Genomic DNA, 56,575 nt, shown 5'->3' on the forward strand with positions numbered 1-56,575 from the left:
GGTTGATAGGCCAGATATGGAAGCCGGGTGACCGGTGGAGTTGACTGGTACTAATAGGCCGAGGGCTTGTCCTCAGTTGCTCGCGTCCACTGTGTGGTTCCCGGGTTGCGAACAGTCGCACCGGTGAATCAGTTCCACTTACTTAATTGAAAAGTGTGCTTGTTCGCTAGAACCCGATAGGGTTTCGGTGGCCATTGCGTTAGGGAAACGCCCGGTTACATTTCGAACCCGGAAGCTAAGCCTTTCAGCGCCGATGGTACTGCAGGGGGGACCCTGTGGGAGAGTAGGACGCCGCCGAACAATCTTTGGAGGACCCCTGGTCCCAGCGTTCATGCTGGGACCGGGGGTCCTTTTTGTTTTGACCTGAAGACAGGAGTCACGTAGATGTCCACCAACTCTTCCGACGACCGGGGAGACCGCGAGCCGCGGCGCCGGGACGGCGGCGACCGGAGGGACTTCCGCGACTCCGGACCGCGCCGCGACGACCGCGACCGTGGTGGGTTCCGCAGGGATGACCGGCGTGATGACCGGCGGGACGACCGGCCTCGTGGGCCGCGTCGCGATGACGACCGTGGTGGACGCCCCAGCGGCGGCTACGGTCGCCGTGATGATCGGGGCGGCCGACCGGGCGGTGGCTACGAGCGCCGCGACGACCGCCGTGACGACCGGCGCGACGATCGCCCGCGTGGGCCGCGTCGTGACGACCGCGACGGTGGATTCCGTCAGGGTGGCCAGGGCGGGTTCCGCCGCGACGACCGGCGGGACGACCGCCGCGATGACCGTGGTGGGTTCCGTCGGGACGACCGCCGTGACGATCGGCGGGATGACCGCGGTGGTTTCCGGCGCGATGACCGGCGTGATGACCGGCGCGACGATCGGCCCCGTGGGCCGCGTCGCGACGATGACCGTGGCGGACGTCCGGGCGGGTTCGGCCGCCGTGACGATCGCGGTGACCGGCCTCGCGGTGGCTTCGACCGCCGGGACGACCGGCCCACGTTCCGGCGGGACGACCGCCGGGATGATCGGCGTGACGACCGCCGCGACGACCGTGGCGGGTTCCGCCGGGACGATCGGCGTGACGATCGCCCGCGTGGCCCGCGTCGTGACGACCGCGACGGTGGATTCCGTCAGGGTGGCCAGGGCGGGTTCCGCCGCGACGATCGCCGTGATGACCGGCGGGACGACCGCCGCGACGACCGTGGTGGGTTCCGCAGGGACGACCGGCGTGATGACCGGCGTGACGATCGTGGTGGGTTCCGGCGCGATGATCGCCGGGACGATCGGCGCGACGACCGTGGCGGGTTCCGCCGCGACGACCGGCGTGACGACCGCCGTGACGACCGGCCCCGTGGGCCGCGGCGGGATGACCGCGATGGCGGCTTCCGTGGCGGACGGGACGACCGTGGGTCTCGGCGTCCGTACGGCGGCGGCCAGGGGCGCGGGCGCGACGACCGGTCCGGGGGCTACGGCCGTCGCGACCGCGACGAGCGCGGCCGGGACCGCGACCGCGAGCCGATCAAGCGGCTGCCGATCCCCGAGGACGTGACCGGTGATGAGATCGACAAGGACGTGCGGCAGGAGCTGCTGAGCCTGCCGAAGACCCTTGCCGAGGACGTCGCCAAGAACCTCGTCATGGTCGCCAAGCTGCTGGACGAGGACCCGGAGCGGGCCTACCAGTACTCGCGCGTCGCGCTGCGGCTCGCTTCCCGCGTCGCCGCCGTCCGTGAGGCGGCGGGGTTCGCGTCGTACGCCGTCGCGAAGTACTCGGAGGCGCTGGCGGAGTTCCGTGCCGCGCGCCGTATGACCGGCAACAACGACCTGTGGCCGGTGATGGCCGACTGCGAGCGCGGCATGGGCCGCCCCGAGCGGGCGCTGACCATGGCCGGTGAGCCCGAGGTGCAGAAGCTGGACCGGGCCGGGCAGGTCGAGATGCGGCTGGTGGCCGCCGGTGCCCGGCGCGACATGGGCCAGGCCGACGCCGCCGTCGTCACCCTGCAGAGCCCGGAGCTGGCCTCGAACTCCGTCCAGCCGTGGACCGCGCGGCTGCGGTACGCCTACGCCGACGCGCTGCTGGCCGTCGGCCGTGAGGACGAGGCGCGGGAGTGGTTCGCCAAGGCGCTGGAGGCGGACCAGGGCGGCACCACGGACGCCTCCGACCGGCTCGCCGAGCTGGACGGTGTCGAGTTCGTGGACGCGCTCGACAGTGATGAGGCCGCCGTGGAGGCCGAGCCGGCCGAGCCGGCCGAGCAGGTCGTGGAGGCCGCGGAAGAAACCGCGGAGGTCACGAAGGACGCCGCCGAGGACACGGCGGACAGCGACGGCAGCTGATGCCTGAGGGCGGATCCCCGGCCACCACCCCCGGCCGGGGCTCCGCCCTCTTTGCCGTACCCGCCTCTTCGGGACGTCCGCCGGCTCAGCCCAGGGTGAGGCTGCGCAGCACCAGCCCGGTGGCGGGCTTCGGCCCGAAGGACGTCGACTTGCGCGGCATCGCGACCCCCTGCCGGGCCAGCTCGCGGACGACCTCCTCGCGCACCGGATGCATCAGCACCGCCGTGCCGCCGTGCCGCTCCGCCTGTTCGACGGCCGCTTCCGCGTCGTGGATGTAGCCGATGTGCTCGGCACTGTCCGGGATCTGCCAGAGGTGGTCCAGGAGCAGCGAGTGCAGGACCGTCGCGTCCAGCGCGCGCCAGGCCTCCGGCCGCCCCTCGGGGACCGTACGGGCCAGCAGCCCGGGGTCGGGCCGGTCGAGCAGATGGAATCCGCCGTCGCCCGCGAGCAGGAACGCGTTTCCCCCGTCCGGTGCGGTGGCCGCCTCGGCGAGGGCGTCCAGGGCGCGGGACAGCGGGCCGTCGACCGTCCGTACCCGGAAGGCGGTGCGCGCCGTGGCCAGTGCCTCGGCCACCGGCAGGTGGCGCAGCAGCCGGTGGATGGCCCGGACCCGGAGCGGGTAGCGGGCGGTGTCGACGAGCAGGACGAGGCCGAAGTCCCAGGGGCCGGGCTCGGCCCGTTCCTCGCGCAGCCGCAGATAGGTGGCCCAGCGGTGGTGGCCGTCGGCGATGAGGGCCTGGTGGTCGCGCAGATCGGCGGCGATCTCGACCAGGTCGGCCGGGTCGGTGACCCGCCACAGATGGTGGGCGAAGCCGTCCTCGGTGGTGGTGGAGAGCAACGGCTCGTGCCGGATGGTGCGTTCGATGACCTCTGCCGCACCGCCGTCCCCGTTGCCGCGGTAGGCGAGCAGCAGGGGTTCGAGGTTGGCGGCGGTGGCGCGCATCAGGTCGGCGCGGTCCTCGACGATGTGCGGCATGACCTCCTCGTGCGGGAGGACGACGCCCTCCTCGCGCGGGCTCAGCCGCAGGGCGCCGATCAGCCCGCGCTGGAGGCTATGGCTGTCGCGCTGTTCGTAGACGTACAGGGCAGGTTCGGGGTCGGGGGCGAGGATGCCGTCGGCCCGCCAGCGGCGCAGCGTGTCCGCGGCCTGCCGGTGGCGGTCGGCGGGGGTGCCGGCCTGCGGGAGGATGAGCCGGACGATGTTGTGAGGATCGGCGGTCTCGAGTTCGCGCAGACCGTCGGGGCGTACGACCACGTCATAGGGCGGTGAGGTGACGGCGGCGAGACTGCCGACCTGTTCCGCGACGTAGCGCAGCCCCCGGAAGGGGGTGAGCTGGAGACCTTGCCCGCCAGGCCCTGAAGTGCTCATTAGAGAATGTTATGCCCCGGCCGGCGATGCGCCATGATCGGGGCGAGAACGCATGGACCTGCGAGGAGAGTGTGCCCCCATGAACCAGACCGTCCGGATCGCGCCCGAGGGCAGCCAGCGGCCGCTGAACGAGGCGTACGACACCGCGCTGCTGGACCTCGACGGGGTGGTGTACGCGGGTGGCGAGGCCATCGCGTACGCGGTGGAGTCGCTCGTCACCGCGCGGGACGGCGGGATGCGGCTGGCGTATGTGACCAACAACGCGCTGCGTACGCCGCAGACCGTCGCCGAGCATCTGACCCGGCTCGGGGTGCCCGCCGGGGCCGAGGACGTGATCACCTCGGCGCAGGCCGTCGCCCGGCTGATCTCCGAGCAGCTGCCGCAGGGCGCGCGGGTGCTGGTGATCGGCGGCGAGGGGCTGCGGGTGGCGCTGCGCGAGCGCGGGCTGCTGCCGGTGGAGTCCGCCGATGACGACCCGGCGGCGGTGGTCCAGGGGTACGGCGGGCCGGACCTGCCGTGGGCGCGGCTGATGGAGGCGGGCTACGCGGTGGCGCGCGGGGTGCCGTGGTACGCGTCCAATACGGATCTGACGATTCCGAGCGGCCGCGGGATCGCGCCGGGAAACGGCGCGGCGGTGGAGGTCGTACGGATCGTGACGGGCCGGGACCCGCAGGTCGCGGGCAAGCCGCTGCCGCCGATGCACCGGGAGACGATCCTGCGGACCGGGGCCCGGCGGCCGCTGGTGGTGGGGGACCGGCTGGACACCGATATCGAGGGGGCGTACGCGGGCGGCGTCGACTCGCTCCTCGTGCTGACCGGGGTGACGACTCCGGCGCAGCTGCTGGTCGCTGAGCCGAAGCACCGTCCGGCCTTTGTGGACCGCGACTTGCGGGGGCTGCTGACGTCGCAGCCGACCGTCGAGCCGGTCGACGGGGGCTTCCGGTGCGGCGGTTGGACGGCTCGGGTGGGCGACGGCGCGCTGCTGCTGGAGGGGGACGGCGATGAGCCGCTGGACGGGCTGCGGGCGCTGTGCGCGGCGGCCTGGAACGAGGCGGGGGAGGGTGTGAGCGACGCGGACGCGGGGAAGGCGTTGGCTCGGCTCGGGTTGTGAGGGAACGCCCGGGCCCGGGGTGATGTGACCGGGGCGGGGCCCGCCCGGGCGCCACAAGCGCGGCTTAGGGTAACCTAACCTAAGTCTTGACCGGCCGTGCTGTGAGGTGGAGTTCCACGTGACCCTGGTCAGTCCGGCGAAAGCCGGACCCGAGACGGCGACCGATACGGCGGCCCCGCCACCCCGCCGGTACACCGCGCGTCGAGCGGCCGGGCTCGTCGTCTCCCTCTGCCTGCTGGTGGCCGTCGCGGCCGCAAGCATCGCGATCGGCGCCAAGCCGATCGCGCCGGGGGACGTCTGGCACGGGCTGTTCCACTACACCGGCAGCGACACCGACGTGGTGATCAAGGACGTACGGCTGCCACGCACTCTCCTCGGGCTGCTCGTGGGGCTCGGCCTCGGGCTCGCGGGCGCGGTCATCCAGGCCCTCACCCGTAACCCGCTCGCCGACCCCGGGCTGCTGGGGCTGAACGCGGGCGCGTCCGCCTCCGTCGTCTCCGCGATCAGCTTTCTCGGCGTCACCTCCCTGACCGGCTACGTGTGGTTCGCCTTCCTCGGGACCGCCGTCGCCTCCGTGCTGGTGTACGTGCTCGGCGGCACCCGGGGCGCCACCCCGGTGCGGCTCGCGCTCGCCGGTACGGCCGTGTACGCGGCGCTCTACGGCTACATCAACTCCGTACAGCTGCTGGACAGCGCGGCGCTCGACAAGATGCGCTTCTGGACCGTGGGTTCGCTCGCCTCCGCCAATATGACCGTGGTCCGCCAGGTGGCCCCGTTCCTCCTGGTCGGTGCGGTGCTGGCGCTGCTGCTCGGCCGTTCGCTGAACGCGGTGGCGCTCGGCGACGACACGGCGCGCGCGCTCGGCACCCACCTGGGCCGCACCCGGGCGCTGTCCATGCTGGCCGTCACCCTGCTGTGCGGGGCCGCGACCGCCGCCTGCGGGCCGATCGCCTTCGTGGGGCTGATGGTTCCGCACCTGGTCCGGGCGCTCACCGGCCCCGATATGCGCTGGACGCTGCCGTACGCCGCCGTGCTGTCGCCCGTGCTGCTGCTGGGCTCCGATGTGATCGGGCGGCTCGTCGCCCGGCCCGCCGAACTCCAGGTCGGCGTCGTCACCTCGCTCGTGGGCGGGCCCGTCTTCCTCTACCTCGTACGCCGCCGAAGGATGGCCCAACTGTGAACGCGAGCAAGCGCACCACGCCCAGGGCGGGCGGAGTCACGCTGCGCACCGGCGGCCTCTCGCTGCGCCTGGACGTCCGCGCCGCGGTCGTCGGGCTGCTGCTGCTCGCCGTGGCGCTGGCGATGAGCGTGGTCCTTATCGGCACCGGCGACTTCCCCATGGGCCCCGCCGATGTGCTCCGCAGCCTGGCCGGGAACGGCAGCATGGCCCAGGACTTCATCGTCCACGACCTGCGGCTGCCGCGCGTCCTGGTCGGGCTGCTGGTCGGCGCGGCCCTCGGGCTGGCGGGTGCGGTCTTCCAGTCCATCTCCCGCAATCCGCTGGGCAGTCCGGACGTGATCGGCTTCGGGCAGGGCTCGGCGGCCGGGGCGCTCACCGTGATCGTCCTCTTCCGGGGCGACCCGGCCGAGGTCGCCGCCGGTGCGATCGGCGGCGGTCTGCTGACCGGGCTCGGGGTGTACGCGCTGGCCTGGCGGCGGGGCGTCCACGGTTACCGGCTGGTGCTGGTCGGCATCGGCGCCACCGCGATGCTCGCCGCCGTCAACGGCTATCTGCTCACCAAGGCCGACCTGCCCGACGCCACCCGCGCGGTGGTGTGGCTGACCGGCTCGCTCAACGGACGCGACTGGAGCCAGGTCTGGCCGCTGGCCTGCGTCTGCGCGGTCCTGCTGCCCGTGGTCCTCGGGCAGGCGCGGAGCCTGCGGATGCTGGAGATGGGCGACGACAGCGCGTACGCCCTCGGGGTGCGGGTCGAGCGGACCCGGCTGGTGCTGATGTTCGCGGCCGTCCTGCTGACCGCCTCCGCCACGGCCGCCGCCGGGCCCGTCGCCTTCGTGGCGCTCGTCGCGCCGCAGCTGGCCCGCAGGCTGACCCGTTCGGCCGGTCCCAACCTGCTCCCCTCGGCCTGGATGGGCGCGGCCCTGCTGGTCACCGCCGACTGGTCCGCACAGCGGGCCTTCGGTGCCGACCAGCTGCCGGTCGGGGCGCTGACCGGGATGCTGGGCGGCTGCTATCTGCTGTGGCTGCTGGTGACCGAGCGCAAGGCGGGGCGGATATGACGGAACGTGAGCGCGGCAAGGGCGGCAAGAGCGGCAAGGGCGACAAGGGCTACAGGGAAAAGGACACCGGGCACACCGTGGCTTCCAGCACCAGCACCAGCACCAGCACCAGCAAGACGACCGATCGGCAGCGGCTCACCGCCGAGGGGCTGACCCTCGCGTACGACCGGCGCACCGTCGCCGAGGACTTGTCGGTCACCATCCCCGACCACTCCTTCACGGTGATCGTCGGGCCCAACGCCTGCGGCAAGTCCACCCTGCTGCGCGCCCTGTCCCGGATGCTGAAGCCGGCGGCCGGGTCGGTGCTGCTGGACGGCGAGGCGATCGGTTCGCTGCCCGCCAAGAAGGTCGCCCGCACCCTCGGCCTGCTGCCGCAGTCCTCCATCGCCCCGGACGGGATCACCGTCGCCGACCTCGTCGCCCGCGGCCGCTACCCGCATCAGGGGCTGCTGCGGCAGTGGTCGGAGACGGACGAGCGGATCGTGCAGGAGTCGATGGCGGCGACCGGCGTGGCGGAGCTGGCGGATCGCTATGTCGACGAACTGTCCGGCGGGCAGCGCCAGCGGGTGTGGATCGCCATGGCCATCGCCCAGCAGACCCCGCTGCTGCTCCTGGACGAGCCGACGACGTACCTGGACATCCAGCACCAGATCGACGTCCTCGACCTGTGCGCCCAGCTCCACGAGGAGCAGGGCCGCACCCTCGTCGCGGTGCTGCACGACCTGAACCACGCCGCCCGGTACGCCACGCATCTGATCGCGATGCGGGGCGGGGAGGTCGTCGCGGAGGGCGCGCCGGGGGAGATCGTCACGGCGGAGCTGGTGGAGCGGGTCTTCGGGCTGCGCTGTCAGGTCATCGACGATCCGGAGACGGGGACGCCGCTGGTGATACCGGCCGCCCGCCAGTCCCGTAAGGCCGCCGAGACCGAGGCGGAGGCGGCGGTGGAGCCGCTGGCCGCCGCGGCGACGGAGTCCTGAGCCGCCGATACCCCGGGCGTACGGGCTAGAGCAGCTTCCGCAGCCGCAGCAGGTCGCGCAGCCCGGCCTCCAGTTTGACCCGGCCGCTGCCCCAGGCCCGGGCGAAGTGCAGCTCGCCGTCGACCAGGGCCACCAGGTCGTCGCCGGACATCGTCAGCCGGATCTGCGCGCGCTCGGCCGGTGGGCCGGGCGCGGTCGTCACGTCTTCGATGCGGCTGTCCACGAGACGGCCCAGGAAGGTCGTGTCGAGGTCGGTGATCCAGCAGCTCACGGAGCGGTCGAGCGCGGCGGCGCCGCGGAGGTCCCCGTCCGCGCCCGCGAGGTTCTCCGCCAGTTTGTCGAGTGCGTCGCGGCACTGTTCCAAGGTGGCCATCGCCGATGACGGTACCGCAGGTCGTGCCCCGTCGGAGAACGTGCGCTTCGCGGTAGCGTCGGGTGCATGAACGAGCCGATGCCGGGTGGACGGCCCGGGCCAGAGCTGGATCCGGAGCCCGAAGCGGGGCCGGCGGCGGAACCCGCCGAGGCGGCCCTCGGGCCCTCCGGGGTGCCCGTGGCGACGCCGTCCGGGCCCGCCGATCCGGCTCCGCTCGGCGTCGGCCGTACGCCCACCGGCGTCCCCGACGTCGACACCCGGCTCGACCGGCTGGCCGATGCGGACGACCTCCCCGTGAGCGGTCACCTGGAGGTGTACGAGGATGTGCACCGGGGCCTGCGTGACACGCTGACGGCACTCGACCGGCGGCCCGGGCCCCCGGCCCCGCCCGCCCCCTCCTCATGACGACGATCCGCCCCGACCCCAGGAGCTGAACCACCCGTGGCAGTGACCCGCCCACGACGCGTACGACTCGACGCGGAGCTGGTGCGCCGCAAGCTGGCCCGCTCGCGTGAGCACGCGAGCCAGCTGATCGCGGCGGGCCGTGTGACCGTCGGCGGGGCCACCGCGACCAAGGCCGCGACGCAGGTCGAGACCAGCGCCGCGGTCGTGGTGATCGATGACGACAGCGATCCGGACTATGTCTCGCGCGGCGGCCACAAGCTCGCGGGCGCGCTGTACGCGTTTAGCGAGGAGTACCGCGCGGGGGTGGGGCGGCTGACCGAACCCACCCCGGTCTCCGGTTCCGGGCTGACCGTCGCCGGACGGCGGGCGCTGGACGCGGGGGCGTCCACCGGCGGCTTCACCGACGTTCTGCTGCGCGCGGGCGCCGCCCATGTCGTCGCCGCGGACGTCGGTTATGGGCAACTTGCATGGTCTTTGCAAAGTGATGAACGCGTGACCGTTCTCGACCGTACGAACGTACGCGAGCTGACGCCGGAGCAGATAGGGGGCGAGCCCGTGGACCTTGTCGTCGGGGATCTCTCCTTCATCCCGCTCGGGCTGGTGCTGCCCGCCCTGGTGCGCTGCACCGCTCCCGACGCCGATCTTGTGCTGATGGTCAAGCCACAGTTCGAGGTCGGCAAGGAGCGGCTCGGCAGCGGTGGAGTCGTCCGCAGCGCCGAGCTGCGCGCCGAGGCGGTGCGGACGGTGGCTCATCAGGCGGCGGACCTGGGGCTGGGCGTACTCGGCGTGACCGCCAGCCCGCTGCCGGGGCCGTCGGGGAACGTCGAGTACTTTTTGTGGATGCGCGCCGGGGCGCCGGCACTGGACCCGGACGATGTTGACCGTGCAGTGGCGGAGGGGCCCAGTTGACCACTTCAGAAGCAGCGGCAAAGGCGGAGTCGGCGGCGGAGAGAGAGATCAAGCCGACGCCCGAGGCAATCGCCGACCGCACCGTGTTCCTCCTCGCGCACACCGGCCGCCCGGCGGCCATCCGCAGCGCGGAGCTCGTCGTCCAGGGGCTGCTGCGCAGCGGCATCGGGGTGCGGGTGCTCGCCGCCGAGGCCGCGGATCTGCCGCTGCCGCCCGCCGTCGAACTGGTCGACGCGGGCCGGGACGTGCTCGACGGCTGTGAACTGCTGGTGGTGCTCGGCGGGGACGGGACGCTGCTGCGCGGCGCGGAGTTCTCGCGCATCTCCGGCGTGCCGATGCTCGGCGTCAACCTCGGCCGGGTCGGCTTCCTGGCCGAGGCCGAGCGGGACGACCTGGACAAGGTCGTGGACCGGGTGGTGAGCCGCCAGTACGAGGTCGAGGAGCGCATGACCATCGATGTGCTGGTCCGCAACGACGGGCACATCGTGCACACCGACTGGGCACTGAACGAGGCATCGGTGGAGAAGGCGGCGCGTGAGCGCCTGCTGGAGGTCGTCACCGAGGTCGACGGCCGGCCGGTCTCCCGCTTCGGCGGCGACGGCGTGGTGTGCGCGACCCCGACCGGCTCGACGGCGTATGCCTTCTCGGCCGGCGGCCCGGTGGTGTGGCCCGAGGTCGAGGCGCTGCTGATGGTCCCGATCAGCGCGCACGCCCTGTTCGCGAAGCCGCTGGTGACGACGCCGGAGTCGGTGCTCGCGGTCGAGGTGCAGCCGCAGACCCCGCACGGGGTGCTGTGGTGTGACGGGCGCCGCACCGTGGAGCTGCCCGCCGGAGCCCGGGTGGAGGTGCGCAGGGGAGCGGTGCCGGTCCGGCTGGCCCGGCTGCACCACGCGTCGTTCACCGACCGGCTGGTGGCGAAGTTCGCGCTGCCGGTGGCGGGCTGGCGCGGCGCGCCGCACTAGCCGCCCGCCCGGAGCCACCCGCCCGGAGACCGCCCGCCCGGTGGGTCGCCGGGCGGGTCGCCCGGCAGGGGGAGGGCGCCGGGAAAACCCTTTCGAGGGGGTACGTCCGGAACCCTCCCCGCCGCGCGGAAGACGAGGTGGTGCGGCCACCGGGCGATCACCCGGAGCGACGGCGCGGCAGTCCCCGGGGGTGGCCGTCGCGAGGTGGCCGGTAAACCTCGTATGGTCTTGCACGTGCTGGAGGAGATGCGGATACGTGCGCTGGGTGTCATCGACGATGCCGTGGTCGAGCTGTCACCGGGCTTCACCGCGGTAACCGGCGAGACCGGCGCGGGCAAGACCATGGTCGTCACCAGCCTCGGGCTGCTGCTCGGCGGGCGCGCCGACGCCGCCCTGGTGCGGATCGGCGCCAAGGCGGCGGTCGTCGAGGGCCGGATCACGGTCGACGCCCGCTCGGCCGTCGCCGTACGGGCCGAGGAGGCGGGGGCCGAACTCGACGACGGGGCGCTGCTGATCAGCCGTACCCTCTCCGCCGAAGGCCGGTCCCGCGCCCATGTGGGCGGCCGGTCCGTGCCGGTGGGGCTGCTCGGGGAGCTGGCCGACGACCTGGTGGCCGTCCACGGGCAGACCGACCAGCAGGGGCTGATGCGGCCCGCCCGGCAGCGCCAGGCGCTGGACCGGTACGCGGGCGCCGCCGTCGCCGGGCCGCTGGAGAAGTACGCGGGCGCCTACCGGCGGCTGCGCGCCGTCGCCGCCGAACTGGACGAGCTGACCACGCGGGCGCGCGAGCGGGAGCAGGAGGCCGATCTGCTCCGCTTCGGCCTGGAGGAGGTCGCCGCCGCCGAGCCGCGGGCGGGCGAGGACGACGAACTCGCCGCCGAGGCCGAGCGGCTGGGGCACGCCGAAGCCCTCGCGTCCGCCGCCGCCCTCGCGCACACCGCCCTCGCGGGCAACCCGGAGGACCCCGAGGGCGTGGACGCCGCCACCCTCGTCGGCGGCGCCCACCGCGCCCTGGAGGCGGTCCGCTCCCACGACCCCGCCCTCGCCGGGCTCGCCGACCGCATCGGCGAGGTGGGCATCCTGCTGTCCGACGTGGCCGGTGAACTGGCCGGGTACGCCGACGATCTGGACGCCGACCCGCTGCGGCTCGCCGCCGTGGAGGAGCGCCGCGCCGCGCTGGCCCAGCTGACCCGCAAGTACGGCGAGAACATCAGCGACGTGCTGGCCTGGGCCGAGCAGGGCGCCGCCCGGCTCGCCGAACTGGACGGCGACGACGACCGCATCAGCGAGCTGACCGCCGAACGCGACGCGCTCCGCGCCGACCTGGGCGGGCTGGCCCAGGCGCTCACCGACGCCCGTACGGAGGCCGCGGCGCGCTTCGCCGAGGCCGTCACCGAGGAACTGGCCTCCCTCGCGATGCCGCACGCCCGGGTGACGTTCGCCATCCGGCAGACCGAGGCCGCGGACGAGGCGGCCGGGATCGAGGTCGACGGGCGGGCGGTGACGTACGGTCCGCACGGCGCCGACGAGGTCGAGCTGCTGCTCGCCCCCCACCCCGGCGCCCCGCCGCGCCCCATCGCCAAGGGCGCCTCGGGCGGTGAGCTGTCCCGGGTGATGCTCGCGGTCGAGGTCGTCTTCGCGGGCTCCGACCCCGTACCGACCTACCTCTTCGACGAGGTGGACGCCGGTGTCGGCGGAAAGGCCGCGGTCGAGGTGGGCCGCCGGCTGGCCCGGCTCGCCCGGTCCGCCCAGGTGGTGGTCGTCACCCACCTGCCGCAGGTCGCCGCGTTCGCGGACCGGCACCTGGTGGTGGAGAAGACGAACGACGGGGCGGTGACGCGCAGCGGCGTGAAGGCCATGGAGGGCGAGGACCGGGTCCGGGAGTTGTCCCGGATGCTGGCCGGACAGGAGGACTCGGAGCTGGCCCGGGCCCACGCCGAGGAACTGCTGGAGGCGGCGCGCACGGGCCGCTGACCTCGGCGCTCCGGGATTCCCCGGCGATCCGGCGGAACCCGCGAGGTTCACCCGTACGGGTGGCGTCGCGGACGTACGGGCGAGCGCTGGGCAGACGTCACATGGGAACGTTGCGGCGAGCGCACCGCGAGTGCTGGCATTCTTGGCGCAGGCACCCGCAGCGCGTCCGCACCGCACCCGCAGCGCGTCACCGCACCTTCGACATCGCCCCAGGAGCTCCGCCCGAGTGAGCAGTACCGTGAGCAACACCCCGGTCCCGCCGCACGGGCAGCCGTCGCTGCACGCCGTTCAGGTGCTGGGCGAAGGCACTTCGGGCAGCGGGGTGCATGTGCGGTCGCTGTCGGCCGGGCTGGTGGCGCGCGGGCTGCGGGTGACGGTCTGCGGGCCCTGGAGCGCCGAGCGCGGATACGGCTTCACGGAGGCGGGCGCCCGGTTCGCACCGCTCGACGGCCGTACGGACGCCGGGAGCATCGCGTCGATCCGTACCGCCTCCGTCGGCGCGGGGCTGGTGCACGCGCACGGGCTGTGGCCCGGTCTGCTGGCCGCGCTCGCGCTGCGCGGCCGGGGCGTCCCGCTCGTCGTCACCTGGCACACCAAGCGGGATGCCGAGGGGCCGCGGGCCCGCGTCGTACGGCTGATGGAGCGGCGGGTGGCGCGGGCCGCGTCGGTCGTGCTGGGCGTCTCCTCGGACCTGGTGGACCGGGCCCGCGACCGCGGGGCGCGGGACGCCCGGCTCGCGCCGGTCGCGGTGCCCGCGCCGCCCCGCGCGCCCGAGACGGACGACGGCGCCCGCCAGAAGGCGCGCGCGGAACTGGGCGCGGTGGAGCGGGCCCTGCTGCTCGCGGTCGGCCGTCTGGACGCCGCCGCTGGCCTCGGTCCGCTGCTGGACGCGGCGCGCCACTGGAGCTCCCTGGACCCGCCGCCGCTGCTGGCGATCGCGGGGGAGGGGCCGGACCGTGCGGTGCTGCAGCGCCGGATCGACGCCGAAGGGCTCCCGGTGCGGCTGCTCGGCCGCCGGGACGACGTACCCGGGCTGCTGGCCGTCGCCGACGTCGCGGTGCTCTCCAGCCGCTGGGAGGCGCGCTCGCTGCTGGCCCAGGAGGCGCTGCACGCGGGGGTGCCGCTGGTCGCCACGGCGGTGGGCGGGGTGCCCGAACTGGTGGGCGACGCCGCCGAACTCGTCCCGTACGGCGACCCCGGCGCCCTGGCCGACGCCGTGACCCGGCTGCTGGCCGACCCCGGGCGCCGCGCGGAGCTGACCGCGGCGGGGCAGGCGCGGACGGCGGAGTGGCCGTCGGAGGACGACACGGTGGCCCATGTCCTCAGCGTCTACGACGAATTGGTGCAGACCTTTATGCGCGCAGGGGGTTGACGCCCCCGGGCGCCGATCGGCAGGGTGCTGCGCGGTGGACCGAGAGAGCGCTCTCCTGTGGCGCGACCTCCGTCTTTCCCCATGGCACGTGCTGTCCCCATGGCATGTGCTGTGCCATGTCCCGGCAACCCCCACTACGCCGAGGAGTACTTTGTCATGATCACGCGCAGAATGCTGCTGAGTGGAATCGCCGCGTCCGCCGCTGCCGCCGGCACCGGCCTCACGCTCGCCAGTGGCCGCGCCGGCGCGGCCCAGCGCCCGACGAGCGCCGCCGAGACGCTTCCCCTCACCGTCGTCAACAGGACCGGCCAGTTCGGCAACGCGTCGGTATGGCTCTACATCGTCGGCAACGACGGCAACCAGCAGGTCCGGGTCACCCCCGACGGCGCACTCGCCCCCGTCGCGGCCTCCGACAACGGCGCCGACGGCTTCGCCGACTACGCCATCCCGCTCGCGGCGAACGGCGACACCAGGCTGACCTTGCCCCGGATGTCCGGCCGGATCTATGTCGCGCTGGGCGCCAAGCTCAAGTTCAAGGTGGTGACGGACGGGGCGGGCAAGGCCGCGCTGCAGTACCCGGCGGGCTGGGTGTCCGGCGACCCGAACTACCAGGTCATGCACGACTGCGCGGAGTTCACCTTCAACGCCGCCGGGATGTTCTGCAACAGCACCATGGTCGACATGTTCAGCGTCCCGCTCGCCATCCGTCTCACCGGCGCCAAGGACCAGACGACCGGGACCCTCAAGGACGGCGCCCGCGCCAAGGTCTTCTCCGATCTGCGCGCCGTCGACGCCTTCAAGAAGCTGATCGTCGGGGACGATCTACGGGTCATCGCGCCCGGCCACGGCATGGGCGCGGGACTGTTCGCTCAGGACTACTTCGCGTCGTACATCGACCAGGTCTGGGACACCTACGGATCGAAGGACCTCAAGGTCACCACCAACGCGGGCACCTTCACCGGCCGTGTCAGCGGCGGCAGGCTCTCCTTCACCGGCCCCGCCGCGGTCGCCTTCGACAAGCCGTCCACCAAGGACGTGCTGTTCTGCGACGGCGCCCTGGCCGCGCCCAATGACGGTACGACGGGGCCGGTCGCGGCCATCCTCGGCGCGGGCTTCAACCGCAGCACGCTGCACGACACCGCCGCCCAGCCGACGGCCGACCCGGCCGCCTTCTACGGGGAGCCGGTCACCCACCACTACGCCAAGGCGATGCACGCGGCGACCGCCGACGGCAAGGCGTACGGCTTCGCCTTCGACGACGTGGCCGACTTCGCGTCATACATCCAGGACACCGCTCCGACCGGGATCACCCTCACCCTGACCCCGTTCTAGACGCCTTGTCCGGAGGTCTCACCGCACATGGCGGCGGGCCTGGAGGGCCACCCCCAGGGCGAGCACCGTCTGGGGGTCCTCCAGGTCGGTGCCGAGCAGCCGGGCGATTCGGGCCAGCCGGTCGTACAGCGTCTGACGGTTGAGGTGCAGCGCGCGGGCCGTCTCCGCTTTGCGGCCCGCGTGCCGCAGATAGACCTCCAGCGTCGGCACCAGCGGCGGACGGGCGTCACGGTCGTGGGCGAGCAGCGGGCCGATCACCCGGTCGACGAAGGCGGCCAGGTCCCCGTGCTCACGCAGTCGCCACAGCAACAGGTCGACATCCAGACTGCGGACGTCGTACCAGTCCCGGTCCGCCAGCCCGTGCGCCGCGTGCGCCGCCTCCGCCGCGTGCCGCAGCTCGCCGCCGACCCCGTCCCAGCCCGCCGCGAGCCCGGCGATCACCACCGGCGGATGCGCCCCGGCGGGCCGGTCGGGCCAGGCCCGCCCCACCCCCGCCCGCAGGGCCGCCGCGACGCGCACCGCCACCGCGCCGCGGTCCGCCGCGGTCCGCAAGCCCACCAGCAGCGGCACCCGGGCCTCCGGCAGCCGTACGCCCAGCAGCACCGGCACGCCGACCGACGCCAGCTCCTCCCGCAGCGCGTGGGCCAGCTCCGCCCAGCTCTCCGTGCCGCCGCCCCCGGCGGCCCCGCCCCCGCTCAGCGGATGCGGGTCCTCCGCGAGCCGCATCACCATCGGCAGCAGCGGGCCGTCGCCGGACGGCCGGAACCCCAGCACCCGCGCCTGCGCGGGAGCGTCCGACGGCTCCACGCGCCCCTCCGCGAGATCGGTGAGGAAGTCGCCCCGGCCGCGCGCCGTCAGCTCCTCCTCCTGGCGCGCCCGCAGCAGCACCACCGCCAGCAGATCCGCGGTCCGCTCGGCGGCGATGCGGTGGACCGGGGCGAGCGGCGCGGCCACCGGCAGCACGGTCAGCCGGGCCCGCACCGCGCCCGGGCCCCGGCCGCCGCCCGGCACATCGGCCAGCACGCTGCCCGCCGGCGGCTCGGGCGGCCTGCGGTCGCCGCGGCGGGCGCGCAGCCCCTCCCAGGCCTGGAGCGGATCGGTGGCGCCAGGAGTGACGCCCACAGGCCCGGCCGCGTACAGCAGCCGGCCGTCGGGGGTCTCCAGGAACACCGGATTGCCCGCGAACTCGGCGAAGTTCCGCAGGATCTCCGGCACTCCGCCGCCGCGCAGCAGCACCTCGGTGCCCTGGCGGTGGACGACGTCGGCCTGGCGCAGCAGGGCGTAGTGCTCGTTGACGATCTCGGTGTGGATCTCCTCGGTGACCGCCACGAACGGCACCTCGCGGTGCAGCTGCACCAGCGGCAGCCCGCACGAGCGCGCCGCGTCGACCACCGCCACCGGGAGCGTACGGAACCGCGGGCCCAGCTCCACCACCAGCGCCGCGATGCCGCGCTCGGCGAGCCGCCGGACGAAGGCGCGCTGCTCGGCGGGGCGGGGGCCGACGCCGAGACCGGTGGTCAGCAGCAGTTCGCCGCCCTTGAGGAGGGCGGCGATGTTCGGCGCCTCACCCGCGTGCACCCAGCGCACCGGCCGGTCCAGCAGTTCGTCCCCGGTCACCACCTCGGGGAGGCCGCGGCGCAGGGCGGGCAGGTCCAGGGCCCGCGCCACGGTGATCGTTCCTTGTGTTTCCATCCCCGCGGGTTTCAGTGGCGGGAGAGGGCCCGCCGCAGCAGGTCCTGGAGCGCGCCTTGCTCCTGTTCGGTCAGGCTCGCCAAGGGGGGTTCCTCCCTCAGGATGCGCAGCAGCTTTTCCCGGCACTCGGCGCCTTCGGGGGTGAGGCTCAGCTGCTTGGCCCGGCGATCGGAGGGGTGGGGACGCCGTTCGATCAGCTGCTGGCTCTCGAGCTTGTCGATCACGACGGTGGCGTTCGACGGTTCGCAGCTCATGCGCCCGGCCAACTCGCTCATGGTCATCGGCCCTGTCAGCTCGCGCAGCGCCGTGGCCTGCGCCGGGGTGAGACCGATCCTGGCCACACGCTCACGGACGTGCGCGGTGATGCGCAGGTCCAGCTCATCCACCAGCTTGCACAGCTCCCACTGCGCCGCCGCCTGCGCATCCGATGTCGTCATGGGCTCAGATTAGCAAGCTCCTTCAAGGCATAATAGTTATGGTCATAACCTTTAAAGGTGTCCGCGGCTCGCGCCGGGTCAGCCGCCGTACGCGCCGGAGGCGGTCAGACGCAGGGCGGTGTCGATCAGCGGGACGTGGCTGAACGCCTGCGGGAAGTTGCCCACCTGGCGCTGGTGGTGCGGGTCCCACTCCTCGGCCAGCAGGCCCAGGTCGTTGCGCAGCCCGAGCAGCTTCTCGAAGAGCCTGCGGGCCTCGTCCACCCGGCCGATCATCGCCAGGTCGTCGGCGAGCCAGAACGAGCAGGCGAGGAAGGCGCCTTCGTCGCCCTCCAGGCCGTCCACGCCCGCGTCCTCGCCCGCGGTCGGGTAGCGCATCACGAAACCGTCGGACGTGGACAGCTCGCGCTGGATCGCCTCGATGGTGCCGATGACCCGCTTGTCGTCCGGCGGCAGGAAGCCCATCTGCGGGATGAGCAGCAGCGAGGCGTCCAGCTCCCTGGAGCCGTAGGACTGGGTGAAGGTGTTGCGCTCGGCGTCGTAGCCCTTCTCGCACACATCCCGGTGGATCTCGTCGCGCAGATCCCGCCAGCGGTCCAACGGGCCGTCCACATCGCCCGACTCGATCAGCTTGACGGTGCGGTCGACGGCGACCCAGGCCATCACCTTGGAGTGCACGAAGTGCCGGCGCGGGCCGCGCACCTCCCAGATGCCCTCGTCGGGCTCGTCCCAGTGCTCCTCCAAGTAGCGGATCAGCTTGAGCTGGAGCACGCTCGCGTAGTCGTTGCGGGCCAGGCCCGTCATATGGGCCAGGTGCAGCGCCTCGGTGACCTCGCCGTAGACGTCCAGCTGGAGCTGGCCCGCCGCGCCGTTGCCGACCCGGACCGGCTGGGAGTTCTCGTAGCCGGGCAGCCAGGTCAGCTCGGCCTCGGACAGCTCCCGCTCACCCGCGATGCCGTACATGATCTGCAGGTTCTCAGGGTCGCCCGCGACCGCGCGCAGCAGCCATTCGCGCCAGGCGCGCGCCTCCTCGCGGTAGCCGGTGCGCAGCAGGGAGGACAGGGTGATCGCGGCGTCCCGCAGCCAGGTGAAGCGGTAGTCCCAGTTCCGTACGCCGCCGATCTCCTCGGGCAGCGAGGTGGTGGGCGCGGCGACGATGCCGCCGGTGGGGGCGTAGGTGAGCGCCTTGAGGGTGATCAGCGAGCGGACGACCGCGTCCCGGTAGGGGCCGTGGTACGTGCAGTGCTCGACCCACTCCCGCCAGAAATCCTCGGTCGCCTCCAGCGCGGCCTCCGGCTCGGGCAGAGCGGGCGGCTCCTTGTGCGAGGGCTGCCAGCTGATGGTGAAGGCGATCCGGTCGCCGGGGGCCACCGTGAAGTCGGCGTAGGTGGTGAGGTCCTTGCCGAAGGTGTCGACCTCGGTGTCCAGCCACACCGAGTCGGGACCGGCGACGGCGACCGTCCGCGAGTCCACCCGGTGCACCCACGGCACGACCCAGCCGTACGAGAAGCGCATCCGCAGCGCGGAGCGCACCGGCACCCGGCCGCTGACCCCCTCGACGATCCGCACCAGCTGCGGGGCGCCGTCGCGCGGCGGCATGAAGTCGATCACGCGGACCGTGCCGCGCGGGGTGTCCCACTCCGACTCCAGCACCAGCGAGTCGCCCCGGTAGCGGCGGCGGTCGGCCGCCGGGGGCTCGCTCCCGGCGGCGTGCGCGGGGCCCAGCCGCCAGAATCCGTGCTCCTCGGTGCCCAGCAGACCGGCGAAGATGGCATGCGAGTCGAAACGAGGCAGGCACAGCCAGTCCACCGTCCCGTCCTTACAGACGAGGGCGGCGGTCTGCATATCACCGATGAGTGCGTAGTCCTCGATACGCCCGGCCACGTGCTTCCCCATTCGAACGGCCGTATGCCCCTGCGGGCGTGCTTACGGTCTCCGGAAAATTTTGGACGAGCTCTTGTTCCGGAGGCGAGCTGGTGGTGCCGTGCCGGGGCTCGTAGCGTTTCGTCCGAGCAGGATACGACGCAGGACAGTGATCCGCTTGAGCCCGTCCATATCGTGGCTCGCGTCACGACCGCCGATCGGGTGGCCGGATCACGGGTGGCTGTCCGTCGTGCCCAGGGGTCGCGTACGGGGGGTAGTTGTAGCGATACGCGAGGTGCGGACGATACGTGTTGTTGTCATGACAGCGTACGGTGCGGCAGAGGTGCGGCGGGCCGTGTCACGCTGACGCCCTCCAGCGGCCGCCCCGGGGCACTGATACCCTGGTAGCCCGTGGAGCGGCGGGCACAAACCCCCCGAACCTCAGCGACGGCACCCCCGCGAAAGCGGGGCAGCTGCCGGACCGCACCCTCACGACGCGACCACGGGAGCCCCCTTTTGGCCATTGCCGCTAAGCCCATGACGACCAAGCACCTCTTCGTCACCGGGGGTGTCGCCTCCTCACTCGGCAAGGGCCTGACCGCCTCCAGCCTCGGTGCGCTGCTCAAGGCGCGGGGTCTGCGGGTCACGATGCAGAAGCTCGACCCGTACCTGAACGTCGACCCGGGCACGATGAACCCGTTCCAGCACGGTGAGGTGTTCGTCACCAACGACGGCGCCGAGACCGACCTGGACATCGGCCACTACGAGCGTTTCCTCGACGTCGACCTCGACGGATCCGCCAACGTCACCACCGGCCAGGTCTACTCCAGCGTGATCGCCAAGGAGCGGCGCGGTGAGTACCTGGGCGACACCGTGCAGGTCATCCCGCACATCACCAACGAGATCAAGCACCGCATCCGGCGCATGGCCACCGATGACGTGGACGTCGTCATCACCGAGGTCGGCGGGACCGTCGGCGACATCGAGTCGCTGCCCTTCCTGGAGGCCGTCCGCCAGGTCCGCCACGAGGTCGGCCGGGACAACGTCTTCGTGGTGCACATCTCCCTGCTGCCGTACATCGGCCCGTCCGGTGAGCTGAAGACCAAGCCCACCCAGCACTCGGTCGCCGCCCTGCGCAACATCGGTATCCAGCCGGACGCCATCGTGTTGCGCGCCGACCGCGAGGTCCCCACCTCCATCAAGCGCAAGATCTCGCTGATGTGCGACGTGGACGACGCCGCGGTGGTGGCCGCCATCGACGCCAAGTCGATCTACGACATCCCGAAGGTGCTGCACGCCGAGGGGCTGGACGCCTATGTCGTCCGCAAGCTGGACCTGCCCTTCCGCGATGTGGACTGGACTCAGTGGGACGACCTGCTGAAGCGGGTCCACCAGCCCGACCATGAGGTCACGGTCGCGCTCGTCGGCAAGTACATCGACCTGCCCGACGCCTATCTGTCCGTCACCGAGGCGCTGCGCGCGGGCGGTTTCGCCAACAACGCCCGCGTGAAGATCAAGTGGGTCACGTCCGACGACTGCAAGACCGCCGCCGGTGCCCGGCAGCAGCTGGCGGACTGCGACGCGGTCTGCATCCCCGGCGGCTTCGGCGACCGCGGCGTCATCGGCAAGGTCGGCGCGATCACCTACGCCCGCGAGAACAAGATCCCGCTGCTGGGTCTGTGTCTCGGCCTCCAGTGCATCGTCATCGAGGCCGCGCGGAACCTCGCGGGCATCACCGGCGCCAACTCCACCGAGTTCGAACCGGCCGCCACCGACCCGGTGATCTCCACCATGGCCGAGCAACTGGACATCGTCGCGGGCGAGGGCGACATGGGCGGCACCATGCGGCTGGGCATGTACCCGGCCAAGCTCGCCGAGGGCTCGATCGTCCGCGAGGTCTACGACGACCAGCCGTACGTCGAGGAGCGGCACCGCCACCGCTACGAGGTCAACAACTCCTACCGCGGTGAGCTGGAGAAGAAGGCCGGGCTCGTCTTCTCCGGGACCTCCCCCGACAACAAGCTGGTGGAGTACGTCGAGTTCCCGCGCGAGGCCCACCCCTACCTCGTCGGCACCCAGGCCCACCCCGAGCTGCGCTCCCGGCCGACCCGCCCGCACCCGCTCTTCGCGGGTCTGGTGAAGGCGGCAGTCGAGCGACAGACCGCTGCTCAGGGGCAGGCCGCCGGAGCCTGACCGTTACGGTTGGGACGGGGGCGCGGGCGTCGCGCAAGCGGCCCGCCGCCCCCGGCCAACCGCATGCGGAAAGGACGCTGAGGCAGAGCAATGGGCATCCAGGACACCCCCGAGGAGTGGCGGACCGTCGCCACCGCCACGCCGTTCACCGGCAACAAGACGAGCGTGCGCACCGACGAGGTCGTCATGCCCGACGGCACGACGGTCACCCGCGACTACCAGGTCCACCCCGGCTCCGTCGCCGTCCTGGCCCTCGACGACACCGGCCGCGTCATCGTGCTGCGCCAGTACCGCCACCCGGTCCGCCACCGGCTCTGGGAGATCCCGGCCGGGCTCCTCGACATCCCCGGCGAGAACCCCCTGCACGCCGCGCAGCGCGAGCTGTACGAGGAGGCCCACGTCAAGGCCGAGGACTGGCGCGTGCTGACGGACGTCTACACCACGCCCGGCGGCTGCGACGAGGCCGTACGGATCTTCCTCGCCCGGGAGATCTCGGCGGCGGACGGGGAGCGCTACGAGGTCTCCGAGGAGGAGGCCGACATGGAGCTGGCCCGGGTGCCGCTGGACGAGCTGGTGCGCCGTGTGCTGGCCGGTGACCTGCACAACAACTGCCTCGCGGTGGGCGTCCTGGCCCTCCACGCCGCCCTGACGGGCGACGGCGTGGACGCCCTCCGCCCCGCCGACGCCCCCTGGCCGGCCCGCCCCTTCGAGGCGTAACCCCCACCCCCCACCCCCGACCCTCAGCCCTGCCGCACCCCGCGCTCCTGACCGGTCTCGGGGCCGAGGGGCGGCATCCGGTGGTCCCACCATCCGATGGGGTGATTTTCGGACCGCGTCACCGGCCCGGAGTGCCCGGGACCTGACGCGGAGTGAACTACGCTCGTACGAACCCTGACCGCAGCCGCGGCGGGCTCGTATGCGCAGGTGGACGGGAGTGGGGCCCGTGGCGGAGCAGGCGGTCGACACCGACGGGGAGCCCCTGGGCGAACCCGTGGACGTGGATGCGGACGGAGTGCCTCCGGCCCGTGGCGCGGCCGACGGCGGGGTGTGGAGCGGCGCGACGCGCGCGGTGCTGTTCGCGGCGGCCGCCACCGTGGGCCGGGGCTTCGCGGGCCGCCGCCGGGAGCTGCTCGCGCTGCGGGCCGACATCGACCGCGCCGGGCTCGACACGATCGCGGGCCGCAAGACCGCCCGCAGCCGGGTGCTGCTCATCGCGGGGCGGCCCGGCTGGGGCCGTACGGCGCTGGCCGAGGAGCTGGCCCGGCGGCTGGCGGACGACTACCCCGACGGGGTGCTGCGGGCCCGGCTGATGACGTCCTCCGGCGACCCCGTGCCCACCGAGCGGACGGCCCGCGACCTGCTGGTCAGGCTCGGCGTGACCGCCCCGCCGGGCGCGGACGAGGACGAGCTGGGGGAAACCCTGCGCGACACGCTGAACGGCAAGCGGGTCCTGCTGCTGCTCGACGACGTCGCGGGCGCCGAGCAGGTGGACGCGCTGCTGCCGGACGAGCCCGACTGCCTGGTCATCGCGGTCTCACGTGGCCCGCTGACCGGCGTCCCGGACGTCCGCCCGTGCACCCTCGGCGGGCTGGACGTGAGCGCGGCGGTCGGGCTGCTGGCGCAGTACGCCGGGCCCACCCGGATCACCTGCGACCCGGTGGCCGCGCAGACCCTGGTCGAGGAGTGTGCCGGTCAGCCCGCCGCGCTCGTGCTCGTCGGCGGCTGGCTCGCCGCCCGGCCCAAGGACTCGGTGTCCGACGTCATCGAGCGGCTGCGCGAACTGCCCCCGTCCGACGGGGACGTGGACCGCGGCGCCCGCCCGCTGGCCCGCGCCTTCCGGCTGGCGTACGGCTCGCTGCCCCCCGCCGCCGCCCGGATGCTGCGGCTGCTGGCGCTCGCACCGGCCGGTTCGGCCGACGCGCACACGGCGTCCGCGCTGGCCGGATGCTCGGTGGCGGACGGCCGGGCGGCGCTGGAGGGCTTCGCCGCGTACGGGATGCTGCGGCCGCGCGAGAAGGGCCGGTACGAGGTGCCCGGCTGCCTCGACCCGCTGCTGCGCGCGCTGCTGGCGGCGACGGAGCGCCCGGCGGAGGTGGAGCTGGCCCGGGCGCGGATGCTGGAGCGCACCGTACGGCAGCTGCATGCCTGCCGGCTGGCGGCCGAGCCGCCGGGCTCCCCGGCCCGCAAGAAGCTGGCGGCGCTGCCGGGGTCGCTGCGGTTCCCGTCGGCGGAGGCGGCGGGGGAGTGGCTGGAGAGCCGGCTGCCCGCGCTGGTGGAGGCCGCCCGGCTGGCCGTCGAGGCGGGCGAGGTCGACACCCTGGCGCGACGGCTGGTGGCCGCGCTGACCCACGCGCTGACCGCGCACCGGGGCGCCGAGGGCGCGGCGCCCGAACTGTACGGGCTCCACCAGCTGGTGCTGGACGTGGCCCGGCGCCGTGATCTGCCGGTGGAACGGGCGGCGGCGCTGCTGAACCTGGGCGACCTGGACGCGGGCGCGGGCCGGATCGACAAGGCGCTCGCCCGCTACAAGGGCGCGCTGGAGGCGGCCCGGGCGGCGGACGACCCGTACACGACCGGGCGGGCCCTGGAGTCCATCGGCGGGACGTACCAGGAGCTGGAGGACTGGAACCGGGCCGCCGACTGGTACGGCCGCGCCCTGGAACTGCGGCTGAGCCGCCGCGACCTGGCCGCCGAGGCCCGGCTGTACGCCCGTCTCGGCACCGTCCGCGGCTACGCGGGCCGCTGGGCCGAGGCGCTGCGCGACTGGCGGGCCGCCGCGGCCGCCTGCCGCCGGGCCGGGGACCTGGAGGGGTACGCCCGGGCGCTGAGCGGCACGGCGAAGGCCCAGGAGAAGACGGGGCGGTCGAAGGAGGCGCTGCGCACCTGGTCGGAGGCGGCCGCGGCGGCGCGCCGGGCGGACGAGTGGGCCAGGTCACAGCGGGGTGAGGGCCCATGACGCCGAGGGCCCGCGAACCCCGGGACTGAAGGGAGATCGCGAGTCGACCTACGAAATTAGTGGTGGTCTCGCTAAAGATTGAAGCAATGCAAGGCTAGACAGCGCGACGTCCTTCATTACACTGGCTGTACCGCGATCGCTGCGATCGTCACGGGCATGCGGACATGTTCCATTTTGCCTTCTATGGCCGGTTCCGGCCGGTCCATGACCGGTTGTGACCGGTCAAGCCCTTAGTCCCCCCATTTCAAGGACCGTGATCGACGTGAAGGTCGGTATCCCCCGCGAGGTCAAGAACAACGAGTTCCGCGTGGCCATCACCCCCGCAGGCGTGCACGAGCTGGTACGCAACGGCCACGAGGTCTTCGTGGAGCAGAGCGCCGGTCTGGGCTCCTCCATCACGGACGAGGAGTACATCGCCGCCGGCGCCGGCATCCTCGCCACCGCCGACGAGGTCTGGGCCACCGCCGACCTGCTGCTGAAGGTCAAGGAGCCGATCGCGGAGGAGTACCACCGCCTGCGCAAGGACCAGACGCTCTTCACCTACCTCCACCTCGCCGCCTCCCGCGCGTGCACCGACGCGCTGCTGGAGTCCGGCACCACCGCCATCGCGTACGAGACCGTCGAGTCCGCCAACCGCACCCTGCCGCTGCTCGCCCCGATGTCCGAGGTCGCGGGCCGGATCGCGCCGCAGGTCGGCGCGTACCACCTGATGCGCTCGGCCGGCGGCCGCGGCGCGCTGCCCGGCGGTGTGCCCGGCGTGGCCGCCGCCCGCGCGGTCGTCATCGGCGGCGGCGTCTCCGGCTGGAACGCCGCGCAGATCGCCATCGGCATGGGCTTCCACGTGACCCTGCTCGACAAGGACATCAACAAGCTGCGCGAGGCCGACCGGATCTTCGGCAACCGGGTGCAGACCATCACCTCCAACGCCTACGAGCTGGAGAAGGCGGTCCTCGGCGCCGACCTCGTCATCGGCGCGGTGCTCATCCCCGGCGCCAAGGCGCCCAAGCTGGTCACCAACGAGCTGGTGTCCCGCATGAAGCCGGGAAGTGTCCTTGTCGACATCGCGATCGACCAGGGCGGCTGCTTCGAGGACTCGCGTCCCACCACCCACGCGGAGCCGACCTTCACGGTCCACAACTCGGTGTTCTACTGCGTGGCCAACATGCCGGGCGCGGTGCCCAACACCTCCACCCACGCGCTCACCAACGCCACGCTCCCGTACATCGTCGAGCTGGCCAACCGCGGCTGGCGGGAGGCGGTGCGCCGGGACGCGGCGCTGGCCAAGGGGCTCAACACCCATGAGGGCCAGGTCGTCTACGGGCCGGTCGCCGAGGCCCACGGGCTGCCCTCCGTCGAACTGACCTCGCTGATCGGCTGAGGCCGCGCGGCCGGTCAACTCCGGTCGACGGACGGTCAACGCGGGCCGTCAACATCGGGTCAACACCGAGCATCCGGCCGGGTCTTGTCGAGAGACGGGACCCGGCCGCGGGTGTGTCCGGAACGCCCCGGATCAGGCCCGGCTCGGGCTTCGGTCAACTCGCCCTGAATGTAACTATCCAGACGCTTTGGGGGGTGGTGAAATCTCCGCGGCGCCGTCCATACGCCCTTGACATCGGGGTGTTCGATTGCCGACACATCGTGCCGTCTCCGGTGGATTGTGTTGCTGAGGACCGCCGACACGCCATAGAGTCGCCAACCGTCGGCATGGTGTCACGCTGACCTATCGAGAAATTTCCTGGTCACCAAGGAGGTAGGACGACTTGTGAATGAGTCGACATTTTCTCCCGGGGGTGGTCAACCAGGACCGGCTGCGCGGGGCCAGGGCCCCTCGGGGCTGGAGGCTGTCGGCTCCGTCGCTGTCCGTACCTTCGCAACCCAGCAGAGCGTGACGAGCATGACGACAGCCCACCAGAGCCACAGCATGGACGGCCATCACGTGAACGCCATGGCCGGCGACCAGGGGGGCAACGAACCCGCCCGCTTCGCCGACTACGACGACCTGCCCGACGGGCACTTCTACGACCCGGACGCCGAGTACGAGCCCGACCCCGAGTACGCGGCGACCCTCGCCCCCGACGCGGCCCGCCAGCGACGCGAGCGCATCGGCCCCACCGGCCGGCCGCTGCCGTACTTCCCGATCCCGGGGCCGCTGACCGACCACGGCCCCGCGAAGATCATCGCGATGTGCAACCAAAAGGGCGGCGTCGGCAAGACCACCTCCACCATCAACCTGGGCGCGGCCCTCGCCGAATACGGACGCCGGGTCCTGCTCGTCGACTTCGACCCGCAGGGCGCGCTGTCGGTCGGCCTCGGGGTCAACCCCATGGAGCTGGACCTCACCGTCTACAACCTGCTCATGGAGCGGGGCATGTCGGCCGACGAGGTGTTGCTGAAGACGGCCGTGCCCAACATGGACCTGCTGCCCAGCAATATCGACTTGTCGGCCGCCGAGGTGCAGCTCGTCAGCGAGGTGGCCCGCGAGTCCACGCTGCAGCGGGCGCTCAAGCCGCTGATGGCGGACTACGACTACATCGTCATCGACTGCCAGCCCTCGCTCGGCCTGCTCACCGTCAACGCGCTGACCGCGGCGCACAAGGTGATCGTGCCGCTGGAGTGCGAGTTCTTCGCGCTGCGCGGTGTGGCGTTGCTCACGGAGACCATCGAGAAGGTCCAGGAGCGGCTCAACCCCGACCTGGAGCTCGACGGCATCCTCGCCACCATGTACGACTCGCGCACCGTGCACAGCCGTGAGGTCCTCGCCCGCGTGGTCGAGGCGTTCGACAATCACGTCTACCACACGGTCATCGGCCGTACGGTCCGCTTCCCGGAGACCACGGTCGCCGGTGAGCCGATCACCACGTACGCGTCCAACTCCGTCGGTGCCGCCGCCTATCGCCAGCTCGCCAGGGAGGTGCTCGCCCGGTGTCACGCCGAGTGAGTCTGCCGGGAGCCGACGAACTGTTCCGTACCACCGGAGGGATGGGTCTGCAGTCCTCCTCGCCCGCGTCCGGCCGCCGCCAGGCGAACGGCGAGGCCCCACGGGTGCCCGCCCCTGCCTCCGAGTCCGACCCGGGCGGCGAGGCGGCGCCGGGCGGCGCACCGGCCGACGGGGGCGAGCAGTCCGGCGCGGCCGAACACACGGGACGCGAGAGCACGCCCCAGGACGCGGCCGGTGGACGCCCCGCCGCGGCGGCCGCGAACGGCACCGGGGCCGGGGAGCGGCCCGCCAAGGGCCGCCAGGCGTCCGACGGCGCGTCCCCGGCCGCCCAGGGCGGCCCCGCCCGCCGCCGCGCCCGCGCGGCCAACCGGCGGCCCAGCGGGCGCGAGCGCCACGACGAGAAGATCACGGTCTACGTCTCCGCCGAGGAGCTGATGGACCTCGAACACGCGCGACTGGTGCTGCGGGGCGAACACGGACTCGCGGTCGACCGCGGCCGGATCGTCCGCGAGGCGGTCGCGGTCGTCCTCGCCGACCTCGAGTCGCGCGGCGACGCGAGCATTCTGGTGCGCCGCCTGCGCGGCCGCTGACCGGGCCGGGCGATAGCCTGCCCCGATCGCGGGCTGACCGCCCGGCCTCGATGAGCACCCTGGACCGCGATGCCGACCAACGACCCGTCGCCCCGCCGCCGCCCCCTGGGCCGAGGCCCCGGCGCGCCCCCGCCCGCCGGGCTCGCGGCACCCGAGGCGGACACGGCGTCCCCGGCTGCCGCCGCGGCCGGCTCCGGCCCCCAGGACGCGGTAAGCGCCCCGGCACAGGCTCCGGAGGCCCCTGAGGCGCACACGACGCCCGGCAGCGCCGACGACGCGCCGTCCGGGCACGCGGTCGCGCCGGGGGAGCCCGGCGGGGAGTCCGAGCCCGCGCATGAACGCGCCGGGGGCGAGGACGCGGCGGACGAGAACGCCGCCCGGGGCCATGGGGCGCCGCCGCCCGACGTCGCTACGGACCCTTCCGGCGACGGCGACGGTGACATTGACGGCGACAGCGGCACCGGTACGGACGGCGAGCATGCCGAAGACGGCGAAGGCACCGAGGGCGGCGACGGCACCGAGAACGGCAACGGCACGTTCACCGTGCGGCTCGACAACTTCGAGGGCCCCTTCGACCTGCTCCTCCAGCTGATCTCCAAGCACAAGCTGGACGTCACCGAGGTCGCCCTCTCCAAGGTCACCGACGAGTTCATGGCGCACATCAGGGCCATGGGGCCGGACTGGGACCTCGACCAGACCACCGAGTTCCTGGTGGTCGCGGCGACCCTGCTCGACCTCAAGGCGGCCCGGCTGCTGCCCGCCGCCGAGGTGGAGGACGAGGCGGACCTGGCGCTGCTGGAGGCCCGGGACCTGCTGTTCGCGCGGCTGCTCCAGTACCGCGCGTACAAGCAGGTCGCGGACATCTTCCACGACCGGCTGATCCAGGAGGCCCGCCGCTATCCCCGCACGGTCGGCCTGGAGCCGCACCACGCCGACCTGCTGCCCGATGTCGTCATCCGCGTCGGCCCGGAGGGGTTCGCCAAGCTGGCCGTCAAGGCGATGCAGGCCAAGCCCAAGCCGCAGGTGTACGTCGACCACATCCACGCCCCGCTGGTGAGCGTGCGGGAGCAGGCGGAGGTGGTGGTGGGGCGGCTGCGGGAGCTGGGGGAGGCCAGTTTCGCCGCGCTCACCGAGGACGCGCCGGACACGCTCACCGTCGTGGCCCGCTTCCTGGCCCTGCTGGAGCTGTACCGGGAGCGCGCGGTCCGCCTGGAGCAGCCGGAGGCGCTGGGGGCGCTCATGGTGCGCTGGACGGGCGCGGAGGACGGACAGCGGCCGCTGGTCACCGACGAGTTCGACGAACCGCAGAAGCACCAGGCACAGGAGGTACGGACATGAGTGAACCGGCCACCTCGACCGAGGCGGAACTCTCCGAGGTCGCGGCGCTCGACCTCAGGCCCGCGCTGGAGGCCGTCCTCATGGTCGTCGACGAACCCGCCACCGAGGAACACCTCGCCAAGGTGCTGGACCGCCCGCGCCGCGCGATCGCCGAGGCGCTGCGGGAGCTGGCGGACGAGTACACGGCGCAGGGCCGCGGATTCGAGCTGCGGCTGGTCGCGGGCGGCTGGCGGTACTACACCCGGCCCGCGTACGCCGCGGCCGTCGAGGGCTTCGTTCTGGACGGTCAGCACGCCCGGCTCACCCAGGCCGCTTTGGAAACCCTCGCGGTGGTCGCGTACCGTCAGCCGGTCAGCCGTTCCCGCGTCTCCGCCGTCCGTGGCGTGAACTGCGATGGCGTGATGCGCACCCTCCTGCAGCGCGGACTGGTGGAGGAGGCGGGCACGGAACCCGAATCAGGTGCGATCCTGTACAGGACGACGAACTACTTCCTGGAGCGGATGGGCCTGCGCGGCCTGGAGGAGCTTCCGGAGCTGGCACCGTTCCTCCCCGAGGTGGACGCGGTCGAGGGCGAGTCCCAGGAGGGCGTGCCGTCGTTCGACCCGGACGCACCGGACACAGATGCAGACGTACACGACAGCAGCCACTCTCAGACGGAAACTTGATGCGAAGCAGCGGCAGGAACAGCAGGGGCAGCGGTAGCGGCGGCAGCGGAGGCAGCAGCGGCGGCAAGAACTACCGGGGGGCCGGGAACGGGCGCGACGACAAGCAGAAGCGCACCGGTCGCCCCCGCCCCGAGGAGCGCCGTTACGACGCGGGCGCCCCGAAGCAGAGCGGCGGCGGCCCCCGGGGCGGCGCGGCCAAGAGCGGCGCCCCCAAGGGCGTCGGCGGCCGCGGCCGGAAGCCCAACGCCCCGGCCCGCCCGCGCGAGTACGAGGCGCAGATAGAGGAGCGGAACCGGGCCCGCCACAACAAGCCGCAGACCAAGCTGCCCAAGACCTTCGGCGAGCAGGACGGCGAGCGGCTGCAGAAGGTCCTGGCCCGCGCGGGCATGGGCTCGCGCCGGTCCTGCGAGGACCTGATCGAACAGGCCCGGGTCGAGGTCAACGGCAAGATCGTCACCGAACAGGGACTGCGCGTCGACCCGGAGAAGGACGAGATCAAGGTCGACGGCCTGACGGTCGCCACCCAGTCGTACCTGTTCTTCGCGCTGAACAAGCCCGCCGGTGTGGTCTCCACCATGGAGGACCCGGACGGCCGCCAGTGCCTGGGCGACTACGTCACCAACCGCGAGACCCGGCTCTTCCACGTCGGCCGCCTCGACACGGAGACCGAGGGCATCATCCTGCTCACCAACCACGGCGAGCTGGCCCACCGCCTCACCCACCCCCGCTACGGCGTCAAGAAGACCTACCTCGCCGCCATCCAGGGCCCCCTGCCGCGCGACCTCGGCAAGCAGCTCAAGAACGGCATCGAGCTGGAGGACGGCTACGCCCGCGCGGACCACTTCAAGGTGGTCCAGAACACCGGCAAGAACTACCTCGTCGAGGTCAGCCTCCACGAGGGCCGCAAGCACATCGTGCGCCGCATGCTCTCCGAGGCCGGTTTCCCGGTCGAGAAGCTGGTCCGCACCGCCTTCGGCCCCATCCCCCTGGGCGACCAGAAGTCCGGCTGGCTCCGCCGCCTCACCAACACCGAGGTCGGCATGCTGATGCGCGAGGTCGACCTCTGAGCCACCCGCGGGACGCGTGAGCGGGTGGCGGTACCGGCTGGTTAGGCTGATCGGGGACACTGGGGACGCGTACGACGCGCGGGGACGCGGCGGGCGCGGCACAGGCACAGCACGGGCAGGGAGCACAGACGTGGCGGTACGAGCGGTCCGCGGGGCGGTTCAGCTGGAGCGGGACGAGGCGGGGCACATGCGGGAGCAGGTCTCCGAGCTGCTGACCGCCATCCTGGAGCGCAACAGCCTGGTGCCGGACGACCTGATCAGCGTGTGGTTCACCGCCACGCCCGACCTGCACAGCGACTTCCCCGCGGTGGCCGCGCGCAAGCTGGGGATCACCGACGTGCCGCTGATCTGCGCGCAGGAGCTGGACATCGCCGGGGCCATGCCGCGGGTCGTCCGGATACTCGCGCATGTCGAGACCGACCTCGCCAAGACCGACGTCGCCCATGTGTACCTCGGCGCCGCGGCGGCCCTCCGCAAGGACATCGCCCAGTGAGAACAGCCCTCGTCATCGGTACCGGACTGATCGGTACCTCCGCCGCGCTGACCCTCGCGGGCCGTGGCATCCACGTCCACCTCGCCGACCACGACGCGGACGCGGTCCGTACCGCTGAGGCGCTCGGGGCCGGGACGCAAGGTGAGCCGGACGGGCCCGTGGACCTGGCGATCGTCGCCGTACCGCCCGCGTATGTGGCCCGGACCGTGGCCGACGTGCTGCGCCGGGGCGTGGCGCGGGCGTGTCTGGACGTGGCCAGCGTCAAGGGCGGGCCGCGGCGTGAGCTGGAGGAGCTGGGCTGCGACCTGACCCGGTACATCGGTACGCATCCGATGGCCGGGCGGGAGCGCTCCGGGCCGCTGGCCGCGACCGCGGATCTGTTCGAGGGGCGGCCATGGGTGCTCACACCCGGCGCCGACACCGACACCGAAGTGCTCAATCTCGCACTGGAACTGGTCGCGCTGTGCCGCGCCGTGCCCGTGGTGATGGACGCCGACGCGCATGACCGGGCCGTGGCGCTCGTCTCGCACACCCCGCACCTGCTCTCCAGCATGGTCGCGGCGCGGCTGCGGGACGCCGACGAGACCGCGGTGCGGCTGTGCGGCCAGGGCATCCGTGATGTGACCCGGATCGCGGCCTCCGACCCCGCGATGTGGATCGACATCCTGTCGGCCAACCCCGGCCCGGTCGCCGATGTGCTCGCCGCAGTCGCCGCCGACCTGGACGAGACGGTACGGGCGCTGCGCGCGCTGCAGTCGGCCGACGACGCCAAGCGCGGCGGGGGAGCGGCCGGTATCGAGGACGTGCTGCGCCGCGGCAACGCAGGGCGCGAGCGGGTGCCGGGCAAGCACGGCGCCGCCTCGGCCGCCTATGAGACTGTGACGGTCCTCATCGGCGACCAGCCGGGCGAGCTGGCCCGGATCTTCGCCGACGCGGGCCGGGCGGGCGTCAACATCGAGGACGTACGGATCGAGCACGCCACCGGCCAGCAGGCGGGCCTGATCCAGCTGATGGTGGAGCCCGCCGCCGCCCCCGGTCTGACCACGGCCCTCCGCGAGCGGGGCTGGTCCATCCGGCAGTGACATCCGGCAGTGACATCCGGCAGTGACGTCCGCCGCGACATCCGGCCGTGACATCCGGTGACGTCCGGCCGTGACCGGGCGCCCCGGATGAGCCAGTAACCTTGTCCGGGGCTCAAGCTAGCTCCGTTCAACCCAGCCCCGTGCATACGAAAGGTGTCTGTCACCGTGGAAACCGCCGCCCGGACCGCCCCGGCAGCAGTGATTGTCGCGATCGACGGCCCCGCAGGCACGGGCAAGTCCAGTACCTCCAAGGCCGTCGCGGCCAAGCTCGGCCTCGGCTACCTGGACACCGGCGCCCAGTACCGGGCGATCACCTGGTGGATGGTGAACAACGGCATCGACGTCGAGGACGCCGTCGCCGTGGCCGACGCCGCCCGCAAGCCGGTCATCGTCTCCGGCACCGACCCGGCCGCCCCGACCATCACCGTCGACGGCACCGACGTCTCGGGGCCGATCCGCACCCAGGAGGTCACCTCCCGGGTCAGCGCGGTCAGCGCGGTCCCCGAGGTGCGCCAGGTGATCACCGAGCTGCAGCGGACGATCGCCACCGAGGCGCCGCGCGGCATGGTCGTCGAGGGCCGGGACATCGGCACCACCGTGCTTCCGGACGCCGACCTCAAGATCTTCCTCACCGCCTCCGCCGAGGCGCGGGCCGCCCGCCGCAGCGGTGAGCTGAAGGGCAAGGACGCCTCCGACCTGGCCGCCACCCAGGCGGCGCTCGCCAAGCGGGACGCCGCCGACTCGGGCCGCAAGGCGTCGCCGCTCGCCAAGGCGGACGACGCGGTCGAGGTGGACACCACCGACCTCACCCTCGACCAGGTCATCGAATGCGTGGTCACGCTGGTCGAGGAGAAGCGGGCCGCCGCATGACCGCCACCGCCGACCCGGCGCTGCCGAGCGCGTCCGGCGCCGTGGTGGGGCGCCGGATCGGCATCGGCCTGATGTACGGGCTGTGGCGGCCGCGGGTGCTCGGCGCGTGGCGGATCCCCTCCGCCGGGCCCGTCATCCTGGCCGGGAACCACTCCCACAACATCGACGGACCGATGCTGATCGGGACCTCGCCCCGGCCGCTGCACTTCCTGGTCAAGAAGGAGGCGTTCATCGGTCCGCTGGACCCGTTCCTGCGCTTCATCGGCCAGCTGAAGGTGGACCGTACGACCGCCGACCGCACCGCCATCACTCATGCGCTGGGTGTGCTGGAGCGCGGCGGGATGCTGGGGATCTTCCCCGAGGGCACCCGCGGCGAGGGCGACTTCGCGTCGCTGCGCTCGGGGCTCGCGTACTTCGCGGTACGGTCCGGCGCCCCGATCGTGCCGGTGGCCGTGCTCGGCACCGGCGAGCAGCGCCGCGCCGACGGGCGGGCCCGGGCGCTGCCGAGGCTGCGCAGCCGGATCGACGTGGTCTACGGCGACCCGTTCCAGGCGGGGGACGGCAGCGGCCGGCGGACCAGGGCGGCGCTGGACGAGGCGACCGTGCTCATCCAGAAGCGTCTGGGCGAGCACCTGGGGAGCGCCCGGCGGCTCACGGGCCGCCACAACGAGACATAGACCCGCGTGCCCACCAGGGCGCGCGGCACTGAGGGACGACGAGGACATCACTTCATGAACGACCAGATCCACAGCGGCGGCGACGAGCACGGAGAGCTGGGCGACGCCGAGTACGCGGAGTTCATGGAGCTCGCCGCGCAGGAGGGCTTCGACCTGGAGCAGGTCGAGGGCGACCTCGCCGCCGCCGGGCACGGCCCGCTGCCGGTGCTCGCCGTCGTCGGCCGCCCGAATGTCGGCAAGTCGACCCTGGTGAACCGGATCATCGGCCGCCGTGAGGCGGTCGTCGAGGACAAGCCGGGCGTCACCCGCGACCGGGTCACCTACGAGGCCGAGTGGTCAGGGCGTCGCTTCAAGGTGGTCGACACCGGCGGCTGGGAACAGGACGTGCTCGGCATCGACGCGTCCGTGGCCGCCCAGGCGGAGTTCGCCATCGAGGCCGCCGACGCGGTCGTCTTCGTGGTGGACGCCACGGTCGGCTCGACCGACACCGACGAGGCCGTGGTCAAGCTGCTGCGCCGGGCCGGCAAGCCGGTCGTGCTGTGCGCCAACAAGGTGGACGGCCCGAGCGGCGAGGCGGACGCGGCGATGCTGTGGTCGCTGGGCCTCGGTGAGCCGCACCCGGTCTCCGCCCTGCACGGCCGCGGCACCGGTGACATGCTCGACGCGGTGCTGGAGGCGCTGCCCGATGCCCCGGCCCAGACCTTCGGGGCCACGGTCGGCGGTCCGCGCCGCATCGCGCTCATCGGCCGCCCCAACGTCGGCAAGTCCTCACTGCTCAACAAGGTGGCGGGCGAGGAGCGCGTGGTCGTCAACGAGGTCGCGGGCACCACCCGCGACCCGGTCGACGAGCTGATCGAACTCGGCGGGATCACCTGGAAGTTCGTGGACACCGCCGGTATCCGCCGCCGGGTCCACCTCCAGGAGGGCGCCGACTACTACGCCTCGCTGCGCACCGCGGCCGCCGTGGAGAAGGCCGAGGTCGCGGTGGTCCTCATCGACACCAGCGAGTCCATCAGCGTCCAGGACCAGCGGATCATCACGATGGCCGTGGAGGCCGGGCGCGCGCTGGTCATCGCGTACAACAAGTGGGACACCCTCGACGAGGAGCGCCGCTACTACCTGGAGCGCGAGATCGAGACCGAGCTGGGGCAGATCCAGTGGGCCCCCCGGGTCAACGTCTCGGCCCGCACCGGCCGCCACATGGAAAAGCTCGTCCCGGCGATCGAGACGGCGCTGGCGGGCTGGGAGACCCGGGTGCCGACCGGGCGTCTGAACTCGTTCCTCGGCGAGATCGTCGCCTCCCACCCGCACCCGATCCGCGGCGGCAAGCAGCCCCGCATCCTTTTCGGCACCCAGGCCGGCACCCGGCCGCCGCGGTTCGTCCTCTTCGCCTCAGGCTTCCTGGAGGCGGGCTACCGCCGCTTCGTCGAGCGGCGGCTGCGCGAGGAGTTCGGCTTCGAGGGCACCCCGATCCAGATCTCGGTGCGGGTGCGCGAGAAGCGCGGCCGCAAGAAGTGACGACCGCGAGCGGGGGCGCCACCGCCACGAGGTGGCGCCACCCTCGGGTGGCTCAGTACCGCCCGTCGCGCGGACCGGGCGGCAGCGCGGGCAGGTACGTGCGGTAGTACAGCCCGCCGGTGTCCCAGGCCCCGCCGTGGCCGCCGCTGGTCAGGCCGCGGGGCTGGCCGATGGCGCTGAACGCGACGAACCCCAGATCCTCCTCGTCCGACCGGTCGCCGGGCAGCGCCCGGAACAGCCGCCGGTACTCCGCGTACAGCGCGTCGTAGATCGGCGTCGCGGAGTGCCGCCACGGGTCGGGCGACGCCTCCAGCGCCGGGCGCATGGCCGGGATGTGGGCGTAAGAGGGGGAGCGGTAGGGGAGGTCGTATCCGTGCACGTATGTGCCAACGACCAGGCCGCCCTTGGGATGCGGCATCGGCGGCGAATGGGCCGCTTGGGTCAGGCAGCGGCAGCCCGGGACGGGGTGGGTCACCGGATCAGGTGCCCGCGAGCGGCATCGAGGCGCCGACCAGCGCGCCGCGCGCCGCGGCCCGGTCCAGGGCGGCGCGCAGCTGGTCCTCCCGCGGCTGGGTGCCGATCGTGCCCGCCGCCGCCGCGTACACCAGGACCTGCTGGGAGCGGCCCACCGCGCTGCGCCAGCCCTCGCTGAGCGGCATCGGGCTGTGCGCCTGCCACCAGGCCACCGGGGAGCCGCCGTTGGCCGTCGGCATCAGCACCGCGTGCAGCTGCCCCATGGCGAGCAGCACCGACCAGCCGGGAATGGCCACCGGCGGCCGGCCGAGGTCGATCACCGGCAGGAAGCCCTGCTCGGTGAGGAGCGGCAGGAAGTCGTCGCCGTGCCCGGTCGCGCCGGGCCGGGTGATCGGCCCGGTCGGCTCGACGACCAGCGCCGGGCGCTGCTCCCCGCCCACCAGCACCACCCCGCTGGTGACGCCGAGCACTGCCTGCTGGGGCGGCGGCGGGGCGGAGTGGGGGTAGGCGGCGGGCTGCCCGGGGGGCGGCTCGGCCGCGTACGGCGAGGACTCCTCGGCGGTGATGGACCGTACCGCACCGGCCAGCTGCTCCTCGGAGACCGGGACGACCTGGGAGGGGACGCAGGTGGCGTGCGCGAACGCGAGCACGGCGGTTTCCTGCCCCACGAACAGCACCGTGCTGGTGCGCTCCTGGTCGGAGTTGCCGGGGGTGCGGCAGGACGTGCAGTCGTAGGCGCCCGGGGCGTTGTCGCCGGCGAGCAGCCGGTCGGCTTCTTCGTCGCCGATCTCGGCGCGTACGTCATCGCTGACGTCGAGCATGCGCGGCACGGGTGGCTCCTCGGTCTCGGTCCATGGCCGGGCGGTCCCCGGCTCATACGTAGACAACGGCCATCCACGGCGGGGGTCACGCGGCCACCGCCCGTCACACCTGTGATGCGGGAGTTCCCGTGGAAGTTCCCTGAATTGGCTACCGATTTCCTATCTGTTGGGGAACAAGACAGTGATGCCGCCCAACCCTGCGGCCGCTTTCGTTGTCTTACGTCGTGGTAGGCGGACGAGACACCCCGTCCGCGGGGATACGGTGGGATACGGGACGGATGCACATCTCATTCCTGATTCACAACGCGTACGGGATCGGCGGGACGATCCGGACCACGTACAACCTCGCCCGCACGCTGGGGGAGCAGCACGACGTGGAGATCGTCTCGGTGTTCCGCCACCGGGACCGGCCGGTCTTCGACCCCGGCCCGAACGTGCGGCTCGCGCATCTCGTCGACATCCGTAAGAACAGCCCGGGTTACGAGGGCGACGACCCCGCGTACACGCGGCCCGCGAAGGTCTTCCCGGCGGCCGAGGGCCGGTACCAGCAGTACAGCGAGCTGACCGACCGCCGGATCGGCGAGCATCTGCGGCGGCTCCAGGCCGATGTGGTGGTCGGCACCCGCCCGGGCCTCAATGTGCACATCGCCCGGGAGGCGCGCCGCGGCCCGGTCCGGGTCGGTCAGGAGCATCTGACGCTCAGCACCCACTCCCCGGGGCTGACGCGGACCCTGCGCGGCTTCTACCCGCGGCTGGACGCGGTGACGACCGTCACCGAGGCCGACGCCAAGGACTACCGCGGCCAGATGCGGCTGCCGGGCGTACGGATCGAGTCCGTGCCCAACAGCGTCCCCGCGCCCGGTCTGGAACCGGCCGACGGCACCGGAAAATGGGTCGTCGCGGCCGGCCGGCTCGCCCCGGTGAAAAGGTACGACCTGCTGATACGGGCGTTCGCCAAGGTCAGCGAGGCCCGGCCGGACTGGCGGCTGCGGATCTACGGCGGCGGCGAGCAGCGCGCCAAGCTGCGCGCCCTCATCGACAAGCTCGGCCTCTACAACCACGTCTTCCTCATGGGCCCCGCCAACCCCCTGGACCCCGAGTGGGCCAAGGGTTCGATAGCGGCCGTCACCTCCAGCCTGGAGTCGTTCGGCATGACCATCGTGGAGGCGATGCGCTGCGGCCTGCCGGTGGTCGCCACCGACTGCCCGCACGGCCCGGCCGAGATCATCGACAACGGCGTGGACGGCCGCCTCGTGCCCTCCGGTGACACCAACGCGATCGCCGGGGCGCTGCTGGACCTCATCAACAACGACGAACTGCGGCAGCAGATGGGCCAGGCGGCGCTGAAGGACTCCGCCCGCTTCGACCCGTCCCGGGTGGCGGGCCGCTACGAGACCCTCTTCACCGATCTGAGGGCGCGCGGCGGACTGCGCGGCACGCTGCACCGGGCCCGCGGCTCGCTGGTCGGCGGGGCGTTGGCGACGACCGAGGCGATGCGAAGGGTGCGAGTGGCATGAGGGGAACCGGGAGCGTGACAGCGAGATCGGCCGAGCCCACCCAGCCCATCGAGGGGGACAGCATGAAGGAAGCCACCGAGGCCACCGCGACGCGCGCCGACTGCGTCGCGGACTCCGCCGGTGGACTCACCTTCCACATCGCGGACTGGGTCCGCCCGGAGCCGGGGAGCTACGACGACTGGAACGGCGCGCTGGTGCTGATGCGGCGCGGCGCCGGCCCCGCCGAGGACGGCGAGGTCCGGCTGCCGCTCGGCCCCACCGCCGACGGGCGGCTGCAGGCCGCGCTGCCCGGCACCGTCGCCCTGCCCGAGGGCCGCTGGGACGTGTTCGTGGCGTACGGGGACCAGGAGCCGCGGCGGCTCGCCCCCGGCCTGCACGATCTGCGCTCGCTGGTCGACCGCAGGCCCGGCCCCAGCACCTCGCCGCTGTCCGTCCGCATCCCCTACGCCACCAAGCACGGCAACCTCAGCTTGCGCACCTGGCGCCGGGTGCCGCACGCCGAGGCCGGGGAGATCCGGCTGGACGACGGCACGATGACGGCCGGCGGGCGGCTGTACCGGGTGGAGTCGCCGGCCGACTGGCTGGACGGCGCGGTGGTGGAGGCCCGCTGCCGCCGGGACCCTGACCTGGTGCGCACCGCGCCGGTGACGGCGGACGGCGCCGGTTTCTCCTTCACCCTCTCCTACGCGCGGCTCGCGGAGAGCTGGGGCGGCGGCACGGACCTGTGGGACCTGTGGCTGCGCCCGGCGAACGGCACGGCGGCCCCGGTCCGGCTCGCCCGGATACTGGACGACGTCGCGGACAAGAAGGAGATCTTCACCTATCCGGCGCGGACGGTCGACGCCCCGCACGGCACCGCCACGGTCCGTCCGTACTACACCGTCGACAACGATCTGTCGGTGAAGGTCGCCGACCCGGACTGAGCGCCCCCGGCACAGTGTGGTGTCCGCGGTGCCCTTGAGGACGTGGCCTGTCCTCAAGGGCTGGCAGACTCGGCCCCATGTTGGAGACCTCGGCCCGGCTGCTCCGTCTGCTCTCCCTGCTGCAGGCCCACCGCGAATGGTCCGGCGCGGACCTCGCCGACCGGCTCGCCGTCACCCCGCGCACGGTGCGCCGCGACATCGACCGGCTGCGCGAGCTGGGCTACCCCGTGCACTCCGCGCCCGGTACGGCGGGCGGCTACCGGCTCGGCGCGGGTGCCCAGCTGCCGCCGCTGCTGCTGGACGACGAGGAGGCGGTGGCGGTCGCGGTCGGGCTGCGCCAGGCCGCGGGCGGCGTCGAGGGCATCGAGGAGACGTCGGTGCGCGCCCTCGCCAAACTGGAACAGGTGCTGCCGGACCGGCTGCGCCGCCGGGTGAGCGCGCTGAGTTCGTTCATCGTGCCGATGCCCGGCCTGGCCCGGGGCCCCGGCGTGGACCCGGCCGTCCTGACCGAGCTGGCGGGCGCCTGCCGGGACGCCCAGCGGCTGCGCTTCGAGTACCGCGACCACGGCGGTGCGGTCACCCGCCGCACCGCCGAACCGCACCGCCTCGTCGCCGCGCAGCGCCGGTGGTACCTGGTCGCCTGGGACGTGGACCGGGACGACTGGCGTACGTACCGGGCCGACCGCATCACCCCCACCCCGCCGCACGGCCCCCGCTTCACCCCGCGCCGCCCACCCGCTGACGATCTCGCGGCGTACGTCTCCCGGGGCGTGTCCCACGCCGTCTACCGGGAGCGGGCCACGGTCCTGCTGCGGGTGCCCGCCGAGCGGGCGGCGGAGCGCATCCCGCCCCTGGTGGGGGTGGTGGAGCCGGTCGACGAGCACAGCTGTCTGCTGCACACCGGCGCCCACGCCCTCGACGCGCTGGTGGTCCACATCGTGCTGACCGGCTTCGACTTCGAGGTGCGGGAGCCGGCCGAACTCAACCAGCACATCCGCGCGATCAGGGACCGGCTGGACCGTTCCCTGGGCCACGACCGGGCCCCGGGCTGACCGCGCCCCGGCCTTTGAGCTGCTGGTCCCGCTCCTGCTCGGCCGAGGCCACCTCGGGATGGTGCAGATCGAAGGCGGGCGACTCGGTGCGCACCCGCGGCAGGGTCAGGAAGTTGTGGCGGGGCGGCGGGCACGAGGTCGCCCACTCCAGCGAGCGGCCGAACCCCCAGGGGTCGTCCGCCTCGACCTTCGCGCCGTACTTGGCCGTCTTCCAGACGTTGTAGAGGAACGGCAGCGTCGAGATCCCGAGCAGGAAGGCGCCGATCGTGGAGACCGTGTTGAGCGCCGTGAAGCCGTCCGCCGCCAGATAGTCGGCGTAGCGGCGCGGCATGCCCTCCGCGCCCAGCCAGTGCTGCACCAGGAACGTGGCGTGGAAGCCGGTGAACAGCGTCCAGAAGTGGATCCGGGCCAGCCGCTCGTCCAGCATCTTCCCGGTGAACTTGGGCCACCAGAAGTAGAAGCCCGCGAACGTCGCGAACACGACGGTCCCGAAGACCACGTAGTGGAAGTGGCCGACGACGAAATAGGTGTCCGTGACGTGGAAGTCCAGCGGGGGCGAGGCCAGGATGACGCCGGTCAGCCCGCCGAACAGGAAGCTCACCAGGAAGCCGACCGCCCACAGCATGGGCGCCTCGAAGGACAGCGAGCCGCCCAGCATGGTGCCGATCCAGTTGAAGAACTTCACCCCGGTGGGCACCGCGATCAGGAAGGACAGCAGGGAGAAGAAGGGCAGCAACACCGCCCCGGTGGCGAACATGTGGTGCGCCCAGACCACCATCGACAGGGCGGTGATGGCCATCGTCGCGCCGATCAGCGTCAGATAGCCGAAGACCGGCTTGCGTGAGAAGACCGGGATGATCTCGGTGATGATGCCGAAGAACGGCAGCGCGATGATGTAGACCTCGGGATGGCCGAAGAACCAGAACAGGTGCTGCCACAGCAGCGACCCGCCGTTCGCCGCGTCGAAGACCACCGCCCCGAACCGCCGGTCCGCCTCCAGCACCAGCAGCGCCGCCGCCAGCACCGGGAACGCCATCAGGATGAGGATCGAGGTGAAGAGGGTGTTCCAGGTGAAGATCGGCATCCGGAACATCGTCATCCCCGGGGCGCGCATCGTGATGATGGTCGTCAGGAAGTTCACCGCGCCGAGGATGGTGCCGAAACCGGAGAGCGCGAGACCCATGATCCACATGTCGGCGCCGATGCCGGGGGAGCGCACCGCGCTGTTCAGCGGAGCGTAGGCGGTCCAGCCGAAGTCCGCGCCGCCCCCGGGCACCATGAGGCCGCCCACCACGATCAGCCCGCCGAACAGATACAGCCAGTACGACAGCATGTTGAGGCGGGGGAAGGCGACATCGGGAGCGCCGATCTGCAGCGGCATGATCTCGTTGGCGAACCCGGCGAAGGCGGGCGTCGCGAACAGCAGCAGCATGATCGTGCCATGCAGGGTGAACGCCTGGTTGTAGGCCTCCTGGGAGACGATCTGCATCCCGGGCCTGGCCAGTTCGGCGCGCATCACCAGCGCCAGCACGCCGCCCGCCAGGAAGAAGCCGAACGAGGAGATCAGATAGAGGTGGCCGATCTTCTTGTGGTCGGTGGTGGTCAGCCAGTCGACCATCACCCGGCCCCGGCGCGGGAGCCGTGACCGTCCGGCCGGTCCGGCCGCGGGACGCGCGGTCTCTGTCACCATCGGGGCTCCCTGGGGCTCTCTGAGGTCGACCGGCTGCGGTCGGTTCCGGCCATGATCGCCCTGTTTGTGGAAGGGTGCGAGGCTATGTCCCGGGTGTCACGCGCTCAGAGTGCCGTCACTCTCGCGGGGGCAGCAGCGGGCCGAGCGGCCCGAGGTCGAGATTGAGGTCGGACTCCTTGATGCCGTAGCGGTCGCACAGCGTCCCCATGCGGTCCTCCAGCAGCATCAGGGTCTGCCCGATCCGCTCCTCCTGGTCCTCCGTCAGGTCACCCTGGTCCACCCGGCGCAGCGCCTGCCGCTCCATCAGCTGCCGCAGCAGTTCGACGACGGTCAGGACCAGCTTCATCAGATCGCGCTCGACCGTGTCCTGGTCCAGCTCCAGCTTCCGGCTCACGGTTCCTCCCAGGGAGACGGCACGTTCTCGTTCACCGAGCTGATGAGCGCGCGCAGATCGATGCGTACGAGATCGACGTCGGCGATGCGCAGGGTCACGTCGCCGGTGATGACCACGCCGCCCGCGAGCAGCCGGTCCAGCAGGTCCACCAGGGCGATCTGCCGGTGGGCGAGTGGGCTCGTGGTCATGGTTCGGCCCGCCCGTTGCCCTCGGCGGCGACGAAGGAGTACGGCGCCCACGGGCCGGTCAGCTCCAGCCGCAGCCCCGGCTCGCGCCCGGCCAGCCGGCCCACCTGCTCCGCGAACGCCTCGCTGTCCTCGCGCGGCAGGAGATACGCCGCGTTGAGCACATTGCGGTCCGCCTCGCCGGACAGCCGTACGTCCTGCGGCGGATGCAGCCGGGCGCCCTCGGCGAGCGCGGCCAGCGTCTCGTGCACCCGGCGCGCACCCTCCTCCGTGCGCCCCCAGCGCTCCTCGGAGGCGCGCCGCTGCGCGCCGCGGCGGCGCAGATAGTCGCGGCCCGAGGTGGCGGCCGAGGGTTCGGCGGACGGCTCCTCAGCGGGGGCGGGGGCCGCGTACACCTTGACGCCCCACTCCACCCGGCCCTCCAGCCGGTCCAGTGCCGTCGTGAACCGGTCCCGGCCGGTGGCGAGCAGCCGCCGCAGCCCCTCCTCGCCGCGGCAGACGGTGGCCATCCGGACCGGGATGACACAGGTGTCCGCCCCGGCCGTGTCGACCACCCGCTGATGGGCGCGGGCGACGCCCTCCAGCCACGTCAGGTCCTCCAGCCGCTCGCGCAGCGGCCCCTCGTCGAAGTCGGCGGCCGGGACGGGGCCCGCCAGCACGGCGAGCCCCAGATGAGGGACGGCGCGCACCGGTTCGCCCGCGACCCCGCGCACCCGCTCCAGGGCGGTACGCGGGATGTCGGCCTCGCGGACGACGGCGTACGCGTACTCCAGCGTTCCGGTCGCCGCGGCCGTTTCCGCCGTGTCCGTCGCGTCGGTCACATGGGTCGCGTCGGTCATCCGGCCGCCTCCTCGCTCGTGCCGTTCTCCACCGGCGGCGCCGGTGCCGGTGCGGGCGCCGGCGCCGGGTCGCGGCGGGCGCGCGACGACAGCGACGGGTCGTGCTCCCACCAGTCGATGCCCATCTCCCTGGCCTTGTCGACGGAGGCCACGATGAGCCGCAGCTTGATCGTGAGGAGTTCGATGTCGAGCAGATTGATGCGGATGTCGCCCGCGATGACCACGCCCTTGTCGAGCACCCGCTCCAGGATGTCGGCGAGGTTGGCCGAATCACCACGGGTGGCGAGCCCGGACGAGCCGGAGGCACCGTACGGCGCCCGCGAGCCGTATCCCGCCGCGGAGCCGTACGCGGTGGTCACAGGGTCCCGTTCGCCCATTGCTGCGCCTCCTCCATCCGGTCGAGCAGCACGTCCTCATGCCGCTCGAACTCCGCCTCGTCGATCTCCCCGTCCTCCAGCCGCTGCTCCAGGGCCATCAGTTCGCGCTGGATCGCGGCCGGGTCGTAGTACTCGCGCTCCGCCGCGGCGAGCACCTGTCTGAGCACCCAGCCGATCAGCAGCATCAGGATTCGACGAAGCTGTAGGGCGGCAGCGGGCCGTTCACCCGCAGCTTCATCCAGGGGTGGGCGTTCTCCAGGTCGGCGACCGCTTCGAGCAGCGGCTCGGAACCGTCCTTGGCCAGCAGCACCGACAGGCTCAGGAACCAGCCGCCGCCCTCCGGGCCGGGGCGCACCGCCTCGGCGGCCGGGGCCAGCGCCTCCTCCACGGTCCGCGCGTCGCGCACCTCACGGGCCCGCACCGCGTTCGCCACCCGCTCGCCGAAGCGCATCCGCTCCTCGTAGGTGCCGCCGCCCGCGGCCCGGTTGGCCTCGGCCATCAGCCGCAGCTCCGGCTCCTCGGAGAGCACCTGGTGGAGCACCGCGTCCTCGTCGTGCACCGCCTTGACGTTGTACTCGACCCGGTCGGCCAGCCGCCGCAGCTGGTCCTCGTAGCGGTCGGCGTGCTGGCTCAGCACCGTGCGGACGTCCTCGTCGCTGGCGGAGACCGAGCCGAACCGCATCGGCAGCACCGAGCGCTTGTCGCTCACCTCGGTCAGTACGTGCTGATGGGCCAGCAGGTCGCGGCGCCGGGGCTTCAGCTCCGGCGGGCAGTCGCTGACGATCGCGGCCAGCTCGCCCTCGTTGAGGGCGCGCACCGGCAGCGGTGGATCACCGATGCCGAGCAGCGTGTCGCCGAGGTCAGGGAGGGTGCCGCGGGCGATCCCGTACACATAGGTGCTCATCAGCTCTCTCTCCTCAGCTTTCGTCGGCCTTCTTCGGCGCGGACTTCCGGGCCGCCGGGCGCCGGGACCGGGTACGGGCGGGCTCCTCCTCGGGCTCCTCGTCGCCCCGGAGCGCATCGGCCACCGAGTGGGCGGCCTTGGAGACGGTCTCGCCGGCCCCGGACAGCGCGCCCTTGGTCTTGCTGCGGGCACCGCTCTCGGTGGCGCCGTCGAGGATCTCGGGGATGCCGGGGGACTTGTTCGGACCGGCCTCCAGGTCGAGGCGGTTGCACGCCTCGGCGAACCGGAGGTAGGTGTCGACGCTCGCCACCACGACCCGGATATCGATCTTGAGGATCTCGATGCCGACCAGGGAGACGCGGATGAACGCGTCGATCACCAGGCCGCGGTCGAGGATCAGTTCCAGGACGTCGTAGAGACCGCTGGTGCCGCCCCCGCCCCTGCTCTGCTGTGCCGGAACAACCGTGGTCATGTCGTGTGTGTCCTCTCGTGTCCGGCCGGGCCGGCCGTTTTCCCCCTGCCGGTCAGCCGCGGTCACTTCGCCCGCGTTCGTAACGGCGGATGCGCCGGTAGCCGGTGAGCTGGCCGTCCGGGTCGAGAGTCACCTCGTACAAGGCCATCAGGCTCATCGACTCCGGCACCCGGGCCAGCTCCACCACTTCGGCGTCCAGCACCCAGCCGTCGTCGGTCTGCTCCAGGCGGGGCAGCGACTCGGGGTACAGGCCCGTCAGTTCGACGAGCTGTTCCCGGGCGGATCGCAGGAGCGCCAGTGGGCTCGGGCCGCTGGTCGCCGTCGTCTTCTTGCGGGGTCCATCGGATGTGTCTGTCATGTTCGCCTCGGTGGCGCCGGGTACCGCGGTCCCGGCGGGGTAAACCTTGGGGTTCGAATTCCCCGATTTGTGTCGGAATTGTGCGCTCCGGATGCCGGGTGCCCGATCGGCGGTGGCATATTCCTGCGGCCGATGAAATCCCCCGGGGCATGTCATGGGCGGGCCCCGCGCCTATACCAGAACCACGTCTTTGCCAGCGGATACCGGCCAAAACTCTCCGTCATCTTTCGGGCGTCAACACGCGGCTCGTAAGAGTGACAAAGTCGATGACAAACCCGGGCGTGTTTTCTGTGACACAAGTGTGACGAATGGCGGACGCGGGGCGGATGAGGCGTTGTCGGTGTGCTCCGCAGCACGCCGGAAGGTGTTCCTTTCCCACCTGTCCGGCTGCGCCTACGGTGGCTGTCATGGGACCTGTACCGAACCTTCCGGCCGAACCCGACGACGACCTCGACAGCTATGTGGGGCTCGACGCCCGGACCGCCGAGGAGGTGGCGCGCGAGCGCGGCTGGACCACCGTGCGGGCGCTGCCGCCGGGCGTGATCATCACGATGGAGTACCTGCGCGGCCGCATCAACTTCGAGGTCGCCGACGACGCCGTACGGCGCTGCTGGCGCGGCTGACCGCCCGCCCGCTCGGGCGGGCACGGCGACACACGGCGACGGCCCCGGAGCTCCCTCGAGGAGCCTCCGGGGCCGTCGTCTGTGCTGTGTGCGGGCCGCGGGGGTGTGCGTACCGGCCCGCGGTGGGCCGGGGCGGCTAGCCGCCCGTGGCCGGGGTGCGGCCGCGCCCGGCCGAGGGGCCGAACGGGGTCGAGGAGCGCGGCACGCGGTCGGCGTGCGGCGGCCGGCGGCTGCCGACCGGGGTGACCGGGGTGCGCTCGGAGCGGACCGTGTGCTGCCGCCCCGCGTGGTGCGGCCGCGCCTCGGGCACCCGCCCGGTGGAGCCCGGCCGGCCGACCACGCTCACCGGCTCGCGCAGCGGAGCCTCGTCGTCGCGCGCGGCCCGCGGCGTGGCCAGGGCGGGGCCGGAGGCCGGTCGCGCGGAGGGCAGGGGCACCGGCACCCGGCCGTCGCGCAGCCGCCGGTACAGGCTCAGCAGCAGCACCTCGGCACGGGCCATCGCCGGCTCCAGCCACGGCAGGGCCAGCAGGACCAGCACGCCGGCGGCCCAGCCCAGCACCACGTCGCTCAGCCAGTGGGTGCCCAGGTACACGGTCGTCATGCCGACGCCGAAGGCGAAGCCCGCGGCGATCAGCGAGGCGATCCTGCGGGCCAGGGGAGTGGTCGCCAGATAGGCCAGCACACCCCAGGTGACCACGGCGTTCGCGGTGTGACCCGAAGGAAATATATCGCCGGTGCGCCACATCTCATTGGAGCCGACGCTCGTCGCGTAGTGCGGGCCGAGCCGGCCGAAGCCGATCTTCACGGCGCCCACGGTCATGTTCAGCAGCAGCAGCGAGGTGCCCAGCACCAGCCCCGGGCGCAGGGTGCGCTGCTGGTAGCAGCACCACCCCAGCCACGCGGCGACCGCCACCGCGGTGGGGCCGCGCTGGCCCATCACCACGAAGTAGTCCAGGAACATGTGGAACTCCGGCCACTGCTTGTAGGGCCGGAACAGCATGACCTGCCAGTCGAACTCCACCAGCCAGGAGGTGGTGAGCACGCCGATCACGGTCGCGGCGTAGACCGCGAGGGTGGTTCCGAGCAGCCAGAAGCGTGTTCGGGTCATCCGCGGTCGCGTGGGATCGCGCCGCGCGAGATCGGTGGGTCGCTCCTCCTTGAGGAGCTTGTCTTCGGTACGCACCTAATCGACGTTACATTGCGTGACAGGGGGGTTCAGTCGATCAGGTCGCTTTGTGATGACGATGTGATGTGGGGTGTGTCTCGTCGGGCGGCTTTTGGCCGCCCCTTTCCACGGAATGCGCGAGGCCCCGGCGCATTTGTGCGCAGGCCTTCCTATCAGCGATCCGGGATCTCTTTATGGAATTCTTACAGGGGTGTTTATCGGCGATTGGCCGTGGCGTTCCTCACCGTTTCCCGGGGCGTCGCCCGGGCGACAGCCGGGCTCCCGTCGCCGGGGCCGGCGGCCCGCCGCCCGGCCGGACCGGGCGGCCGGATCACGGCGGCCCCGAGCCGTGCAGCCACCACGCCCCGTACGCCGCGGAGGCCAGCCCCACCGAGCCCAGGACCAGCGCGCTGCGCGCCGGACGCAGCCGGACCAGGGCGATCGCGAGCGGGATCAGCACCGGGAAGGCGGGTATCAACAGCCGCGGCTTGGAGCCGAAATACCCCTTCGCGGCCAGCGCGAGGACCAGCACCGAGCCGCTGTACACCAGCAGCGGCAGCGGCTGGCGCTGCCGTACGCACGCCACGTACAGCCAGAGCAGCGCGGTCAGGCCGAGCAGCAGCGCGATCCCGGCGATGAACGGCGGATGCACCAACAGCCCGCCGATGAAGGCCGCGAAGGCCAGCCCGCCGTCGAATCCGTTCCCCCAGCCGTTCTGGACGTCGAAGTACCCGGTGAGGCTGTCGGTCCGCACCGCCACCCAGACCACATAGCCCAGCCAGCCCAGCGGCGCGAGTGCCACCCCGGCCAGGGCGCGCCGGTGGGTATGGAACGCGCGCCGCCACCGCTCGCCGGGCAGCAGCTCCACCGCCGCCGTGATCCACACCGCGGCGACCACCGCCGCGCCCACCGGCCGGGTGAGCCCCGCGAGCGCCGCGAGGACCCCCGCCCACACCCAGCGCCGGGTGAGCACCGCATACACCGACCAGGCGGCCAGCGCCGTGAAGAGCGACTCCGAATACGCCATCGACTGCACGATCCCGACCGGCAGCACCCCCCACAGCACCACCAGCGCGATCCCCACCCGGCGCCCGTACACCAGATCGCCGACCGCGAAGATGCCCCACGCGGCCAGCAGCGAGGTGATCGAACTCACGGCCAGCCCCGCGTCCGGCGCGCTGAGCGGCGTCACGGCCGATATGGCGCGCTCCAGCCCGGGGAGCAGCGGGAAGAACGCCAGGTTGGAATGGACCGATCCATCGGCCAGATGGATCGTGTAGCCGTATCCCTCCTCGGCGATGCGGGAGTACCAGAGCGAGTCCCATCGGGCCGTGAGGAGCTGGTGTGGACTCTTGCCCGCGACCGCCCCCCAACCCGCGAGAACCACGAGGCCGAGCGCGCGCGTCCCGGCATACAGCAGCAGCGCCGGGGCGGCCCGGCGCAGCGCGGCGAGCGCCACGCCGCCCGGCAGCCCGGCGCCGGGCGGCGCGGTGTCGGCTTGGGCGAGATCAGTCACGGCGACGATTATCGAGGATGATTCCGGGGCCCGCCGGGCCTGTGGACAACCGGCGGACGAACAGCCGGCGGCCGACGGGAGGACGGCCGGGGGACCGCCGGCGGACGGTCGGCGTACAGGGGACGGACGGGAGAGGGACGGAAGAGGGACGGAAGAGGGACGGCGGACAAAAGGGGAGCGGCGGAACGTATTCCACCGACCTGGCCTGCGGTGATGCCCACAACATGACCTGCGGCACACGCCCCGCGCGGCGACTCGCGTACCCTGACCTCTCCACTCGTGCCTTCGCCGCCGGGCCGCCGCACGTCCCTACGAAGTGACGTTCGTCCCGTCCCGGCGCGACGCGAGCGCAAGACCAGGGAGGTGCGTACATGTCCGGGACGACCACGGCCCGCACTCGGCGGACGGCGGCCGTTCCCCGGCAATGGCGCGGTACCGAGGCGGGCGGCGGCGCGAACCGCTGGATCGTCCTCCTCGTGCTCTGCGTCAGCCTGCTGCTCGTCGCCGTGGACGCGACCGTGCTGCACGTCGCGGTTCCGGCCGTGACCGAGGACCTGCGGCCCGGCGCGATCGAGCTGCTGTGGATCGTGGACGCCTACCCCCTGGTCTGCGCCTCGCTGCTGATCCTCTTCGGCACCCTCGGCGACCGGGTCGGCCGCCGCCGGGTGCTGCTGCTCGGCTACGCGTTCTTCGGCGCCGCCTCGGCGCTCGCGGCCTTCGCCGCCACCCCCCAGATCCTCATCGTGGCCCGCGCCCTGCTGGGCGTCGGCGGCGCGATGATCATGCCCGCGACGCTGTCGATCCTGCGCCAGGTCTTCCCCGACCGCCGGGAGCGTGCCCTGGCCATCGGCATCTGGAGCGCGGTCGCGGCGGTCGGCGCGGCGGTCGGCCCGCTGCTCGGCGGCTTCCTGGTCGAGAACTTCTGGTGGGGCTCGGTCTTCCTGGTCAACCTCCCGCTGATGGCCGTGGCGCTGCCCGTCGGCCGCTGGCTGCTGCCGGAGTCCACCGGCGACCGGGACGGCCCCTGGGACGTGCTGGGCGCGCTCATGGCCGCCTGTGGGCTGTTCTGCCTGGTCTTCGGAGTGAAGAGGATGGGCAGCGGCGCGGGGCCGCTGGACGCCCCCACGGCCGCCCCGGTCCTGTTCGGGTTGGTGGTGCTGGTCCTCTTCGTCCGCCGCCAGCGGCGCCGTACGCATCCGCTGGTGGACCTCAAACTGTTCGCCCGGCCCGCCTTCTCGATCTCCGTCGGCTGCATCGTGGTCGCCCTGCTCGCGCTCGTGGGCCTGGAGCTGATAGCAGCGCAGTACCTCCAGCTCGTCCTCGGGCTCACCCCGCTGGAGACCGGGCTGAGGCTGCTGCCGCTCACCTTCGCCGCCATGGCCGCCGGGCTCGTCGGCTCCCGGATGCTCCAGCGGCTCGGCCCCCGCGCGATGGTGGCGCTCGGCTTCGTGCTCACCGCCGCCGGAGTCCTTTCGCTCACCGTCATGGGCCAGTCCGACCGGCCCGCGGTGCTCGTGATCAGCTTCGTCGTCCTCGGCTTCGGCCTGGAGACCACGCTGTTCAGCGCGTACGAGTCCATGCTCAACGAGGCCTCCGCCAAGTCGGCGGGCGGTGCCGCCGCCATCGGCGAGACCTCCTACCAGCTCGGCGCCGGGATCGGCATAGCCTTCCTGGGCAGCGTCATGAACGCCGCCTACAAGCCGGGCGTCTCCTCGGTGGCCGGGGTGCCCGACCGGGCCAGCTCCGCCGCGAGCCAGTCGCTGGGCGCGGCGTACGACGTCTCCGCCCATCTCGGCGGGAAGCCCGGAGCCGCGCTGCTCGCCGCGGCCCGCGCGTCCTTCGTCCACGGTCTGCACGTGACGCTCGCGGTCAGCGCCGGTCTGCTGCTGCTGGGCGCGGTGGCCGCGCTGCGGCTGCCGAAGACCATGGAGTGCGCGCCCGCCGACGAAGACGACACGGACAGCACGGGCGGCACGGGCGGCTCCGGCGGCACGGGCGGCACAGAGGGCTCGGACGGCACGGCTTCCGCCGGGTCCGCGAACGTCCCCGGAGCCCCGGAAGCCACCTGCGCGTCGGGCGCCCCGCCGCGCCGCGATCCCGCCGCCGCCGTCGGCGCCGAGTCCGGAAGCTGACGGCGCCTCTCCCCGGGCGCCGTGCCCCGCTGATCCACACGGTCTGGACGGCGGGCGTTACCCGGCCGTAGCGTCAGCGGCCGTAAGGCCACACCGAACCGGAGGTCGCTGCTCATGTCCGCTGGCACCCTGCCGCCGTTCGACCCCGACGACCCGCTGGGCATCGACGACCTGCTGGAGCCGGAGGACCTGGCGGTCCGGGCCACCGTGCGGCAATGGGCCGCCGACCGCGTCCTGCCCCACATCGCCGACTGGTACGAGCGCGGCGAACTCCCCGGCATCCGCGAGCTGACCCGCGAACTCGGCTCCCTCGGCGCGCTCGGCATGTCCCTCACCGGCTACGGCTGCACGGGCGCCAGCGCCGTCCAGTACGGGCTGGCCTGCCTGGAGCTGGAGGCCGCCGACTCCGGCATCCGCTCCCTGGTCTCGGTGCAGGGCTCGCTCGCCATGTACGCCATCCACCGCTTCGGTTCCGAGGAGCAGAAGCAGCGGTGGCTGCCGCGCATGGCCGCCGGCGAGGTCATCGGCTGCTTCGGGCTGACCGAACCGGACCACGGCTCCGACCCGGCCGGCATGCGCACGTACGCCAAGCGGGACGGCACGGACTGGGTGCTGACCGGCCGTAAGATGTGGATCACCAATGGCTCGGTGGCCGGGGTCGCGGTGGTGTGGGCCCGCACCGACGAGGGCATCCGCGGCTTCGCCGTCCCCACCGATACGCCCGGCTTCTCCGCCCCCGAGATCAAGCACAAGTGGTCGCTGCGCGCCTCGGTCACCAGCGAACTGGTCCTGGACGAGGTGCGGCTGCCCGCCGACGCCGTACTGCCCGAGGTCACCGGGCTGCGCGGACCGCTGTCCTGTCTGAGCCACGCCCGCTACGGCATCATCTGGGGCGCGCTGGGCGCGGCGCGCTCGTCCTTCGCGTCGGCGCTGGAGTACGCCCGGAGCCGGGAGCAGTTCGGGCGGCCCATCGGGGGCTTCCAGCTCACCCAGGCCAAGCTCGCCGACATGGCGGTGGAACTGCACAAGGGCGTGCTGCTCGCCCATCATCTCGGGCGGCGGATGGACGCGGGGCGGCTGCGGCCGGAGCAGGTCAGCTTCGGCAAGCTGAACAACGTGCGCGAGGCGATCGAGATCTGCCGCACGGCCCGGACCATCCTGGGCGCCAACGGGATCTCACTGGAATATCCGGTGATGCGGCACGCGACGAATCTGGAATCGGTGCTCACCTACGAGGGCACCGTCGAAATGCACCAACTGGTGCTCGGCAAGGCGCTCACCGGTCTCGACGCTTTCCGGTGAGCCGCCTCGCCGAGGCCAGGGCGTGTCCGCAAAGTCCCGCCGGGCCCGCGACGCCTGGCACGCACGCTCGCTGCGTTGTCGGGCGCGTCCGAGTAGGCCCACTACGAGGACGACCCTCCGCCTTGCGATCGCACGCGCCCCCAGCTACCGCTGGGAGGTGCCCCCTGACGCCGCGGGCTGATCCGACGCGACTTTGCGGACACGCCCTAGCTCTGGTTGAAGAAGCCGCCGACCCTGCGGCTGGGCTCCCCGCTGACGATCTGGTAGTCGGCGGGGGTGAGGAGGAAGACGCGGTTGGCGACGCGCTCGATGGAGCCGCGGAGCCCGAACGTCAGTCCGGCGGCGAAGTCCACCACGCGCTTGGCGTCGGCGGGCTCCATGGTCGTCAGGTTGACGATGACCGGGATGCCCTCCCGGAACATCTCACCGATTCCGCGGGCGTCCCGGAATCCGTCCGGGGTGACCGTCGCGATCCGCGTGCCCTGGTCCTGTGCGGCCTGGTCGGCCACCCGCACCCGCGGGTCGGTCACCCAGGAGTCGCCGGGCTCGGGTCCCTCGGCGTAGTCGTCGTCGTAGTAGCGCTCGTCATCGCTGTCGTCGACGAGGCCAAGCCAAGCGCTCGCCTTGCGCACCGATCCCATGGACGCCTCCTCTCCTCTTAACGGTGTGTACTGTCCGCCCCTCTATGGTCGTCCATGATGCGGATGATGTGCCACGTGGATTGCGGCCGCACAGCGGATTTGTGACGTTACCGGTGCACAACGTTTGGCGCCATATCAGGGTCACGCCTGATGACGGGGGCTGACGGTGCGCTGGGTAGACTCCGCAGGCCGGACGGGTGACACCGGGGACGTACGGGTGAACGGGGAAAGTTTTGTTTGGCATTATCCGGCCTTGTCGGCACCGGCTGTCGCAAAATCTCCGGACGGAATGGATGGCGCATCTGTGCGGGCTGTGCCTCGCGCTGCGCGGTGACCACGGTCAGTTCGCCCGCATGGCTACCAACTACGACGGGCTGGTCATATCGGTTCTGGTGGAGGCTCAGGCCGGTCGCCCCGACAGCCGGCGGCGCACTGCGGGGCCGTGTCCGCTGCGCGGGATGCGCACCGCGTCGGTGGCCCGGGGCGAGGGCGCCCGGCTCGCGGCGACCGTCTCGCTGGTGCTGGCCTCCGCCAAGGTGCGGGACCATGTGGCGGACGGTGACGGGGTGTTGGCCCGGCGGCCGGTCGCCGCGGCCGCCCGCCGGGTGGCCGGGCGGTGGGACCGGGCGGGCGCCCGCAGCGGTGCCGAGATCGGCTTCGACACGGCGGTGCTGCTGGACGCGGTCGGACGGCAGCAGGGGATCGAGGAGATGGCGGGTGCCGGTACCTCGCTGCTGACGGTCACCGAGCCGACCGAGACCGCGACCGCCGCGGCTTTCGGCCACACCGCCGTACTGGCCGGAAAGCCCGGCAACCGGGCGCCGCTGGAGGAGGCGGGACGGCTCTTCGGCAGGCTCGCGCATCTGCTGGACGCGGTCGAGGACATCGCCGAGGACGCCGAGACGGGTGCCTGGAACCCGATCACGGCCACCGGCGCGGACCTCGCCGAGGTGCGGCGGCTGTGCGACGACGCGGTGCAGGGGGTGCGGCTCGCGCTCCAGGACGTCGCGTTCGCCGGGAAGGGGTCCGGCAAGCTCGCCCATGTGCTGCTGGCGCACGAGCTGCCGCGCGCGGTGGACCGGGCGTTCGGCACCACCGCCTGTACCCACACCGGGCAGACCGCGGACGCCCCGGAGTCGTCCCAGGGCGCGCCGCCGCCGCAGTCGCCGTGGATCACGCCGCACGGGCCCGGCGGTGGCCCCGGCGGCACGCCGCCCGAGCCGCCGGACCGGGGCAGGCGGCGCGGGCTGATGGCCGGGTGCGCGGTATGGGCCGGGCTCTTCTGCACCTGCCAGGTGTGCTGCCGGGATCCGTACCACGACCCGTGGTCGGGGCAGCCGCGCGAGGGCTGGTGCCACAAGTGCGATGACTGCTCGGACTGTTGTGATTGCTGTGACTGCTGCAGCAACTGTGGTGACTGCTGCGGTAACTGCTGTGACGGTTGTGACTGCGGCTGCGATTGCGGCTGCTAGCCGACGCTCCGAAACAGGCCGTGCGCGAGGGGAAGCGCGAAGCGCTGAAGCGTGTGTGAAGGCGGGCGAAGACGCGTGACGACGCGGACGTGAGCGGCCACACCGGCACGGCCGGCGGGCGGGCGAAGCCCGAAACCTCGAAGCCGAAGGGGCAGCGGAGGCGGGCGGAGTCAGCCCGAACAGGACGACGACCACACCCGACCGAAGTCGATGTGGTCGCGCGTGACCAGTCGCTGCCATGAATGCATGGGGTAAGTGGAGCAGCCTTCCGGTTCCGCGTCAACCGTGGCGAGACACCCCGCTCACAGTGTGGACAGTCTTGACAACGGGCCGTGGCCACGCCTTAACCTCGGCCCCATGCCGTGCTGAGGGGCGCGGCCGAAGTGTGTGCGGGCAACGCGTGTGTTCCTTCACGAACTCACGGAGCCTTCGCATGTCCGCCACCCCGGACCTCCCTTCCCCATCGCCGCACGCCGTCGTCATCGTCGGCGCGGGCCCGCGCGCCACCGGGCTCGTGGAGCGGATCGCCGCCAACGCGCCCGAACTCCACACCGCCGCGGCCCCGTTCACCCTGCACCTGGTCGACCCGCATCCGCCCGGCGGCGGCCGCGTCTGGCGCCCCGACCAGTCCCCGCTGCTGTGGATGAACTCCATGGCCGAGGACGTCACCATGTTCACCGACGAGTCGGTGGAACGGGACGGCCCGGTCCGCCCCGGCCCCTCCCTCGCCGAGTGGGCCGACCGCGTGCGCCGCGGCGCGCTGCCCGCCGGTGAACTGGCCGCCCTGCCGCCCGAAGCCGTCGCCGAGGCCACCTCGCTGACCGGCCGCAGCTTCGCCACCCGACGGCTGCAGAGCGCCTATCTGCGCTGGGTGTACGAGCGGTCGGTGGCCGCCCTGCCGCCCGGCGTCACCGTCCAGGAGCACCGTTGCCGTGCCGTACGGGTCACCGGACCGCGCGACGGACGCCAGCAGGTGTGGCTGGAAGGGCGCGCCACCCCGCTCCTCGCCGACGCCGTCGTCTTCGCCCTCGGTCATCTCGACGCCGAGCCCGACCCCGAACAGCGGGCGCTGTCCGCCTTCGCGGCCGAGCACCAGCTGGTGCATCTGCCGCCCGAGTTCACCGCCGACAGCGAGCTGAACCGGCTGCGGCCCGGCGAGCCGGTCATCGTCCGCGGCTTCGGCCTCGCCTTCGTCGACCTCATGGTGCTGCTCACCGAGGGACGCGGCGGACGGTACGACCACGGGCCCGGCGGGCGGCCGGTCTACCGGCCCTCCGGGCGCGAACCCGTGCTGTACGTCGGCTCGCGCCGTGGCGTCCCGTACCACGCCAAGATCGGCTACGGCCTGACCGGCGAACGGCCGCCCGTACCCCGCTTCTTCGGCCCCGCCCAGGTCGACCAGCTGCTGCGGCGCCCCACACCGCCCGACTTCCGGCGCGACATCCGGCCGCTGATCGACAAGGAACTCGGATTCGCCCACTACCACCGGCTGTTCACCGTCCACCCGGAGCGTACGGCCGCCGACTGGGCCGACTTCGAGGAGCGGTACGCCGCCTGCCCGCCCGGCAGCGCCGAACTGCGCGCCCTGGTGGCCGCCACCGTCCCCGACCCGGCCGACCGGCTTGATCTCGACGCCCTCGACCATCCGCTCGACGGGCTGCGCCACCCCGGACCCGACGCCCTCCAGGAGGGCCTGCGCGGCTACATCGAGGCCGATCTCGCCCGCCGCCACGACCCCGCGCACAGCACCGACCTGGCCGTCTTCCTCGCCCTGCTCTCCGTCTACGGCCAGCTCACCCGGCTCGGCGACCTCGGCGACGGTGGCTGGTGGCACGGCTTCTTCAGCCACCTCGCCTCCGGACCGCCCGGCCCGCGCCTCGAACAGCTCCTCGCGCTCTCCCGCGCCGGGGTCGTCCGGTTCCTCGGCGCCGGGATGACCGTGACCACCGATCCCCGGCGCGGGGTGTTCCAGGCGGGCGGCGCGAACGTCCC

The 56,575-nt window shown here is 72.7% G+C and carries 53 protein-coding genes and 1 rRNA gene (1 of these 54 cut by a window edge); 35 read left to right on the forward strand and 19 right to left on the reverse strand.

What is annotated here, in order from left to right:
• Window positions 1–183 precede the first annotated feature (183 nt).
• The 3 genes from rrf (at window position 184) to ACFZCY_RS30295 (ending at window position 2,328) form a co-directional block, all read left to right on the forward strand.
• Window positions 184–300: ribosomal RNA gene (gene rrf / locus ACFZCY_RS30285) — 5S ribosomal RNA — on the forward strand.
• A gap of 223 nt (window positions 301–523) precedes the next feature.
• Window positions 524–1,546 carry a hypothetical protein gene (locus tag ACFZCY_RS30290; RefSeq protein ID WP_391180802.1) on the forward strand — a complete coding sequence of 341 codons (1,023 nt, stop codon included), beginning with the start codon at window positions 524–526 and terminating at the stop codon, window positions 1,544–1,546.
• Window positions 1,525–2,328, forward strand: a complete 804-nt coding sequence (locus tag ACFZCY_RS30295) for a hypothetical protein (protein ID WP_391180743.1) — start codon at window positions 1,525–1,527, stop codon at window positions 2,326–2,328. Before ACFZCY_RS30290 ends, ACFZCY_RS30295 begins: the two co-directional genes overlap by 22 nt.
• A gap of 85 nt (window positions 2,329–2,413) precedes the next feature.
• Here ACFZCY_RS30295 and ACFZCY_RS30300 read toward each other — a convergent pair whose 3' ends face one another.
• Window positions 2,414–3,697, reverse strand: a complete 1,284-nt coding sequence (locus ACFZCY_RS30300) for a DUF1015 family protein (protein WP_391180228.1) — start codon at window positions 3,695–3,697, stop codon at window positions 2,414–2,416.
• Between the two features lie 79 nt (window positions 3,698–3,776).
• On the opposite strand from ACFZCY_RS30300, the gene ACFZCY_RS30305 reads away from it, so the two are divergent.
• From ACFZCY_RS30305 to ACFZCY_RS30320, 4 genes are all read left to right on the forward strand, one after another.
• The gene (locus ACFZCY_RS30305) at window positions 3,777–4,808 is read left to right on the forward strand and encodes an HAD-IIA family hydrolase (protein WP_391180230.1); all 1,032 of its coding nucleotides are present in this window, start codon (window positions 3,777–3,779) and stop codon (window positions 4,806–4,808) included.
• Window positions 4,809–4,926: 118 nt separating this feature from the next.
• Window positions 4,927–5,988 carry an iron chelate uptake ABC transporter family permease subunit gene (locus ACFZCY_RS30310; protein ID WP_391180233.1) on the forward strand — a complete coding sequence of 354 codons (1,062 nt, stop codon included), beginning with the start codon at window positions 4,927–4,929 and terminating at the stop codon, window positions 5,986–5,988.
• Window positions 5,985–7,046, forward strand: coding sequence for an iron chelate uptake ABC transporter family permease subunit (locus tag ACFZCY_RS30315; protein WP_391180235.1), 1,062 nt, complete (start codon window positions 5,985–5,987; stop codon window positions 7,044–7,046). Before ACFZCY_RS30310 ends, ACFZCY_RS30315 begins: the two co-directional genes overlap by 4 nt.
• Window positions 7,043–8,023 (forward strand): ATP-binding cassette domain-containing protein, encoded by a 981-nt coding sequence (locus tag ACFZCY_RS30320; protein WP_391180238.1) that lies wholly within the window; start codon window positions 7,043–7,045, stop codon window positions 8,021–8,023. The genes ACFZCY_RS30315 and ACFZCY_RS30320 overlap by 4 nt, the downstream gene beginning before the upstream one ends.
• A 25-nt stretch (window positions 8,024–8,048) precedes the next feature.
• Here the strand turns inward: ACFZCY_RS30320 and ACFZCY_RS30325 are convergent, their stop codons facing one another.
• Window positions 8,049–8,396, reverse strand: coding sequence for a sterol-binding protein (locus tag ACFZCY_RS30325; RefSeq protein WP_391180241.1), 348 nt, complete (start codon window positions 8,394–8,396; stop codon window positions 8,049–8,051).
• 66 nt (window positions 8,397–8,462) lie between these two features.
• On the opposite strand from ACFZCY_RS30325, the gene ACFZCY_RS30330 reads away from it, so the two are divergent.
• The 6 genes from ACFZCY_RS30330 to ACFZCY_RS30355 all read left to right on the forward strand — a co-directional run bounded on the left by ACFZCY_RS30330 (window position 8,463) and on the right by ACFZCY_RS30355 (window position 15,350).
• On the forward strand, window positions 8,463–8,801 hold the full coding sequence (locus tag ACFZCY_RS30330) for a hypothetical protein (RefSeq protein WP_391180244.1): 339 nt from the start codon (window positions 8,463–8,465) through the stop codon (window positions 8,799–8,801).
• Window positions 8,802–8,843: 42 nt separating this feature from the next.
• Window positions 8,844–9,710, forward strand: coding sequence for an SAM-dependent methyltransferase (locus tag ACFZCY_RS30335; RefSeq protein WP_391180746.1), 867 nt, complete (start codon window positions 8,844–8,846; stop codon window positions 9,708–9,710).
• Window positions 9,711–9,757: 47 nt separating this feature from the next.
• The gene (locus ACFZCY_RS30340) at window positions 9,758–10,672 is read left to right on the forward strand and encodes an NAD kinase (RefSeq protein WP_391180750.1); all 915 of its coding nucleotides are present in this window, start codon (window positions 9,758–9,760) and stop codon (window positions 10,670–10,672) included.
• A gap of 222 nt (window positions 10,673–10,894) precedes the next feature.
• A complete protein-coding gene (gene recN, locus ACFZCY_RS30345) occupies window positions 10,895–12,646 on the forward strand; it encodes a DNA repair protein RecN (protein ID WP_391180246.1) in 1,752 nt (583 codons plus the stop codon).
• A 238-nt stretch (window positions 12,647–12,884) separates the two neighbouring features.
• Window positions 12,885–14,018 (forward strand): glycosyltransferase, encoded by a 1,134-nt coding sequence (locus ACFZCY_RS30350; protein ID WP_391180752.1) that lies wholly within the window; start codon window positions 12,885–12,887, stop codon window positions 14,016–14,018.
• Window positions 14,019–14,174: 156 nt separating this feature from the next.
• Window positions 14,175–15,350 carry a beta-1,3-glucanase family protein gene (locus ACFZCY_RS30355; protein WP_391180250.1) on the forward strand — a complete coding sequence of 392 codons (1,176 nt, stop codon included), beginning with the start codon at window positions 14,175–14,177 and terminating at the stop codon, window positions 15,348–15,350.
• Window positions 15,351–15,368: 18 nt separating this feature from the next.
• Here the strand turns inward: ACFZCY_RS30355 and ACFZCY_RS30360 are convergent, their stop codons facing one another.
• The 3 genes from ACFZCY_RS30360 to ACFZCY_RS30370 all read right to left on the reverse strand — a co-directional run bounded on the left by ACFZCY_RS30360 (window position 15,369) and on the right by ACFZCY_RS30370 (window position 19,360).
• Window positions 15,369–17,042 (reverse strand): PucR family transcriptional regulator ligand-binding domain-containing protein, encoded by a 1,674-nt coding sequence (locus tag ACFZCY_RS30360; protein WP_391180252.1) that lies wholly within the window; start codon window positions 17,040–17,042, stop codon window positions 15,369–15,371.
• 11 nt (window positions 17,043–17,053) lie between these two features.
• Window positions 17,054–17,479, reverse strand: coding sequence for a MarR family transcriptional regulator (locus ACFZCY_RS30365; RefSeq protein WP_391180255.1), 426 nt, complete (start codon window positions 17,477–17,479; stop codon window positions 17,054–17,056).
• Window positions 17,480–17,557: 78 nt separating this feature from the next.
• Complete coding sequence (locus ACFZCY_RS30370) at window positions 17,558–19,360, reverse strand: glycoside hydrolase family 15 protein (RefSeq protein WP_391180755.1); 1,803 nt, start codon at window positions 19,358–19,360, stop codon at window positions 17,558–17,560.
• 516 nt (window positions 19,361–19,876) lie between these two features.
• On the opposite strand from ACFZCY_RS30370, the gene ACFZCY_RS30375 reads away from it, so the two are divergent.
• From ACFZCY_RS30375 to der, 14 genes are all read left to right on the forward strand, one after another.
• A complete protein-coding gene (locus ACFZCY_RS30375; protein WP_391180258.1) occupies window positions 19,877–21,532 on the forward strand; it encodes a CTP synthase in 1,656 nt (551 codons plus the stop codon).
• 90 nt (window positions 21,533–21,622) lie between these two features.
• On the forward strand, window positions 21,623–22,249 hold the full coding sequence (locus tag ACFZCY_RS30380) for an NUDIX domain-containing protein (RefSeq protein ID WP_391180261.1): 627 nt from the start codon (window positions 21,623–21,625) through the stop codon (window positions 22,247–22,249).
• 226 nt (window positions 22,250–22,475) lie between these two features.
• Window positions 22,476–24,488, forward strand: coding sequence for a tetratricopeptide repeat protein (locus tag ACFZCY_RS30385; RefSeq protein ID WP_391180264.1), 2,013 nt, complete (start codon window positions 22,476–22,478; stop codon window positions 24,486–24,488).
• Between the two features lie 262 nt (window positions 24,489–24,750).
• Window positions 24,751–25,866, forward strand: a complete 1,116-nt coding sequence (gene ald, locus ACFZCY_RS30390) for an alanine dehydrogenase (protein WP_391180757.1) — start codon at window positions 24,751–24,753, stop codon at window positions 25,864–25,866.
• A gap of 543 nt (window positions 25,867–26,409) precedes the next feature.
• On the forward strand, window positions 26,410–27,426 hold the full coding sequence (locus ACFZCY_RS30395) for an AAA family ATPase (RefSeq protein WP_039939394.1): 1,017 nt from the start codon (window positions 26,410–26,412) through the stop codon (window positions 27,424–27,426).
• Window positions 27,411–28,016: a hypothetical protein gene (locus ACFZCY_RS30400; protein ID WP_391180266.1), complete on the forward strand. Its 606-nt coding sequence runs from the start codon at window positions 27,411–27,413 to the stop codon at window positions 28,014–28,016. The genes ACFZCY_RS30395 and ACFZCY_RS30400 overlap by 16 nt, the downstream gene beginning before the upstream one ends.
• Window positions 28,017–28,085: 69 nt before the next feature.
• Window positions 28,086–29,354, forward strand: a complete 1,269-nt coding sequence (locus ACFZCY_RS30405) for a segregation/condensation protein A (protein ID WP_391180269.1) — start codon at window positions 28,086–28,088, stop codon at window positions 29,352–29,354.
• A complete protein-coding gene (scpB, locus tag ACFZCY_RS30410; protein WP_391180272.1) occupies window positions 29,351–30,019 on the forward strand; it encodes an SMC-Scp complex subunit ScpB in 669 nt (222 codons plus the stop codon). The genes ACFZCY_RS30405 and scpB overlap by 4 nt, the downstream gene beginning before the upstream one ends.
• Complete coding sequence (locus ACFZCY_RS30415; protein WP_391180275.1) at window positions 30,019–31,086, forward strand: pseudouridine synthase; 1,068 nt, start codon at window positions 30,019–30,021, stop codon at window positions 31,084–31,086. Before scpB ends, ACFZCY_RS30415 begins: the two co-directional genes overlap by 1 nt.
• Window positions 31,087–31,216: 130 nt before the next feature.
• On the forward strand, window positions 31,217–31,579 hold the full coding sequence (gene aroH, locus ACFZCY_RS30420; protein WP_123103472.1) for a chorismate mutase: 363 nt from the start codon (window positions 31,217–31,219) through the stop codon (window positions 31,577–31,579).
• A complete protein-coding gene (locus ACFZCY_RS30425; RefSeq protein WP_391180278.1) occupies window positions 31,576–32,661 on the forward strand; it encodes a prephenate dehydrogenase in 1,086 nt (361 codons plus the stop codon). Before aroH ends, ACFZCY_RS30425 begins: the two co-directional genes overlap by 4 nt.
• A 165-nt stretch (window positions 32,662–32,826) precedes the next feature.
• A complete protein-coding gene (gene cmk / locus ACFZCY_RS30430; protein WP_391180280.1) occupies window positions 32,827–33,531 on the forward strand; it encodes a (d)CMP kinase in 705 nt (234 codons plus the stop codon).
• On the forward strand, window positions 33,528–34,208 hold the full coding sequence (locus ACFZCY_RS30435; protein ID WP_391180283.1) for a 1-acyl-sn-glycerol-3-phosphate acyltransferase: 681 nt from the start codon (window positions 33,528–33,530) through the stop codon (window positions 34,206–34,208). The genes cmk and ACFZCY_RS30435 overlap by 4 nt, the downstream gene beginning before the upstream one ends.
• 54 nt (window positions 34,209–34,262) lie before the next feature.
• Window positions 34,263–35,726: a ribosome biogenesis GTPase Der gene (gene der / locus ACFZCY_RS30440; RefSeq protein ID WP_391180286.1), complete on the forward strand. Its 1,464-nt coding sequence runs from the start codon at window positions 34,263–34,265 to the stop codon at window positions 35,724–35,726.
• A 52-nt stretch (window positions 35,727–35,778) separates the two neighbouring features.
• Here the strand turns inward: der and ACFZCY_RS30445 are convergent, their stop codons facing one another.
• The gene (locus tag ACFZCY_RS30445; protein WP_391180288.1) at window positions 35,779–36,144 is read right to left on the reverse strand and encodes a hypothetical protein; all 366 of its coding nucleotides are present in this window, start codon (window positions 36,142–36,144) and stop codon (window positions 35,779–35,781) included.
• A gap of 61 nt (window positions 36,145–36,205) precedes the next feature.
• Entirely contained in the window at window positions 36,206–37,030 is an 825-nt protein-coding gene (locus ACFZCY_RS30450; protein WP_391180291.1) for a hypothetical protein, read from the reverse strand.
• 269 nt (window positions 37,031–37,299) lie between these two features.
• On the opposite strand from ACFZCY_RS30450, the gene ACFZCY_RS30455 reads away from it, so the two are divergent.
• From ACFZCY_RS30455 to ACFZCY_RS30465, 3 genes are all read left to right on the forward strand, one after another.
• On the forward strand, window positions 37,300–38,538 hold the full coding sequence (locus ACFZCY_RS30455) for a glycosyltransferase (protein ID WP_391180294.1): 1,239 nt from the start codon (window positions 37,300–37,302) through the stop codon (window positions 38,536–38,538).
• A gap of 62 nt (window positions 38,539–38,600) precedes the next feature.
• The gene (locus tag ACFZCY_RS30460; RefSeq protein ID WP_391180760.1) at window positions 38,601–39,461 is read left to right on the forward strand and encodes a hypothetical protein; all 861 of its coding nucleotides are present in this window, start codon (window positions 38,601–38,603) and stop codon (window positions 39,459–39,461) included.
• A gap of 77 nt (window positions 39,462–39,538) precedes the next feature.
• Window positions 39,539–40,513 (forward strand): WYL domain-containing protein, encoded by a 975-nt coding sequence (locus ACFZCY_RS30465; protein ID WP_391180296.1) that lies wholly within the window; start codon window positions 39,539–39,541, stop codon window positions 40,511–40,513.
• On the opposite strand, the gene ctaD is transcribed toward ACFZCY_RS30465, so the two are convergent.
• The 9 genes from ctaD to gvpO form a co-directional block, all read right to left on the reverse strand.
• Window positions 40,464–42,203, reverse strand: a complete 1,740-nt coding sequence (gene ctaD / locus ACFZCY_RS30470) for a cytochrome c oxidase subunit I (RefSeq protein WP_391180298.1) — start codon at window positions 42,201–42,203, stop codon at window positions 40,464–40,466. The genes ACFZCY_RS30465 and ctaD overlap by 50 nt on opposite strands.
• A 115-nt stretch (window positions 42,204–42,318) precedes the next feature.
• On the reverse strand, window positions 42,319–42,597 hold the full coding sequence (locus tag ACFZCY_RS30475; RefSeq protein WP_055553182.1) for a gas vesicle protein K: 279 nt from the start codon (window positions 42,595–42,597) through the stop codon (window positions 42,319–42,321).
• Window positions 42,594–42,785 (reverse strand): gas vesicle protein, encoded by a 192-nt coding sequence (locus ACFZCY_RS30480; protein ID WP_361485616.1) that lies wholly within the window; start codon window positions 42,783–42,785, stop codon window positions 42,594–42,596. The genes ACFZCY_RS30475 and ACFZCY_RS30480 overlap by 4 nt, the downstream gene beginning before the upstream one ends.
• Window positions 42,782–43,621: a GvpL/GvpF family gas vesicle protein gene (locus ACFZCY_RS30485; protein ID WP_391180301.1), complete on the reverse strand. Its 840-nt coding sequence runs from the start codon at window positions 43,619–43,621 to the stop codon at window positions 42,782–42,784. The genes ACFZCY_RS30480 and ACFZCY_RS30485 overlap by 4 nt, the downstream gene beginning before the upstream one ends.
• Window positions 43,618–43,998: a gas vesicle protein GvpJ gene (locus ACFZCY_RS30490; RefSeq protein WP_391180304.1), complete on the reverse strand. Its 381-nt coding sequence runs from the start codon at window positions 43,996–43,998 to the stop codon at window positions 43,618–43,620. Before ACFZCY_RS30490 ends, ACFZCY_RS30485 begins: the two co-directional genes overlap by 4 nt.
• Window positions 43,977–44,183 carry a gas vesicle protein GvpG gene (locus ACFZCY_RS30495; protein ID WP_391180307.1) on the reverse strand — a complete coding sequence of 69 codons (207 nt, stop codon included), beginning with the start codon at window positions 44,181–44,183 and terminating at the stop codon, window positions 43,977–43,979. The genes ACFZCY_RS30490 and ACFZCY_RS30495 overlap by 22 nt, the downstream gene beginning before the upstream one ends.
• Window positions 44,183–44,902: a GvpL/GvpF family gas vesicle protein gene (locus ACFZCY_RS30500; RefSeq protein WP_391180310.1), complete on the reverse strand. Its 720-nt coding sequence runs from the start codon at window positions 44,900–44,902 to the stop codon at window positions 44,183–44,185. The genes ACFZCY_RS30495 and ACFZCY_RS30500 overlap by 1 nt, the downstream gene beginning before the upstream one ends.
• A gap of 13 nt (window positions 44,903–44,915) precedes the next feature.
• A complete protein-coding gene (locus tag ACFZCY_RS30505) occupies window positions 44,916–45,374 on the reverse strand; it encodes a gas vesicle protein GvpJ (protein WP_391180312.1) in 459 nt (152 codons plus the stop codon).
• A 52-nt stretch (window positions 45,375–45,426) separates the two neighbouring features.
• Window positions 45,427–45,732, reverse strand: coding sequence for a gas vesicle protein GvpO (gene gvpO, locus ACFZCY_RS30510; RefSeq protein ID WP_391180316.1), 306 nt, complete (start codon window positions 45,730–45,732; stop codon window positions 45,427–45,429).
• Between the two features lie 407 nt (window positions 45,733–46,139).
• Here gvpO and ACFZCY_RS30515 point away from each other — a divergent pair, with 407 nt between their 5' ends.
• A complete protein-coding gene (locus ACFZCY_RS30515) occupies window positions 46,140–46,355 on the forward strand; it encodes an I78 family peptidase inhibitor (RefSeq protein ID WP_391180319.1) in 216 nt (71 codons plus the stop codon).
• 136 nt (window positions 46,356–46,491) lie between these two features.
• On the opposite strand, the gene ACFZCY_RS30520 is transcribed toward ACFZCY_RS30515, so the two are convergent.
• Window positions 46,492–47,538, reverse strand: coding sequence for a phosphatase PAP2 family protein (locus tag ACFZCY_RS30520; RefSeq protein WP_391180321.1), 1,047 nt, complete (start codon window positions 47,536–47,538; stop codon window positions 46,492–46,494).
• A 313-nt stretch (window positions 47,539–47,851) separates the two neighbouring features.
• Window positions 47,852–49,036, reverse strand: a complete 1,185-nt coding sequence (locus tag ACFZCY_RS30525; protein WP_391180324.1) for a hypothetical protein — start codon at window positions 49,034–49,036, stop codon at window positions 47,852–47,854.
• A 371-nt stretch (window positions 49,037–49,407) separates the two neighbouring features.
• On the opposite strand from ACFZCY_RS30525, the gene ACFZCY_RS30530 reads away from it, so the two are divergent.
• Window positions 49,408–51,168: an MFS transporter gene (locus ACFZCY_RS30530; protein WP_391180326.1), complete on the forward strand. Its 1,761-nt coding sequence runs from the start codon at window positions 49,408–49,410 to the stop codon at window positions 51,166–51,168.
• 114 nt (window positions 51,169–51,282) lie between these two features.
• On the forward strand, window positions 51,283–52,470 hold the full coding sequence (locus ACFZCY_RS30535) for an acyl-CoA dehydrogenase family protein (RefSeq protein ID WP_391180329.1): 1,188 nt from the start codon (window positions 51,283–51,285) through the stop codon (window positions 52,468–52,470).
• A gap of 206 nt (window positions 52,471–52,676) precedes the next feature.
• Here ACFZCY_RS30535 and ACFZCY_RS30540 read toward each other — a convergent pair whose 3' ends face one another.
• The gene (locus ACFZCY_RS30540) at window positions 52,677–53,111 is read right to left on the reverse strand and encodes a cell division protein SepF (protein ID WP_391180331.1); all 435 of its coding nucleotides are present in this window, start codon (window positions 53,109–53,111) and stop codon (window positions 52,677–52,679) included.
• Between the two features lie 293 nt (window positions 53,112–53,404).
• On the opposite strand from ACFZCY_RS30540, the gene ACFZCY_RS30545 reads away from it, so the two are divergent.
• On the forward strand, window positions 53,405–54,583 hold the full coding sequence (locus tag ACFZCY_RS30545; RefSeq protein ID WP_391180333.1) for a DUF5685 family protein: 1,179 nt from the start codon (window positions 53,405–53,407) through the stop codon (window positions 54,581–54,583).
• Window positions 54,584–55,016: 433 nt separating this feature from the next.
• Window positions 55,017–56,575: the 5' portion of an FAD/NAD(P)-binding protein gene (locus ACFZCY_RS30550; RefSeq protein WP_391180335.1), read on the forward strand. It continues 343 nt past the right edge of the window; 1,559 of the gene's 1,902 nt are visible here — the first part of the coding sequence; its start codon is at window positions 55,017–55,019; its stop codon lies off the right edge, out of view.

This window comes from Streptomyces sp. NPDC007983 (genome assembly GCF_042958345.1).
Classification (GTDB): domain Bacteria; phylum Actinomycetota; class Actinomycetes; order Streptomycetales; family Streptomycetaceae; genus Streptomyces.

Bases quoted from the DNA above. Each gene is read 5' to 3' on its own strand.
- ACFZCY_RS30290 (WP_391180802.1), top strand. From the start codon at position 524: ATGACCGGCGGGACGACCGGCCTCGTGGGCCGCGTCGCGATGACGACC.
- ACFZCY_RS30300 (WP_391180228.1), bottom strand. From the start codon at position 3,697: ATGAGCACTTCAGGGCCTGGCGGGCAAGGTCTCCAGCTCACCCCCTTC.
- ACFZCY_RS30305 (WP_391180230.1), top strand. From the start codon at position 3,777: ATGAACCAGACCGTCCGGATCGCGCCCGAGGGCAGCCAGCGGCCGCTG.
- ACFZCY_RS30320 (WP_391180238.1), top strand. From the start codon at position 7,043: ATGACGGAACGTGAGCGCGGCAAGGGCGGCAAGAGCGGCAAGGGCGAC.
- ACFZCY_RS30325 (WP_391180241.1), bottom strand. From the start codon at position 8,396: ATGGCCACCTTGGAACAGTGCCGCGACGCACTCGACAAACTGGCGGAG.
- ACFZCY_RS30330 (WP_391180244.1), top strand. From the start codon at position 8,463: ATGAACGAGCCGATGCCGGGTGGACGGCCCGGGCCAGAGCTGGATCCG.
- recN (WP_391180246.1), top strand. From the start codon at position 10,895: ATGGTCTTGCACGTGCTGGAGGAGATGCGGATACGTGCGCTGGGTGTC.
- ACFZCY_RS30355 (WP_391180250.1), top strand. From the start codon at position 14,175: ATGATCACGCGCAGAATGCTGCTGAGTGGAATCGCCGCGTCCGCCGCT.
- ACFZCY_RS30360 (WP_391180252.1), bottom strand. From the start codon at position 17,042: ATGGAAACACAAGGAACGATCACCGTGGCGCGGGCCCTGGACCTGCCC.
- ACFZCY_RS30365 (WP_391180255.1), bottom strand. From the start codon at position 17,479: ATGACGACATCGGATGCGCAGGCGGCGGCGCAGTGGGAGCTGTGCAAG.
- ACFZCY_RS30375 (WP_391180258.1), top strand. From the start codon at position 19,877: ATGACGACCAAGCACCTCTTCGTCACCGGGGGTGTCGCCTCCTCACTC.
- ACFZCY_RS30380 (WP_391180261.1), top strand. From the start codon at position 21,623: ATGGGCATCCAGGACACCCCCGAGGAGTGGCGGACCGTCGCCACCGCC.
- ACFZCY_RS30395 (WP_039939394.1), top strand. From the start codon at position 26,410: ATGGACGGCCATCACGTGAACGCCATGGCCGGCGACCAGGGGGGCAAC.
- ACFZCY_RS30405 (WP_391180269.1), top strand. From the start codon at position 28,086: ATGCCGACCAACGACCCGTCGCCCCGCCGCCGCCCCCTGGGCCGAGGC.
- scpB (WP_391180272.1), top strand. From the start codon at position 29,351: ATGAGTGAACCGGCCACCTCGACCGAGGCGGAACTCTCCGAGGTCGCG.
- ACFZCY_RS30415 (WP_391180275.1), top strand. From the start codon at position 30,019: ATGCGAAGCAGCGGCAGGAACAGCAGGGGCAGCGGTAGCGGCGGCAGC.
- ACFZCY_RS30435 (WP_391180283.1), top strand. From the start codon at position 33,528: ATGACCGCCACCGCCGACCCGGCGCTGCCGAGCGCGTCCGGCGCCGTG.
- der (WP_391180286.1), top strand. From the start codon at position 34,263: ATGAACGACCAGATCCACAGCGGCGGCGACGAGCACGGAGAGCTGGGC.
- ACFZCY_RS30445 (WP_391180288.1), bottom strand. From the start codon at position 36,144: ATGCCGCATCCCAAGGGCGGCCTGGTCGTTGGCACATACGTGCACGGA.
- ACFZCY_RS30455 (WP_391180294.1), top strand. From the start codon at position 37,300: ATGCACATCTCATTCCTGATTCACAACGCGTACGGGATCGGCGGGACG.
- ACFZCY_RS30460 (WP_391180760.1), top strand. From the start codon at position 38,601: ATGAAGGAAGCCACCGAGGCCACCGCGACGCGCGCCGACTGCGTCGCG.
- ACFZCY_RS30465 (WP_391180296.1), top strand. From the start codon at position 39,539: ATGTTGGAGACCTCGGCCCGGCTGCTCCGTCTGCTCTCCCTGCTGCAG.
- ctaD (WP_391180298.1), bottom strand. From the start codon at position 42,203: ATGGTGACAGAGACCGCGCGTCCCGCGGCCGGACCGGCCGGACGGTCA.
- ACFZCY_RS30480 (WP_361485616.1), bottom strand. From the start codon at position 42,785: ATGACCACGAGCCCACTCGCCCACCGGCAGATCGCCCTGGTGGACCTG.
- ACFZCY_RS30485 (WP_391180301.1), bottom strand. From the start codon at position 43,621: ATGACCGACGCGACCCATGTGACCGACGCGACGGACACGGCGGAAACG.
- ACFZCY_RS30490 (WP_391180304.1), bottom strand. From the start codon at position 43,998: ATGGGCGAACGGGACCCTGTGACCACCGCGTACGGCTCCGCGGCGGGA.
- ACFZCY_RS30495 (WP_391180307.1), bottom strand. From the start codon at position 44,183: ATGCTGCTGATCGGCTGGGTGCTCAGACAGGTGCTCGCCGCGGCGGAG.
- ACFZCY_RS30500 (WP_391180310.1), bottom strand. From the start codon at position 44,902: ATGAGCACCTATGTGTACGGGATCGCCCGCGGCACCCTCCCTGACCTC.
- ACFZCY_RS30505 (WP_391180312.1), bottom strand. From the start codon at position 45,374: ATGACCACGGTTGTTCCGGCACAGCAGAGCAGGGGCGGGGGCGGCACC.
- gvpO (WP_391180316.1), bottom strand. From the start codon at position 45,732: ATGACAGACACATCCGATGGACCCCGCAAGAAGACGACGGCGACCAGC.
- ACFZCY_RS30515 (WP_391180319.1), top strand. From the start codon at position 46,140: ATGGGACCTGTACCGAACCTTCCGGCCGAACCCGACGACGACCTCGAC.
- ACFZCY_RS30530 (WP_391180326.1), top strand. From the start codon at position 49,408: ATGTCCGGGACGACCACGGCCCGCACTCGGCGGACGGCGGCCGTTCCC.
- ACFZCY_RS30535 (WP_391180329.1), top strand. From the start codon at position 51,283: ATGTCCGCTGGCACCCTGCCGCCGTTCGACCCCGACGACCCGCTGGGC.
- ACFZCY_RS30540 (WP_391180331.1), bottom strand. From the start codon at position 53,111: ATGGGATCGGTGCGCAAGGCGAGCGCTTGGCTTGGCCTCGTCGACGAC.
- ACFZCY_RS30545 (WP_391180333.1), top strand. From the start codon at position 53,405: ATGGCGCATCTGTGCGGGCTGTGCCTCGCGCTGCGCGGTGACCACGGT.